57 protein-coding genes, 1 tRNA gene and 1 pseudogene are annotated in these 55756 nt (G+C 28.2%); 18 read left to right on the forward strand and 41 right to left on the reverse strand.

The annotated features are described in order from the left end of the window. Positions 1–142: 142 nt before the first annotated feature. The 4 genes from I6E17_RS07450 to celB are packed head-to-tail and all read right to left on the reverse strand — an operon-like array spanning position 143 to position 3511. A complete protein-coding gene (locus I6E17_RS07450; RefSeq protein ID WP_235236471.1) occupies positions 143–1519 on the reverse strand; it encodes a glycoside hydrolase family 1 protein in 1377 nt (458 codons plus the stop codon). Between the two features lie 21 nt (positions 1520–1540). Continuing rightward, positions 1541–1849, reverse strand: a complete 309-nt coding sequence (locus I6E17_RS07455; RefSeq protein ID WP_235236575.1) for a PTS lactose/cellobiose transporter subunit IIA — start codon at positions 1847–1849, stop codon at positions 1541–1543. A gap of 28 nt (positions 1850–1877) precedes the next feature. Then, complete coding sequence (locus I6E17_RS07460; protein ID WP_235236472.1) at positions 1878–2186, reverse strand: PTS sugar transporter subunit IIB; 309 nt, start codon at positions 2184–2186, stop codon at positions 1878–1880. A gap of 32 nt (positions 2187–2218) precedes the next feature. After that, positions 2219–3511 carry a PTS cellobiose transporter subunit IIC gene (gene celB, locus I6E17_RS07465; protein WP_235236473.1) on the reverse strand — a complete coding sequence of 431 codons (1293 nt, stop codon included), beginning with the start codon at positions 3509–3511 and terminating at the stop codon, positions 2219–2221. Positions 3512–3741: 230 nt separating this feature from the next. Between celB and I6E17_RS07470 the strand changes: the two genes are divergently transcribed. After that, the gene (locus tag I6E17_RS07470; RefSeq protein ID WP_235236474.1) at positions 3742–4827 is read left to right on the forward strand and encodes a hypothetical protein; all 1086 of its coding nucleotides are present in this window, start codon (positions 3742–3744) and stop codon (positions 4825–4827) included. 172 nt (positions 4828–4999) lie between these two features. Here I6E17_RS07470 and I6E17_RS07475 read toward each other — a convergent pair whose 3' ends face one another. The 25 genes and pseudogenes from I6E17_RS07475 to I6E17_RS07590 all read right to left on the reverse strand — a co-directional run bounded on the left by I6E17_RS07475 (position 5000) and on the right by I6E17_RS07590 (position 28267). Further along, entirely contained in the window at positions 5000–6136 is a 1137-nt protein-coding gene (locus tag I6E17_RS07475; RefSeq protein WP_235236475.1) for an ABC transporter substrate-binding protein, read from the reverse strand. Between the two features lie 467 nt (positions 6137–6603). Continuing rightward, a complete protein-coding gene (locus I6E17_RS07480; protein WP_235236476.1) occupies positions 6604–7467 on the reverse strand; it encodes a GNAT family N-acetyltransferase in 864 nt (287 codons plus the stop codon). 95 nt (positions 7468–7562) lie between these two features. Then, on the reverse strand, positions 7563–9653 hold the full coding sequence (locus tag I6E17_RS07485) for a tetratricopeptide repeat protein (RefSeq protein WP_419180983.1): 2091 nt from the start codon (positions 9651–9653) through the stop codon (positions 7563–7565). Continuing rightward, positions 9630–10196: pseudogene (locus I6E17_RS10050) on the reverse strand (hypothetical protein); the annotation flags it as partial. The pseudogene I6E17_RS10050 and the gene I6E17_RS07485, both read right to left, overlap by 24 nt. A 97-nt stretch (positions 10197–10293) precedes the next feature. Then, positions 10294–10791: a DUF2004 domain-containing protein gene (locus I6E17_RS07490; RefSeq protein WP_235236480.1), complete on the reverse strand. Its 498-nt coding sequence runs from the start codon at positions 10789–10791 to the stop codon at positions 10294–10296. Between the two features lie 12 nt (positions 10792–10803). Next, entirely contained in the window at positions 10804–11361 is a 558-nt protein-coding gene (locus I6E17_RS07495) for an RNA 2'-phosphotransferase (RefSeq protein ID WP_235236482.1), read from the reverse strand. A 661-nt stretch (positions 11362–12022) separates the two neighbouring features. Then, positions 12023–12340, reverse strand: a complete 318-nt coding sequence (locus I6E17_RS07500) for a hypothetical protein (protein ID WP_235236484.1) — start codon at positions 12338–12340, stop codon at positions 12023–12025. 4 nt (positions 12341–12344) lie between these two features. After that, complete coding sequence (locus I6E17_RS07505; RefSeq protein ID WP_235236486.1) at positions 12345–13628, reverse strand: hypothetical protein; 1284 nt, start codon at positions 13626–13628, stop codon at positions 12345–12347. Between the two features lie 23 nt (positions 13629–13651). Further along, a complete protein-coding gene (locus I6E17_RS07510) occupies positions 13652–14725 on the reverse strand; it encodes an ankyrin repeat domain-containing protein (RefSeq protein ID WP_235236488.1) in 1074 nt (357 codons plus the stop codon). Positions 14726–14736: 11 nt separating this feature from the next. Beyond that, positions 14737–15231: a toxin-antitoxin system YwqK family antitoxin gene (locus tag I6E17_RS07515; protein WP_235236490.1), complete on the reverse strand. Its 495-nt coding sequence runs from the start codon at positions 15229–15231 to the stop codon at positions 14737–14739. Between the two features lie 11 nt (positions 15232–15242). Beyond that, a complete protein-coding gene (locus I6E17_RS07520; protein ID WP_235236492.1) occupies positions 15243–15782 on the reverse strand; it encodes a CbrC family protein in 540 nt (179 codons plus the stop codon). A 10-nt stretch (positions 15783–15792) separates the two neighbouring features. Continuing rightward, positions 15793–16326, reverse strand: coding sequence for a DUF2262 domain-containing protein (locus I6E17_RS07525; protein ID WP_235236494.1), 534 nt, complete (start codon positions 16324–16326; stop codon positions 15793–15795). A gap of 9 nt (positions 16327–16335) precedes the next feature. Next, a complete protein-coding gene (locus I6E17_RS07530) occupies positions 16336–16851 on the reverse strand; it encodes a hypothetical protein (RefSeq protein ID WP_235236496.1) in 516 nt (171 codons plus the stop codon). A gap of 37 nt (positions 16852–16888) precedes the next feature. After that, positions 16889–17752, reverse strand: coding sequence for a YwqG family protein (locus I6E17_RS07535; RefSeq protein ID WP_235236498.1), 864 nt, complete (start codon positions 17750–17752; stop codon positions 16889–16891). 14 nt (positions 17753–17766) lie between these two features. Further along, on the reverse strand, positions 17767–18531 hold the full coding sequence (locus I6E17_RS07540) for a DUF4253 domain-containing protein (RefSeq protein ID WP_235236500.1): 765 nt from the start codon (positions 18529–18531) through the stop codon (positions 17767–17769). A 2-nt stretch (positions 18532–18533) separates the two neighbouring features. Next, a complete protein-coding gene (locus I6E17_RS07545) occupies positions 18534–20624 on the reverse strand; it encodes a DUF4241 domain-containing protein (protein WP_235236502.1) in 2091 nt (696 codons plus the stop codon). Positions 20625–20735: 111 nt separating this feature from the next. Continuing rightward, entirely contained in the window at positions 20736–21065 is a 330-nt protein-coding gene (locus tag I6E17_RS07550) for a DUF5713 family protein (protein ID WP_235236504.1), read from the reverse strand. Positions 21066–21075: 10 nt separating this feature from the next. Continuing rightward, the gene (locus I6E17_RS07555) at positions 21076–21657 is read right to left on the reverse strand and encodes a DUF4274 domain-containing protein (RefSeq protein WP_235236506.1); all 582 of its coding nucleotides are present in this window, start codon (positions 21655–21657) and stop codon (positions 21076–21078) included. Positions 21658–21675: 18 nt separating this feature from the next. Continuing rightward, positions 21676–22980: a cell envelope integrity protein CreD gene (gene creD, locus I6E17_RS07560; RefSeq protein WP_235236507.1), complete on the reverse strand. Its 1305-nt coding sequence runs from the start codon at positions 22978–22980 to the stop codon at positions 21676–21678. A 31-nt stretch (positions 22981–23011) separates the two neighbouring features. Further along, entirely contained in the window at positions 23012–23971 is a 960-nt protein-coding gene (locus tag I6E17_RS07565; protein ID WP_235236508.1) for an ankyrin repeat domain-containing protein, read from the reverse strand. A 4-nt stretch (positions 23972–23975) separates the two neighbouring features. Then, a complete protein-coding gene (locus I6E17_RS07570; RefSeq protein ID WP_235236509.1) occupies positions 23976–25460 on the reverse strand; it encodes an ankyrin repeat domain-containing protein in 1485 nt (494 codons plus the stop codon). Beyond that, complete coding sequence (locus I6E17_RS07575; protein ID WP_235236515.1) at positions 25460–26659, reverse strand: DUF1266 domain-containing protein; 1200 nt, start codon at positions 26657–26659, stop codon at positions 25460–25462. The genes I6E17_RS07570 and I6E17_RS07575 overlap by 1 nt, the downstream gene beginning before the upstream one ends. A gap of 17 nt (positions 26660–26676) precedes the next feature. Continuing rightward, on the reverse strand, positions 26677–26859 hold the full coding sequence (locus I6E17_RS07580; protein WP_235236517.1) for a hypothetical protein: 183 nt from the start codon (positions 26857–26859) through the stop codon (positions 26677–26679). A 21-nt stretch (positions 26860–26880) separates the two neighbouring features. Continuing rightward, on the reverse strand, positions 26881–27984 hold the full coding sequence (locus I6E17_RS07585; RefSeq protein WP_235236519.1) for a hypothetical protein: 1104 nt from the start codon (positions 27982–27984) through the stop codon (positions 26881–26883). Between the two features lie 10 nt (positions 27985–27994). Next, the gene (locus tag I6E17_RS07590) at positions 27995–28267 is read right to left on the reverse strand and encodes an Imm17 family immunity protein (RefSeq protein ID WP_235236521.1); all 273 of its coding nucleotides are present in this window, start codon (positions 28265–28267) and stop codon (positions 27995–27997) included. 372 nt (positions 28268–28639) lie between these two features. Here I6E17_RS07590 and pdxS point away from each other — a divergent pair, with 372 nt between their 5' ends. The 12 genes from pdxS (at position 28640) to I6E17_RS07650 (ending at position 38565) form a co-directional block, all read left to right on the forward strand. Then, entirely contained in the window at positions 28640–29515 is an 876-nt protein-coding gene (pdxS, locus tag I6E17_RS07595; RefSeq protein WP_235236523.1) for a pyridoxal 5'-phosphate synthase lyase subunit PdxS, read from the forward strand. Position 29516: 1 nt separating this feature from the next. Beyond that, a complete protein-coding gene (gene pdxT / locus I6E17_RS07600) occupies positions 29517–30098 on the forward strand; it encodes a pyridoxal 5'-phosphate synthase glutaminase subunit PdxT (RefSeq protein ID WP_235236524.1) in 582 nt (193 codons plus the stop codon). A 578-nt stretch (positions 30099–30676) separates the two neighbouring features. Then, entirely contained in the window at positions 30677–30979 is a 303-nt protein-coding gene (locus tag I6E17_RS07605; RefSeq protein ID WP_235236526.1) for an urease subunit gamma, read from the forward strand. Between the two features lie 8 nt (positions 30980–30987). After that, the gene (locus I6E17_RS07610) at positions 30988–31296 is read left to right on the forward strand and encodes an urease subunit beta (RefSeq protein WP_235236528.1); all 309 of its coding nucleotides are present in this window, start codon (positions 30988–30990) and stop codon (positions 31294–31296) included. An 8-nt stretch (positions 31297–31304) separates the two neighbouring features. After that, positions 31305–33020 (forward strand): urease subunit alpha, encoded by a 1716-nt coding sequence (gene ureC, locus I6E17_RS07615; RefSeq protein ID WP_235236530.1) that lies wholly within the window; start codon positions 31305–31307, stop codon positions 33018–33020. A gap of 18 nt (positions 33021–33038) precedes the next feature. Continuing rightward, positions 33039–33482 carry an urease accessory protein UreE gene (locus I6E17_RS07620; RefSeq protein WP_235236532.1) on the forward strand — a complete coding sequence of 148 codons (444 nt, stop codon included), beginning with the start codon at positions 33039–33041 and terminating at the stop codon, positions 33480–33482. Position 33483: 1 nt separating this feature from the next. Then, positions 33484–34164, forward strand: coding sequence for an urease accessory protein UreF (locus I6E17_RS07625; RefSeq protein ID WP_235236534.1), 681 nt, complete (start codon positions 33484–33486; stop codon positions 34162–34164). Between the two features lie 18 nt (positions 34165–34182). Beyond that, positions 34183–34794, forward strand: a complete 612-nt coding sequence (gene ureG / locus I6E17_RS07630) for an urease accessory protein UreG (protein ID WP_235236536.1) — start codon at positions 34183–34185, stop codon at positions 34792–34794. Further along, positions 34795–35655 (forward strand): urease accessory protein UreD, encoded by an 861-nt coding sequence (locus tag I6E17_RS07635; RefSeq protein WP_235236538.1) that lies wholly within the window; start codon positions 34795–34797, stop codon positions 35653–35655. 78 nt (positions 35656–35733) lie between these two features. Further along, on the forward strand, positions 35734–36675 hold the full coding sequence (locus I6E17_RS07640) for an ABC transporter substrate-binding protein (RefSeq protein ID WP_235236540.1): 942 nt from the start codon (positions 35734–35736) through the stop codon (positions 36673–36675). Between the two features lie 50 nt (positions 36676–36725). Further along, on the forward strand, positions 36726–37736 hold the full coding sequence (locus I6E17_RS07645; protein ID WP_235236542.1) for a FecCD family ABC transporter permease: 1011 nt from the start codon (positions 36726–36728) through the stop codon (positions 37734–37736). Further along, positions 37723–38565, forward strand: coding sequence for an ABC transporter ATP-binding protein (locus tag I6E17_RS07650; RefSeq protein WP_235236544.1), 843 nt, complete (start codon positions 37723–37725; stop codon positions 38563–38565). The genes I6E17_RS07645 and I6E17_RS07650 overlap by 14 nt, the downstream gene beginning before the upstream one ends. A 94-nt stretch (positions 38566–38659) precedes the next feature. On the opposite strand, the gene I6E17_RS10055 is transcribed toward I6E17_RS07650, so the two are convergent. Then, positions 38660–38806: a FeoB-associated Cys-rich membrane protein gene (locus tag I6E17_RS10055; RefSeq protein WP_419180982.1), complete on the reverse strand. Its 147-nt coding sequence runs from the start codon at positions 38804–38806 to the stop codon at positions 38660–38662. A gap of 1 nt (position 38807) precedes the next feature. Beyond that, positions 38808–41159, reverse strand: a complete 2352-nt coding sequence (feoB, locus tag I6E17_RS07655) for a ferrous iron transport protein B (protein WP_235236546.1) — start codon at positions 41157–41159, stop codon at positions 38808–38810. Positions 41160–41360: 201 nt separating this feature from the next. On the opposite strand from feoB, the gene I6E17_RS07660 reads away from it, so the two are divergent. Then, positions 41361–41437: transfer RNA gene (locus I6E17_RS07660), tRNA-Arg, on the forward strand. Between the two features lie 58 nt (positions 41438–41495). On the opposite strand, the gene mscL is transcribed toward I6E17_RS07660, so the two are convergent. Both mscL and I6E17_RS07670 read right to left on the reverse strand, forming a co-directional pair. Beyond that, a complete protein-coding gene (gene mscL / locus I6E17_RS07665) occupies positions 41496–41897 on the reverse strand; it encodes a large-conductance mechanosensitive channel protein MscL (RefSeq protein ID WP_235236547.1) in 402 nt (133 codons plus the stop codon). Positions 41898–41973: 76 nt separating this feature from the next. After that, positions 41974–42987, reverse strand: a complete 1014-nt coding sequence (locus tag I6E17_RS07670; protein ID WP_235236549.1) for a YeiH family protein — start codon at positions 42985–42987, stop codon at positions 41974–41976. Positions 42988–43101: 114 nt separating this feature from the next. On the opposite strand from I6E17_RS07670, the gene I6E17_RS07675 reads away from it, so the two are divergent. Further along, positions 43102–43992, forward strand: coding sequence for a LysR family transcriptional regulator (locus I6E17_RS07675; RefSeq protein WP_235236551.1), 891 nt, complete (start codon positions 43102–43104; stop codon positions 43990–43992). A 65-nt stretch (positions 43993–44057) separates the two neighbouring features. Here I6E17_RS07675 and I6E17_RS07680 read toward each other — a convergent pair whose 3' ends face one another. From I6E17_RS07680 to I6E17_RS07695, 4 genes are all read right to left on the reverse strand, one after another. Further along, positions 44058–44285: a DUF1653 domain-containing protein gene (locus I6E17_RS07680; RefSeq protein ID WP_235236553.1), complete on the reverse strand. Its 228-nt coding sequence runs from the start codon at positions 44283–44285 to the stop codon at positions 44058–44060. A gap of 14 nt (positions 44286–44299) precedes the next feature. Continuing rightward, positions 44300–45853, reverse strand: coding sequence for an ABC-F family ATP-binding cassette domain-containing protein (locus tag I6E17_RS07685; RefSeq protein WP_235236555.1), 1554 nt, complete (start codon positions 45851–45853; stop codon positions 44300–44302). Between the two features lie 152 nt (positions 45854–46005). Next, the gene (locus I6E17_RS07690; RefSeq protein WP_235236557.1) at positions 46006–47412 is read right to left on the reverse strand and encodes an alanine/glycine:cation symporter family protein; all 1407 of its coding nucleotides are present in this window, start codon (positions 47410–47412) and stop codon (positions 46006–46008) included. A gap of 261 nt (positions 47413–47673) precedes the next feature. Further along, positions 47674–48324, reverse strand: a complete 651-nt coding sequence (locus tag I6E17_RS07695) for a hypothetical protein (RefSeq protein WP_235236559.1) — start codon at positions 48322–48324, stop codon at positions 47674–47676. 189 nt (positions 48325–48513) lie between these two features. Here I6E17_RS07695 and I6E17_RS07700 point away from each other — a divergent pair, with 189 nt between their 5' ends. After that, on the forward strand, positions 48514–49659 hold the full coding sequence (locus I6E17_RS07700) for a hypothetical protein (protein WP_235236561.1): 1146 nt from the start codon (positions 48514–48516) through the stop codon (positions 49657–49659). 49 nt (positions 49660–49708) lie between these two features. On the opposite strand, the gene I6E17_RS07705 is transcribed toward I6E17_RS07700, so the two are convergent. The 4 genes from I6E17_RS07705 to trhA all read right to left on the reverse strand — a co-directional run bounded on the left by I6E17_RS07705 (position 49709) and on the right by trhA (position 53461). Further along, positions 49709–49912 carry a cold-shock protein gene (locus tag I6E17_RS07705; protein ID WP_235236563.1) on the reverse strand — a complete coding sequence of 68 codons (204 nt, stop codon included), beginning with the start codon at positions 49910–49912 and terminating at the stop codon, positions 49709–49711. A gap of 223 nt (positions 49913–50135) precedes the next feature. Beyond that, entirely contained in the window at positions 50136–52634 is a 2499-nt protein-coding gene (locus I6E17_RS07710) for an AMP-binding protein (protein WP_235236565.1), read from the reverse strand. Between the two features lie 16 nt (positions 52635–52650). Next, the gene (locus I6E17_RS07715) at positions 52651–52797 is read right to left on the reverse strand and encodes a hypothetical protein (RefSeq protein WP_235236567.1); all 147 of its coding nucleotides are present in this window, start codon (positions 52795–52797) and stop codon (positions 52651–52653) included. Between the two features lie 34 nt (positions 52798–52831). Continuing rightward, a complete protein-coding gene (gene trhA, locus I6E17_RS07720) occupies positions 52832–53461 on the reverse strand; it encodes a PAQR family membrane homeostasis protein TrhA (protein ID WP_235236569.1) in 630 nt (209 codons plus the stop codon). Positions 53462–53636: 175 nt separating this feature from the next. Here trhA and pssA point away from each other — a divergent pair, with 175 nt between their 5' ends. Together pssA and I6E17_RS07730 are read left to right on the forward strand one after the other, a co-directional pair. Beyond that, complete coding sequence (gene pssA, locus I6E17_RS07725) at positions 53637–54356, forward strand: CDP-diacylglycerol--serine O-phosphatidyltransferase (protein ID WP_235236571.1); 720 nt, start codon at positions 53637–53639, stop codon at positions 54354–54356. A gap of 71 nt (positions 54357–54427) precedes the next feature. Beyond that, positions 54428–55462 carry a glycosyltransferase family 9 protein gene (locus I6E17_RS07730; RefSeq protein WP_235236573.1) on the forward strand — a complete coding sequence of 345 codons (1035 nt, stop codon included), beginning with the start codon at positions 54428–54430 and terminating at the stop codon, positions 55460–55462. Positions 55463–55756: the final 294 nt, after the last annotated feature.

Genomic DNA, 55756 nt, shown 5'->3' on the forward strand with positions numbered 1-55756 from the left:
CTTCTCCTTTTTCATTTCCAATTCCACAGACAAATTTTGTTCCCCCAGCTTCTATTCCACCAATTATCATAAATCCTCCTATTAAAAAAGACTTTCTAATTCTAGAATATTACTTTGATTAGAAAGTCTATTGTTTTAAAAATTAATATCCATTATTTTTTGCAACTTCCTTGAACCATTTAGCATGTTCTTTTATCTTTCTTTCTCCTGTTTCAAGGTCAAGTCTGTAAAAACCATATCTTCTTTTAAATGAATTAAGCCAAGACCAGTTGTCTATAAATGTCCATTGATGAACTCCAAAACAATTTGCTCCTTCTTGAATAGCTTTGTGTAATTCATCAAGATGTTCTATTAAAAGATTAGTTCTGAAGCTATCATCTATTCTTCCATCTGGAAGAGTTTTTTCTGAATCTAAGCTCATAGCAATTCCTATCTCTCCAATATACCAAGGAATGTTATTATAATTTTCTTGAATATTTTTTGCTATATCATATAATGCTACAGGATGAATTTCATTTCCATCTCTATAAGGATTAAACCTTCCATTTTCTTTTATATGATATTCAAAGTAATATTCAGGTTCAGTAAATTCTTTAGGTGTTTTTTCAACAGCTTTTACTCTTCTTGGCACATAATAATTTACACCTAAATAATCAACTTTTGAATTTAAGATAATACTTTTTTCTTCCTCTGTTGTTTCAGGAAGCATATTATGTTCTTTTAAAATTTCAATTAAATCTTGAGGGAATTCTCCTTTTACCATAGGGTCAAGAAAACTTCTGTTAAAGAAAAGATCTGCTATGTGAGCAGCTTTTTTATCTTCTGGTCTTTCATCTCTTGTATAAGTCGGTGTTAAATTTAAAATTACTCCTATTTTTCCATCAAGTTTTTGTCTTCTGTATTCCTGTACTGCTTTTGCATGAGCTAGTATTATATTATATGCTACTTGAACAGCAAGTCTCATATCTTTTTTACATGGATAATGGAAATTATATAAATATCCTCCCTCCACAGGGACTATTGGCTCATTAAATGTAGTCCAGTATTTAACTCTGTCTCCAAAAAGTTCAAAAGCTTTTTTAGCGAAAATAACAAATAATTCTATTGTTTTTTTATTTTCCCAACCACCAAGTTCTTCTTGCAGATTAGCAGGCATATCAAAATGATAAAGATTTATTATTGGTTCAATTCCATTTTTTATAAGTTCATCAATATATTCATTGTAAAATCTTACTGCATCTGGATCAACTTCACCAGTATAAAAATCTTTTATAAGTCTTGACCATTGTATTGAAGTTCTAAAAGAGTTAAAATTAATTTCTTTCATTAATTTTATATCTTCTTTAAATTTATTATAAGTATCACAAACTACATATGGAGAAATTTGATTATAAAATCTTTCAGGTTCTTTTTCAAACCAAATATCCCATATTGATTTGTTTATTTTATTTGTAATTCCTTCTGTTTGAGGTCCACTGGCAGCAGCTCCCCAAAAAAAGTTCTCTGGAAATTTTTTCATTATGTTTTCTCCTTAAATTATCTATATTTTTTCATATAAAGATATAATTTCTGTTATAAGCTCTCTTGCAAGAATAGAAGTCATTAGATGGTCTTGAGCATGAACCATAAGTAAACCTATTTCAACTTTATTTCCATCAGCTTCCTGACAGATTAAATCAGTTTGTATGTGATGTGCTTTAAGTGAAGCTTGTTTTGATTCTTCCAATAATTCTTTTGCTTTTTCAAAATTTTTATTTTTTGCCTGTGCTAAAGCTTCAAATGCTAAACTTCTTGCTTCTCCAGCATTTCCTACAAGCTCCATTGCTATAGTTTCTATATCCATATTAATCTCTCCTTTTATTATTTTTTACTTATTATTATGACTTTATTAATTTGACAGCTTGAGATAAAACTTTTTTTCCGTCCATTGTTCCATAATCCTTAGTATCTATTACTGCAACTTTTTTTCCAAAATTTTCTGCAATATTTTTAAATTCTTCTAATTTAAATCTTACTTGTGGACCAAGAAGAGCTACATCATATTCTTTTATCTCATCTTCAAACCTATCAAGACCAACAGCATTAATTTCAACAGGGACTTTATGCTCCTCTGCAACTTTTCTCATTTTATTTACAAGTAAACTTGTTGACATTCCTGATGAACAGCATAGTAATATTTTTTTCATAATTTTTCCTCCATATATTATATAAATTGTTTTTAAATTTCTAAATCTAAGTCTAAGTCATCTTCATTTTCTTCTTCTGCAGCAATAGCCTGTTTATCCAAAATTTTAATAAATGGCAGCCAGATAATAAATACTATAAAGAAGTTAATAATCTGCAGAACTCCTCCCATCATTGAGTTTGTTGCAAGAGTACCACTAAAGAAAATTGGTACAGTCCAAGGAACTGTTACTCCTGTTGGGATTGGGGCAAGACCTATTGCCATCATAAAATATGTAAATATTACAACAACTACTGGAGCAATCATCCATGGAATAAAAATAAGTGGATTCATAACTATTGGTAAACCAAAAATAATAGGTTCATTTACATTAAATATTGCAGCAGGACCTGCCATTTTTCCAAGTTCTTTAAGCTGTCTGCTTTTTACTACAAATAAAAGAGTAAAAGCTACAGCAAGAGTCATTCCTGTTCCTCCAAGTCCTACAGTATATGTTTCCATAAATTGTTTTGTAATGATATTTGGAAGTTCTCCGCCTGCTTGATATGCTTCAAAATTTTGGAGTGCTAATGTATTCCAAACAGGATCTAAAACAGAATTTACTATTACTTGTCCATGTAAACCAAAGAACCATAAAAGTTGAATCATCAAAATAGCAATTATTGTTGCAAATAATCCTCCTCCAAGTTTAATAAGCGGAGTCTGTATTGTTGTAAAAATAAAATCATGTATATTATTAAAAGATGTAAGAGAAAATAAGATTCTTACAACCAAAAATACAGTTAAAGTTAAAAAAGCTGGAATTAATGCAGAAAAAGATTTTAATACTGCAGGTGGAACACTATCTGGAAGTTTTATTGTCCAACCTCTTAAAACAGCTTTTCTATATAATTCTGCTGCAATAATTGAAACTAAAATTCCAACAAACATTCCTTTTGCTCCTAATCTGTCTAAAGGCATAGCTCCTTTTTCTAAAGGTGTAACTAAGAAAAAAGCAGAAATAGCTACTGCAGATCCAAATATTCCCTCTATGCCATATGATGTAGTTAAGAAATATCCTATTCCCATAACAACAAACACTGTCATTATAAGCATACTTCCTTCTGCAGCAGGAGCAAGAGCATCTTTTAAAACTTGAACTTTGTCTTTACTCATTATTAAAGTAAGAAATGGTAGATTTGATATTACTACAAATATAGAACCAAATATAGTAAGTGGAAATGAAAGCATAAAAGCATCTTTTAAAACATTTAAATATCTGCTCTGCCCAAGCTTTTCAGCAATAGGAAGAAGATATTTTTCTAATACAAACATAAATTTATTCATAAGTTATCCCTCCAAAGATTTTTTTTGATAACTCATTATTACATTTTCCAAAAAAAGTGTCAAATTTCAAGAAAATTAGTATTATTTTCGTTTGATAAAATAGAAGTGATTGCAAAAATATAGATTTTATAGTATTATCTAAATAGTAATTGAAAAAAATATTTTTATTTTTTCGTCTGTTTTTAAAGAAAAATTTTAAAAAAAATTTATTTTTTTGGAAAGGAATTTTTATGGAAATAAATATTGAAATAATTCCAAAGTATGTAAAACCTGAATTTCAGCTTTTAAATATGCTTATTGAAGATATTTTAAAAAATAAAAAACTTATTTACAGTCTTTCTGAAATTTCAGTTCCAAGTTTAAAAGGAAGTAAGCTTTTATTTTTAGAAAGATTTGTAAAAAAGGGAATACACTACACTTTTAAAGAAAATAGTGGGATTATTCTCCCTGTGTCTCATTATAATATTTCAAAAAATAATATTTCATTTTTCTTAAGTGATACTTTTAAAAAAGCCATTTTAGAAGAAAATATTTTCTCTGTATTGGAGCTTAAATATATTTTAAAATTTGAAGAAAATTTCACTAAATATTTCTATTATAATTTTATTACAGATGTTGAAGATGAAAAAAATATAATTATCTCTTTAGAAGATTTAAGAAATCTTCTTAATTTGAAAGAATATGAAAGATTTTATGATTTTGAAATAAATATTTTAAAAAAATTAAAAAAAGATATAGATTTGAAAACTAATTATATTTTAGGATATGAAAAAATTAAAAGTGGTGAATTTAAAAATAATAAAGTCACTGCTATTGAATTTTCCATTTACAATAAGATTTCAAAAATAAAGAATGAACAGGTTAATGAACTTATGACTTTAATTGCTTCTCATGTAAAAGATTTTAAATATACATATAATATTTTATATAAAGCACTAGAATATCTTCCTCTTGAAGAATTAAAAAAATATCTAAAACTAATTTTAAAAAATATCCCAAATAATTCTAATATAGATGAAGAACTTAATAAGTTTATTAATAATAAATTTAGGCTTAGTAAATATGAGAAAATATATGAAATTTCTGAAAACTTTAAAAATCCATTGAAAATGCAAAATTTTATTTATAAAAAATTGGCAGGGATGGTGGATTTAGAATTTTTAAAAGATAATCTTACTTCAACAGAATTTTTAAAAAAAATATACTTTGCAAAAGATGGAGAGCAGTTATTTTTTGAAAATGAAAATATAATAATTTCTATAAAATACTTTAGAAGTAAAGAAAGTTCTATTGAAGTTTTTCAAAGAAAAGAATAAAATATTGTTACTTGTATCACATTTAAAAAATTTTTTTTACAATTTTTTTGATAATAAAAACATAAAAAAACCTCTCTTGATATTAGTTAATTATATTTATAATTCATTAATAATCAAAAGAGGTTTTTATTTATATAAAATTTATTATATTACTAATTTTTTTCTTAATATTTTATTTTAATTTTGAATCAAAAACATATTCTCCATTTGTAATTTTTAAAATTGTAACAGCCTTTACAGGATTGTTGTGTTCATCAAAAGTTAAATATCCTGTGATACCATCATACTCAATATTTTTTAAAGCATTGACTATGGCATCTTTATCAGTAGTTCCTGCATTTTCAACAGCTTTTTTAACCATATATATTGCATCATATCCTAAAGCAGAGAAAGCTGATGGATCTTCTTTATAAGTATCTCTATATGATTTTAAAAAGTTTTGAATTTTTGAAGATGTATCTTGCATAGAAAAATGATTTGTGAAATAAGAATTTTCTATTGCATTGTAAGAAGTTGAATCAAGAGTTTTTGCAATTCCATCCCAACCATCAGAACCAATAAATATAGCTTTTACTCCTACTTCTCTTGCTTGTGTTGCAATCAAAGAAGCTTGTTCATAATATTCTGGAACAAGAAGAACATCAGGTTGTTCAGCAGCTATCTTTGTAAGCTGAGCTCTGAAATCTTTATCTCCGTCAGCATATCCTTCTTTTGCAATAATTTTTATTCCTGAAATATCAGCTTGTTCAATAAAAGCTTTTGCAATTCCATCAGAATAATCACTTGAATTATTTATCATAATAGCAGCAGTTTTTGCATTAAGTCTTTCTTTTGCAAGAATAGCTAAAACTTTTCCTTGATAAGGATTTGTAAAACATACACGGAAAATACTTGGTCCAGCTTCTGTGATGTCAACTTGTGTTCCTGTTGGAGTAATCATAGGTATATTATCTTGAGCTGCGATTTCAGCAACAGCAAGAGATGGTTTTGAAGTAATTTCTCCAATTATTGCAGAAGCTCCTTTGTCAATAAGTTTATTATAAGCCATAACAGCTTCTGTTGAATCTCCCTTTGTATCAAGAGTAATGTATTCAACTTTTTTTCCAAGAATTCCTCCGTTTTTATTTATTTCATCAACAGCAAGATTTGCTCCATTTGTTGTAGTTACTCCATAAATTGCAAGTGAACCTGTAAGAGGTGCAAGACCTCCTATTTTTATTGTTTCAGTTTCAACAGTTTTTTCACCTCCACCACAAGCAGTAAATAACACAGTAGCTCCTATCATTATGGCATTTTTGATTTTGTTCATAGAAAATTCCCCCTTTGAAATATTATAAATTTTTAAATAGATTACAAAATAAAAAAGACAGCTTTGTAAGGCTGTCTTTAACTACACAACTATTTATTACATATTTTCAATTTAAAAAATAAAATTTCTGATGTTTTATTCTTTAGCTTAAATAAAAACATCATAAAAAATTTTAAATCTGAATATATTTAAATAAGAGGTTAAAAATATAATTATACCATGCCTTAACAAAATTATTTGTGTATTTTTTTGTAGAATATAAAAGCAGCAGTGTAAACAGCAGAGTTACAACAAATAATAAGTTAAGTAGCATTAGCATATTTTAAAACCTCCTTTTGTGAAATTGTTTTGTTTTTTGTTAAAACAAGTATAGAACAAAATCATAAAAAAAGCAAGAAAAATTTCAAAAAATTTTTTAATTTATAAAAAAAATGTTGAAAATATCAAAAGGTATAACTTTTAATTTTCTATTTTATATTCAATATCATTTCATATTGCATAGAAGAAATTTGAAATCCTAGATTTATTAAAAAGTTTTCCATATTCTTATATTTTCTGTCTATATTAATAAGTTTTATAGAATTTGAATCAGTATTTTTTACCAGTTCATACAAAATATTTTTTCCTATACTTTTATTTCTATAATTTTTATTTACTGCTAATTGTGGTATTTTACCAGATTTTTTTTCAATAATACCATAGCCTATTATATTTTTTTTATCTTTAACTACTATATAGGTAAATATTTCTTTTGTAGCTTTTATTGAATCTATTGAGTTCTGCCAAGAGGGAGAAAAATCCCAAAAACTTTTAAAAATACTCCACATACTTTCATCTATATCTGTGATTGCTTCTATAGTATAAGAGCTAGATATAAAAGAAACAGAAGGTTTAATATCTGCTTGTAATACAGAAAAATTTCTTGTTATTTGAAAACCTTGTGATTTATAAAGTTCAAAAGCTTTTATATTATTTTGTATTACTTCAAGAAGATATTGTTCTATATTATTTTCTTTTAAAATTTCTGTTACTTTTACAATCATTTTTTTAGAAAAACCACAGGTTCTATAATCAGGTATAATAGCTGTTCCCATATCATAAGCAGTTTCTTTACCATTCCATTTTCTTTTTCCATTTAAAACAAAACCTATAAGTTTATTATTATGAAATAATCCTAAAGATATACAGGGATTAAATCCTTTATTGATAAGCATTGTTTTAAAATCTTCATAAGGCAGAAAAAGATTTACAGAATAATCAGAAAAGGCTTCCATAAAGCTATCATATATTATTTTTGTGTCAATGTCATTTAAAGTTTTAAATAAATACATATTTTCTCCCTTAGTAATATAAATAAACAAATATATTTTTAAAATTATAGAAAAATAATATTCTATAAATTAAGCTAAATAAGATGTAGCAGAAATTAATTGTTTAATTGATTCAAAATCTTTTTTAGTTCAGAAGAATTAGCTATTTCTCCACCAATATATGAATCAGCTTCTTTTAAATATTCATGAGCTTTTTCTTTTTCATCAATAAGTGCATAACACCAAGCAAGTTCTAATTCTGTCCAACCTCTAAATTCACCTTTTTCTTTAGAAACTTTTAAAATATCTATAGCTTTTTGAATTTCTCCCAATTTTCTGTAACAAGAACCAAGATGATAAGAAATCCATTCATTGTCAGGATTTATAAATTTAGCTTTTTCAAAATATTTAACAGCTTCTTTATTTTTTCCAAGTTTTGATAAAGCAAATCCAATCTGTCCATTAATCCATTCATCGTCTCTTCCAAGTTCTATAGCTTTTTGAAAATATTCTAAGGCTTCTTGATATTTTTCAGGTTCTCCACTTAAATTCCAACCAATTTCAGAATATAGCCAAATATCATTTCTTCCTAGCTTTTCAGCTTCATAAAGATATTTTAAAGCTTCTTCAGAGTTATTCATTCTTCCATAAAGATAAGCTATTTGAGAATTAACAGAGTCAGTATTACCTATTTCTGTTACAACAAAAGATTTAAGCTTTGCAATGGCTTCTTCTGTTCTTCCCATATTTTCAAGACATTCAGCTATTTCAGAGACTATCCATTCATCATTTCTGCCTAGCTCTTCAGCTTTTTGATAATATTCTAATGCTTTATCATATTTTTTAAGTTTTTTCAAAGAGAAAGCCATTTCAGAATAAACCCATTCATCATTTTTTCCTAATTCTACAGCTTTTTCAAAATATAATAATGCTTCATCATATCTTTCTAATCTATTTAAACAGAAACCTGTTTCAGTGTTAATCCACTCATCATCTCTTCCAAGTTTTTTAGATTTTTCTAAATAAGGAAGTGCTTCATTGTATTTTCCTAAATGGTCAAGCCAATATCCAAGTTCTCCATTTAAAGGGATATCATCTTTTCCTAATTCTAAAGCTTTTTCATAATATTCAAGTCCTTCCTTAACTTTATCTAATCTTACAAGAGAATATCCAAGTTCAAAGTAAATCCATTCATCATCTCTTCCAAGTCCTTTGGCTTTTTCTAGGTAAGGAAGAGCTTTATCATATTTGTTAAGATGATTATATGCCCAACCAATTTCAGAATTAATCCAAATATCATCTCTGCCTAAATTTTTAGTTTTTTCTAAATATTCAAGTCCTTTTTTACAATCATTTTTTATATTATCATATATCCAAGCTAACTCACAAAGAATATAAATATCTTCAGAATCTATTTCTAATCCTTTTTGATAATTTTCTAAAGCTTCATCATATTTTTCTAATTCTTTATACAAATCTCCAAGTCTTGCATATACCCAAGAATCATTTCTTCCAAGTTCTACGGATTTTTCATATTTTTCAATAGCTTCTTTATATTTTTCTAATCCACCAAGACAATATCCTAGCTCAGAGTTAACCCAAATATCATCTCTACCTAAAGAAATAATATTTTGTAAATATTCGTAGGCTTTTTCATACTCTCTTAAGAAATCATATGCCCAAGCAAGTTCTGATTCAGTAGCTATAATATCATTAGTATCTTTTGCTAAATCTCTAGCTTTTTGGAAATATTCCAAAGCTTCATCATTTTTCTCTTCGTCAAGCTTTCTATTTCCCAAGTCAGAATAAACCCATCTTAAAAGAGTATCTCCGTCAGGTTCGTTAGGATTTAATTCAAGACATTTTTCAAAATATTTTTTAGCTTCTTCTAAATATTCTGGATTTTCTTTGGCTTTTTCAGAATAGTAATAAGAATATCCTACACGGAAATTCCAAATAGAATCATTTTCTCCATCATCTTTTAAAGAAAGTAAAACTTTAAGTCCCTCTTCACATTGATTGTTGTTATTATATGCTCTTGCAAGTTTTCCAAGAATATCATAGTTTAAATCCTCTTTAGGTAAAGAAGTAATTATATTAATAATATCTTGATTTTTATCTTGCTTATGAAGAATATCTAATTCTTTTTCTAAATCACTTTTGTTGGCAAAAGATTGATATAACTCTTCATCATCAATATTTATCAATCTTTCTTTTGAGTTTTTATCTGCTTCTTCATCTATGTAGTGAGAATTTGCATAAGCATATCCTCTGTCATTTTCTATATCATCTTTTAAAGTTAAAAATTCATAATCATTTGGTACAAGTTCAAGTCCTTTATCTATTGCATTAAAAGCTTCATCTAAAAGATTATATTTGTAACAAAGTCTACCAAGTTGTAGCCAACCCCAAGGATATGAAGGATCTACTTTTGTTCCAAGTCTACTATATTCTAAAGCTTCATCAAATCTTCTAAGATAAACTAAAGCACAAGAATATCTATAGCACCAAATCCCATTTTTTATTCCCTCATTTTTTACTTTAGCAAGTGTTTTTTCTGATAACTCATAATATTCGTAGGAATCCATATTGTTGTAAACATAAGCTCTCCAAAGTGCCACTTGTAAATCATTATTCATTTCTTCGTCAGTATAATTATTTTCTTTTTGTATTTCTTCTAGACTTCTTAAAATATCATCTAAGTATGCTTCTTCAAATATTTTATTCCATTTTTCTGTAATTATAGCCATAGTTCCTCCTTTAGATTGCTAAAGTTATGTTTGTATAATTTTTCTATTAGACGAAATTTTTTTATAATTTGCTGTTTAAATATAAAATATTTAAATTTTAACTTTCCCAAGTAATATCCACTATTTCTCCATTTTTATCAGTAACTATAACTAAAATTTCATCACTTATCTCATCATCAAGGATATAATCCCAAATAGCATAATATTCCTCACCATTTATATTTTCATATTCAGGATAAATTCCTATTCTGTTAAGTTTTAGTGCCGAAAGAATTTGTCTGTCTATAGGTAAATTTTTATCACAATTATCTAATGTTCCATTTTCTTCAATACTTTCCATTAATTCTTCAGAGTGAAAATCAATCCATTCTTTAGTTACACCATCATTTTCAAAATCTTTTATAATCTCTTTATCAATTTTTTCTTTGAATGTTTCCAATTTAGAAATATATTCTTCATATTCTTTTACCCAATTATTTTCTCCAAGAACTGCGTCACTGTTTATATCAAGCTGTATTTCTCTGTTTTGAAGTTCTATTGTTGTTTCAAGATAATCACTATTAAAATCTACATTTTTAAAATATTTTATTTCCATAATTCCTCCTTTTTATCTAATAACTTTATTCCATAAAATATATCTGCTTGGAATATCATCACATAACCAAACTTTATTTTCTGACAGATAGAATTTATGTCCTATGCTTTTAAGTTCTTCTATATCTATTGGAAGAATAATTACTTCTCCGTGTCTTTGTCCAACATTTCTAGCAGTTTCAATGTCCATTGATAGATGAACATATTGTCTATTCATTTTTAAAATTCCTTTTTCTTTTATACTTTCTAAAAATCTAGTGGTTGTTCCGTGATATAGGATTTTTGGTGGTGTCATCTCTTTAAGGTTTAGTTCTACTTCTATAGAATGTCCTTGACTAGCTCTGATTTTAGTTTTATCTTCATTGAAACTATATCTTTTTTTATTATTTTCTCTGACTATTCTTTCTAAAATCTCCATATCAATATATCTTTCAGAAAGTTTTACTTTTTCTATCAGTTCTTTTACATCAGCCCAGCCATTTTTATCTAAAGTTATCCCTATTGTTTCAGGTTTGTGTCTAAGGACAAGACTTAAAAATTTTCCTAGTTTTACATCATCTATTTTTTTCATAACTCCCTCTCCTTATAGTTTTCAATTTTTCTTTTCGGAAGTTTTGCCCCTATATTATTTAAAATCTCCCAAAAGTTTCTATAATCTTTTGAGGATATAATATAGTTTTTATTTTCCATAGTTATTTTTATTCTATAATAATAAATCCAAAGTTTTGGTATAAACTCACTTTTTATAAAATCAATTTTTTGTATATCTTTTTTCTGTATTCTTATCTTTCTTCTCAAAATAGGATAAAAAAATATCAATTCATAATGGGTAATTTTAAGAGTTTTATAAAAAATAAAATCCCTTATAAATATAAATCCATAAAAAACTCCTAATAAAATTGTAAAAACAGTATAACTATTTTTTGAAAAGGAAACTCCTGTCTTTAGTCCAAAATAAACTATAAAGCAGGAAAATCCTATAAAAAAACTATCTACTATTTTAGATAAAATATTTATTTTGCTTTTTATCTTATAGTTTTCCATAAAACTCTCCTTCTCTGCTTTAATACTGATTATTTCTATGTTGGTAGGTCTAATTATTTTTATAATTTGGTTACTCTACATAAATCAGTAGAAAATCCTCGGGACAAGGATTGGACACCCTTGTCCTTTCCCTAAAACTTTTTTTACTTTCAGTATATAGCATAAAAATCTTTCTTCTATTTTATATTTTAAAAAAATATTAACCACTCTGAATGACTAAGTATTGCATATATAATTTTTCTTTTAGGCTCTTTATTTTTAAAAACTTTAATAACTATATAGAGAATACTTAAAAAATTTATAAGAAGTAAAATTCTAAAAAGTATTAAATCATAAAAACCTAAAAATCCTATAAAAATTTCAGGTATTATAACAAAAACATCATAAAGTTTATTAATTATAAAAAGCTTTTTTAAATCTTTATACTTTCTTATAAAAAGAAAATATATAAAAGTATAAAAAAGAACTGCAATTAAAAAGATAATATAAATTATTTCCATTTCCATTTTATTATTCCTCTTCTTTTAAATAAAAATCTATTAAATAAAGTGATACTATAAAATTTATAAAATATACAAATCCTGTAAAACCTCCATTTAGAATACTAATTATTAGAAAAATATCTTCTCCTACTAAAATTATTAAAACTTTTGGATTTAAAAATTTTTTAGTTTTTCTAAAACCATCTTTTAATGCTGCCATAAACTTTTTATCAACTAAAACTCCTAATACTTGGAAATTTATAATTAACCCTATAAAATTTATCATTACAGCAAGTAAAATATGTAGAACTAAAGGATTAAGAATAAGAATATTCATATCAATAGTATAATTTATAAATATGGCAATTCCAAGGAATAACAAACCTATAATATTAACAGCTAAAGTATTAAAAAATTTCTTAAAATTCATTGGCTTAGTCTGAACTTTTCCATTAATTTTAATCAGCATATTTAAAATTAAAATTTCTACTATTACTACTAATAATAAGGCTATAATCCCACCTGCTATTATTAAAAATATTATATTTTCTCTCATCATACTGACAGCCATAATATATGTAGAAATTATAATCCCTGCTCCAATAGTTAATCCTGCTATGCTTAATATGTATTTTGCATAAAATCCTAAAGATTTTTTTCTTAATCTATAAGTAACCTCATCTTTTTTATCTGAAATTAGAAAGTTTTTAAAAACCAATATTAAAAAGCATATAAAAGTTACTATAAAGAAAAGAAAAAATATATTTAAAAAATCATAGCAAACATCAGTATTTAGTCCATAATATATTAAAACAGAGATATACAGAGTAAAGATTATTCCATAAAATGGAACTAAAATCCTTGAAGATTTTTCTTTAAAATATCTAAACATATCAACTACTGCTATTTTATATTTTAAATTTTTAACAACAGAATACAAAAATCCCATTACAAAAATAGATACTATAATATCAGTAGATACTGTTTTTAAATTAAAGAAAAGTATTTGATTATTACTTAAAAATTCCTCTCTATCTAAAATTTCTATCTGTTTGTAAAGTAGAAGAGCATTTAAAGAAAAAATTCCCAAATAGATTAAAAAATTTATTAATATGTCTTTCCATTTTTTAGTTTTATATTCCTCTATAAAAAGTATTGTTAATATCAGTGGAACAAAAACAGTAAAAGTTTCTACTTTTATATCAAATCTATTTACTCCAAATACAACAAGCAGATTTAATAAAAATATTATAACTATTCTAAATGGTTTTTTATAAAGTTCTGATACACTGATTTTAAATATTTCTGACATAATATCAGCTCCTTTTAAAGCTCTTAATCTAAAAAGCTTCCAACAATCTCTTCACAGTTATTTATAAAATAGCTCCAATCTCCTATTTTAAAGATTTCTTCATGTTCTGCGTCAAAAATATATATGTTTTTTTCTTTAGGATACCATAAAAAATGAAACCAATAGTTTTCTAAATCTTTTACTAAAGAAAGATATTTTTTTCTTTTCCAAGTCATTTCAACTGTATCTTCCAATTTCCAAAATTCAATATATTTACTATCAATATTCTCTGAAAATTCTATTTTTAAATCTCCCTTATTAAAGAACTCTACCATATCTTTTGGCAGTTTATATTTTTTTATTATACTTTTTCTAGCTTCTTCATTGTGAAAATCTACTGGCTCTAAACTTTTAATATAATCTATCATCTCTTGATTTTCATTTAAAACTGCTATTGTATATGGTCTTTCTCCAAACTTGTTTTTAATTGTTATATCAGCTCCCTTTTCAACGAGCCATTTTACTAATTTAAGAGAATCTGTAGTAGCAGCTACTATTACAGGAGTTGAGTTATCAGTAAAAACTTGGTCATATTCGTGATAATTTATATCAGCTCCATAGTCTAAAAACATTTGAGCTAATTTTTGATTTCTATCATAGACAGCTTTTCTTAAACAATTATTTCCATATTTTTTAACAGTTACTCCATATTTCTCAAAAACATCTATATTTTTAAAATTTTTTCCATAATAAATATCAGAGTAAATTCTTTCGTATTGTTTTTTAGTGAGATTTTCTAATGCTCCGTGCTTTATAAATAATTCACACATCTCTGAAGATAAAAAACGAGCTGCACTTGAAATAGGAGTTCCCCAATCGTCTACATCAGCTTTCACATTTACTCCTTTTTCAATTAACCATAAGATAACTTCTTCTTTAATACATTGTATAGCTATCTCCAAAGGAGTTTCTGTTATAAATTCGCTTAAAGTAATTTTTTTATTTATATCCCAGCCGTTTTTTAATTCTTTCTCTAAATTTTCTACATCACTGTTTAAGATATACTCTACAACTTGAGGTACTTTTTCAAAGTTTCCAAGATAACCAATTTTGTACATAAGTTCCCTCCTTAGTTTTTATAGTTTATAGTTTTTAATAAACTTCCATCAGTTTTATAGAACTTCCATTCTCCAACTTTTTTTCCTTCTTTATACATACCTTCTGAAGAAAGGCTTCCGTTCTCATTATAATATTTCCAAAGTCCTATTTCATCTCCTTGAAAAACTTCTCCCTCTACTTCTAACTGTCCATTTGGATAATATCCTCTATATTTTCCTTTTCTATCCTTTAAATTTTGTTCAAATTTTAAATTTCCATTTTTATAGAAAACTTTTATATTTTTCATATCTCCATTTTTAAAAGTTGCAATTTGAGATAAATTTCCATCTTCAAAAAACTCTTTAAATTCTCCATTAAGTTTTCCATTTTTAAAATTTTCAATAGATTTTACTTGCCCATCTTTATATTTTTTAATAATCTGTCCAGTAAAATTATCTTCTATTTGATAAGCAAAAGAATAAAAACTTACAAGACAGAATAGAACTGATAAAATTAACTTTTTCATAAATTTTACCTCTAATCAACATCATAGTATAAGAAATGTTTTCCACAATGAGGACATTTAAATAAATATCCTTGTGCATGTCCTCCATTAACCATATTTTTTATTATTTCTATCTGCTCTTCACTCCACTCTGCATTAAACTCAGGACTTTCATTTTCAATGACTTCTTCTAAAACTCCCATTTCTTTTAATTCTTTAGCTCCTACATAACCAAGAAAAGCACAAAAATCATCACAATGAGTTACCCAAATTTCTTGCTGCCAACCACAATAGCTTGGAGTTCTATGAGTTAATTCATCTATTTTTTCTTCATCACTAACTTTTCCAAAATAAATATCTATAAAATCTCCGTCAAATTTTTTACTTGCCTCTCCATTGGCGATACATTCAGGGCATAAATATTCAACATCTTCAACTGAATAAAAAGGTCCAGAATAATATATATCAGTTTCTTTTCCACAACAATCACAAATTACAGTTTCATCTGTTTCAAAAGTTCCTGTCTTTAAAGGGTCTGGGTGATATTTAAAAAATGGCAATTCTTTTTTCATAACTTCCTCCTTATCCTGCTAATCCATTAACTAAAAAATTTCCATTTTCCTCAATATAACATTCTATACAATGTCCTACAAAATAATCAGGCTCAAAAGTAATATAGACTGACATATCCTCTGTTTCTCCATCTGAATAAATATCTGTTGCAATCTCTCCAAAATTCATACTCTTTTCAAAATCTTCTTCAGTTATTGGAGTATAAACTTTAGTATCATTTATAAGATAGCAATTTTCTTCTTCTTCAACTTTTATTCCGCCTTCTTCCCATTTTACCCATTTTGTTGCAAGATTTATATAATCTTTTTCTTTTAAAAGTTCCATAAGCTGTGGTTTATTTTTTTCAGCTTTTTCAAGCATATTATTTATTTTTTCTAAAGATTTATTTAAAATATCTTTTAATTCAACTTCAGAAACCTCATCTTCTGTATCGTAGTTTAAAAGTAATTCTGAATCTTGTCCTAAAAAATCAATACTGGCAGTAAAATAATATCCCCAATCATTTTTCTCTATTTCAAAATTATCTACTAATATTTTTTTCATAGTCCACCTCTAATCAAAGAAATTTTTTATCTCTTTTCTTTTATCCAAAATTTCAAAAAGTTCGTCCATATCTAAATCAAACATCTTGCTTTCATCATCTATCTTAGAAAAATAATAATTTACTTTTTCTTCTCCAAACTCTTTTTCTAATTCTTCCCACTCACTTTTTAGCAGAGGGACAAAAGCCAGAGTATCATTTCCTAAACTTTCCATAAATAATCTTATCTCATATTCAGGTTGGATAATTCTATTTAAAGTTTTGATAGTTGTATCTCTATCAGAACCCTTTTTATCAGGATAAGATATTTTATATTCTTTTCCTTTCCATTCTATAAATATATCAAATCCCATTTCATTATCAGCATCTTTATTTTTTCCAAAAAGTTCTCCTGATTGAATTACTCCCTCTATATAATTTATTATATCTTCATCATACTCTCTCCAATCTATCCAAACAAGTCTTTGGCTGTTTTCCCAAAAATTATCAAAACTTTCTCTATCTTCATTTTTTAAAAATTCTCTCATATACTCCATAATCCACCTCAAAATTTTTCTAAATCATTTAATAGCATTGAAGAATTAACCAGACATTATCAAAGTTTTTATTCTTTAAATCTTCTTTTCTGATATTAAAATATATTTTTCCGCTGTCTCCAAAGTATAATCCATAATCTCCAATTTCCAATTCACTTACCTGCATAAGTAAAATCCACTCTTTTGCATTTTCTTTTATAGATTTTTTAACTTCATCACTGCCATATTTTATAGGAGCAGAGCCGTAATAGATATTTTTTCCAGCCACTCCCTCACACTCTTCCCAATATTCTCCTTGGATAAGTTCAGGGTGTCCTAAAAGTTTTGTAGTGTCAGCTTTATATCCCAATTCCTCTAAATCTTTTTCAAATTCTTTTTCTTTTCTATCCATTTCTTCATCACTATCATCAGGGTCATAATAATCTAAAAAATCAATAGGATAGTCATTCATACTTTCAAAATTTATTTTAGATTCAGGAATTATACAATCTTTTTCCATATCTTCAGGAAAATCAGCAGAAACTAAATCTTCTATCTCTCCGTCATAATAGAAAACTTTTGCACTTCCTCTGTCTTGCGGAGAAAATCCCCAAGTCATAGTAAATAATTCATAGAAAAAATATAACATTCCTTTTTCAGGTAAAAGGCTTTCTTTATCATATTTATAGACTTCTTCACAATTAATCTGCATTAAAAATGAAAGTGGTCTGTTTTCAACTATTTTTTTATAATCTTCTCCTTCATAATAAAACCATTGAAAATCTTTTGGTAAATCAGGTTTCCCGCCAATCTTTGAAGTTCCTTTTGGCAGTTTTTCCTTATTTTCATCTTCAGAATAATTTATTAAAATTGCATTTCTCTTTGAAATTTCAAGCATATTTTTATCTAGCATATTAAAACTCCTTTCTAATCCCACCAAAAATACCATACACTAGAATTAACTAAACTTCCTGCAAGTTGTCCAAGAGTTTCATAACTTTGGTCTACATCAGGGCAATATCCATACATCTCTACTGCTGTTTCCATAGCTGTTTCTTTATCAGTAATGATTTTTTCAATTTTATACTCCAATACATCGTGAGTTATTGTAATAGGTACAGCTCCAAATTTTTCATACCAATATCTTGATATTGCCATATGTTCTGATGTGCTAGGACATTCATTCCAATTTCCCATAGGAAACCAAGCAAATATCTCCCAAGGATTTTTCACAGGAACTTTTACTATAAATAGTTCTTCAGGTTTATCTGTATCATAATTTAAAAATCCTATTGGAGAATTAAGCTTTTCTTCTTCAGTTTCTTCAAACTCTCCAAGTATCTCTTCACTAAAAGATATCTCATCATCTTCAGCTTCTGTTTTTCTTATATTTATTAAATCTCTTAAAATATTTTTCCCACCCTCTGAAAAAATAGATGAGATATATCTTTTTCTATAATCTCTTACATCTTCTATATTAAACTCTTCATCATCTGATATATTAAAAGATAAACTTTCTAAAAGAGTTTCATCAACAGTTACAATCACAGGAAAATATCCTTTTTCTTTTCCCTCTTTGCTGTATTTTTCAAATTTTTCCATAATTTCTTCATATGTATTATTAGGAAAATACTCATATTCACAATCAAAAAATTCTACAAATTCCTTTGCTAAATCACTCATATTTAACATAATTATTCCTCCTCTTCGTCAGAATATTCTTTTTCAATATCTATAAAGTGAATATAGAATCCACAAAGTTCTCCTTTTTCATCATATCCAAAATAGCAAGGATAATATCCATCTCCCCAGCCTGACGCAAAAACAGGAATATTTAAGTCAGTATCAGGAATTATAAAATTAGCCCAATCTCCACAATCTCTTTGATATTTAGGAAACTTTTTAAAACTTTCTTCTAACAGTTCTTCAAAAATATCATCATAAGGATTGTCTGCATTTCCCTCTTCTTCAAGTTTTTTCCAATATTTTGAATACTCATCTTGAGATTTTTTATCTGCTACACACCCCATTCCTGCGTCAACACCAAATCCATAGAACTCATCTTCTCCTGCTTCGTCCATTTCTTTTTCATTTCCTGTTACAGCTAATTCATAAACAACTGGTTTATTTTTATTAAATTCAACTTTTACACAAGCATATCTGTTTCCATAATCTTCACTTAGTACTACAGCTATTTTTACAGGAAATTTTCCAACAGGAGTTTTTTGAAGAAATGTTTTTGCTTCTCCAAGTTCTACCAAAGGATCACAAGCTAGAATCTCTCCTGTAGGAAGATTAACTTCTCCAATATCTAAAGTATCAATTTCCATTTCTCCTATTTTCTTTTCAGTGAAATAGCTCTCTAAATCTATCTTACATCTAAATTTTTCTTTGTTTCTTTCATACATTTCTTGCCAATTTTTTTCCATATTTTTTTCCCCCTCTGAATAATTTAAAAAATCTATTTTCATACCAATTCTATTTCCCAATTCTTTTAATTTTTTTAGATTTTCTTTATTTACAGGGAAAATAGAATAGCTGTCAGAGCTAGTATTAATATTTCCAATGAAAATATCTTTTTTACTGAATACCTTGTTAAACTCTTCACTCCAAATCTCTATATCATCATCTTCATCAAGGTTTAAGTCTTCAATATTACAAATATTTTCAGCTATGCCAACTTTTTTCATTACATCAGAAATCATTTGAAAATCTTCTAGCTCACATTTCCAATCTAGATAGCAAATATATCCATTTTCACTTAAAAATAAAATCATAGCCACAATCTTTAGTTCTATTTTTTTAAATTTAATTTTTTCTTTATCAGAAAGATTATTTATTTCATCATTAATATATCTTAAATTTATATCGTTTCTTAAATAATTACGAAAATCTTCAAAAATAAGTTCCAATTTTTTTATAATTTTTCTATCATTGGCAGAGAGGATACCAGCTATTTTTAATAAAATTTTGTCAGCATAAGAAGTTTCATCTTTTTTTACACTTGGTTTTATTAATAGACATTTCTCAAACTTATCATCTTTCATTTGAAAAATATAGATTTTATCTCCCTCATAATCATAAATTGAATAAGTAGGAAATTTTAAATTTCTCTCTTTTATTCCAAATGGATTTTTTAGTAGCTCATCTTTTGATATTTTTTTATCTGATAAAAGAGAATCTATCTCTTCACTATCAAAAGTTAAAAAATAAAATTCACTGCTTTGTAAATTATCTAAGATTTGTAATATTATAAAAGTATCAATATCATCTGTTACTTTTTCCCAAGAATATAAATCATCATTGGTTGTCATATATACAGGGGGATTTTCCAAAGCTAAGTCCTCTTTTTTTATACCTGCATTCCATACACCTTGATTTTCAGTCCAAAATATTAAAAAATTATCTGTTTTCTCTAAAGCCTTTTCTATCTCGTCATTGGAAACTTCATCATCTTCTAAAGCTTCTCTCTCCCAAGTGTGAGAAAATCCAATCTCATCTAAATTTAAAATACTGCTGAAACAACTGTTTATCTCTAAATCTCCGCATTCGTGATAATATCTTCTTAAAACTTTTGGAAAATTGGTTTTTAATCTGATTTCAGTTCTGTTTATCTCTTCCCAGCTTATTTTATAATTATTATTTACCGAATTATTTCCAAAAACTTTTGTAAAAACAGGACTATTAAAAAAGTTTTCTGAATTTGGAGTAGTAGTTACTCTGTTAATCTTTTTTCTATATAATAGTTTAACTAAATGCTCTGCTGATAAATTATATCTCTCCATATAACCACCTTTTGTAAAATATAAAAAAATGCTCATGACAAAACTATTTCTTGACTTTTCAAAAAATAATTTATGTCATAAGCACCACCTCTTTTTAAGTTTTATCTGATTTTACCAATCTCTTTCTCTTATGGCTTCCTCTATATCAATATCTATTTCAAAATAATTAAGAATTTTTTCAACAGTTACTCCGATACTATCTCTTGCCACTGTTTCAATTTCACTATCATTTTCATCAAACTCTTCTTGTAAATCATTAATTTTTTCTGTCATTTCATCAAGTTTTTCTTGAACTTCTTCTAAATCCTCATATTCTTCTTTTTCTAAAAACTCAACTACTTCCACTATACAATCTTTTACTTTATCTACTAAAAATCTTGGATAATAATCATCATTATACATATCTTCCAAATAAATAAAATCAGAATTTAATTTTTTCATAACTTACCTCCTATTCTTCATCTAATGCTTCATAAAGTTTATCTAAAATAGGTATAATATCATCAGGTATTCCCTCTCCCCAATTTGGACTTTCCAAAACTTCTCCCTCTAAAGCTATATACATTTCTTCAGGTATCTTAGCTTTCATCTCATCTTTCTCAACTTCATTTGTCCAATCATATCCAGAATACACATCATTTTTAGGATTAAAAGCATATTTTTGATTTTTATAAAATCCTGAAAGATAATTTTTTTCAAGAGTTTCTACAATATCATAATCTTCTAAAACCCAATCACCCTCCTCTTCACATTCTTCTCTATTTTTATATTTTTTAAAAAATTGAGGATTCATATACCAATATAAAAATAAAGCTGTTCCCTTGTCAGTATCAGGCTGTTCTGCTATCCATTTGATAACTTCCTTAGAATTATCAAAGTTCCAATCTATTGCCAAAAGCTGTCTTTCTTTTGGAGTGTTTTTCTTTAGATAATCTATAATTAAAGCTGTTTCTAACTCATCAAATTCATCTTCATCAATTTCTACATTTTCCCAGTCAAAATCTTCTCTTAAAATATCTTCTATTTTTAGCATAAAATCCCTCCTAATTTTTTATATTTCCTCAGAAGTTTCAATGTTTCTTGTAATATACATCATTACATAAAGAACTGTCATAAGTAAAAGAGTTCCTGTTATAAGAGCATATTGCTCCATCTTTAAAATAGAATAAAGCACTGCATATATTCCTGATAAAAATACTAACATTCCAACTCCATATTTACTATTTTTAGTTACAGCTTTTATATATAATGAATTTGGAATTACTACCATCAGGGTAGCAATTATATAAGCTAAATTAAAACTAAAATATTCAGACATTGAAAGCAGAACTAAATAAAACATTGTAAGAGAAAATCCAACCACTCCATATTGGACATAGTGAGTAAATCTTTTGCTTGTTACTTCAAAAATATATACTACAAAAAGACTTAACATTATAAACAGCATACTATATTTTACAGCTCTCATAACTTGTCTGTAATGAGTTACCCCCTCATATAAATCTACTCCGATTTTTCCCTCTGTAATATCTGAGTAATATCCATCAACAAAATCCTGTTTATAATTTCTTACAAAAGAAGATACTTCCCATTCTGCCTTAAATCCATTTTCATCAATTACTTTTGTGCTTGGCAAAATTCCATAAAATTTTGGAGCTTTCCAAGTTGATTCTACTTCAAAATGATTTTCTCTACCAAATGGCAGAACTTCAATGCCACCATTTCCTCTTAAACTAAATTTAATAGAAAAATATATTTTATCTTTTTGTAATAAATTTTCATATATTCTTCCAGATACTCCTGTATTTAACGGATATTGTTTAATACCTGTTCCAGATTCTAATTTTATATCTTTTCCCTCTACTTTCATTTCTTCAACTTTCATTAAAGATTTAGTATCTGTTATTCCTATTCCAATTCCTATATTGTATGGATATATATTATTATTAGGCAATACATTTATTAATTTAGGAAATTCTCCCTCTAAAATAATATCTCCATTATATACAGTTGTTTTATAAATCCCTCTTTCTCTTACTTCATCTTTTAAATTAACTTTTACATTTAATTTATCTGGCAAAATAATATAATCTTTTACAACTGAACTTTCTATTTTTTTCCCAGAATCATTATATTCTATTTTTTTATCACTGTATGGTATTATTAAAAATACTCCTCCAATAGTTTGTTTTCTTCCCCACTCATTTCCAATTTCTTCTACCATATTATTATATGAATAACCTCTGTCATCTATTATTCTGTGAATAAAAAACATTGGTATTTGGAGAAGAACTGCTAAAACAAAAAGAAACCCAATCTTTTTTACAAGTGAATTATTATCTTTTAAACTAATCATAATTATCACCTTCTGAAATTTTCGTTAAAATCTATTCAGACATTATAAGCATTTCAAGAATTTCTGTATATCCTTTTTCACTAGCATAATATTCAGGAGATTTTCCATTATTATCTGTTATTTTAGTATCAGCACCATGATTTATAAGTTCTAAAACATTATCTTTCTTTCCCCATAAAACTGCTGTTATAAGAGGAGTTTCTCCATTTTTATTTCTGGAATTTGGATTTCCACCATTTTCCAATAAAATTTTACAGATATTTTGATTATTTTTTTTAGCACTAAAATGAAGAGGAGATTCACCATTATTTGCAGCTAGGTTAACATCAGCTTTATTTTCAATTAATAACTCTGCAATATATTGATTTTCATTTTTTACTGCTAAAATAAGAGGAGTTTCTCCACTGTCATTAATATTATTTATTTCAGAGGAAGAAGATTTTAAGAGAGCTTTTACCACTTCACTTTGATTATTATAACAAGCTTGATGTAAAGGTGTATTTCCAAAATTATCTTTTTCCCCTGCTGACAAAAAATTTACAAGTTCTTTTAATCCATTTGTAGTTGCATAATCTATTGGAAGATGTCCTTCATTATCTTTTAAAGTTGTATCAGCTCCAAGTTCTATACATTTAAAAGCAGCTTCACTTTTATTCTGCATAATAGCATATATAATTGGAGTTCTTCCTTTAAAGTCAAGAGCATTTATATCTCCACCGTTTTTTACCAACAATTCTAAAATATCTTTATTTCCTTTCACAGCTCCTTGATGAAGAGGGGTTATACTGTTATTGTCTCCTAAATTAACATCAGCTCCAGCTTCTATTAAAAGTTTTACAATTTCTCTGTCTCCCTCCCCACAGCTGTAAAAAAGACCTGTTCTTCCCATATCATCTCTTTCATTTATATCTATTTTTTTTGAGTTCAGAAATACTTTTATAATAGATTTCTGTCTGTTTTTGCAGGCTGTTATAAATGAATTTGCTCCCATAAATCTAACCTCCTATATTTATAAGATACTGTGCTAATTTTTCTTTTTTCATTTTTAAAGCTGTATCTAAAGCAGTTTCTCCTTTGTTATTTGTAATAGAAGTGTCTACATTATAATTTTCTAAAATTTCCAAAGCTTCTATTCCCTCTTCCTCTCTCCAAATATTAGAAAGTAACATAAGAGGTGTTTCTCCGTCTATATTTTTACTGTTAGGATCAGCTCCATTCTCCATTAAAAGCTCTGTCATATCTGCTATTTTATCCCCGCCGTTTTTAAATAATTTATGAAGAGGGGTATTTCCGTTTTTATCTCCTATATTTACATCAGCTCCGCTGTCTATTAATTTTTCAAAAATAATAAACTCTGCTTTTTCTTCTTCAATCCAATTAAATCTATTTGAAATACTGCATAATAAATTAACTGGTGTATTGTATTCATCATCAACATAACTGTTTAAAAAATTTTTATCTTTCAGATAATATTTAGTTATCTCTTGAAAATTTTCTTTTGTCTTTTTACCTTTAATATTTATTCCTGTATTTATCATAGTCTTAGCAAAGTAATAAAAACTGTTTAGTCCGTTTTCACCATCTCTTTCACAAACATCAGCACCATTTTCTATAAGAATTTTTACAATATCTTTGTGCAGATGTTTTGAAGCTATGGCAAGAGGGGAGAGTTTTTTAAGCTCTCCCATATTTCCCTCATAAATTTCATTTAAATCACTTTTTCTTAATATATATTCTTTTACTATATCCTCATATCCAAACCAGCAGGCTTCATGCAGACCAATTCCAAAAGTCTTGTCATCTTCATCTGCATTTTTTAATAATGAGCAGGCTCTTTTATTTCTTGTTTCAAAAGCTAAATCATAAGCAAGTTTTTCTATTGCTGTTTTTGTATCAATATCTATACCGGAATTTAAAATTGCTTTTATAGTTCTTAAATATGGCTCTTCTTGTTTTTTATATTCTTCCTCATTTTTTAAATAGTAATCTATTCTATGCAGTGAAGCACAGGCAATATGCAAAACATTCCAGCCATTTGATAAAATTGGTTTATCATATTTTATTCCCAGCTCATTCATTATTTCAAAAATTGTGTATTTTTGATAATCGGCACATTTATGATAAAATATCTCTCCTGATTCATCTCTTTTATTTATATTTCCGCTATTTTCTGTAAGAATTTTTATTATCTTTTTTATATCTTTATATTTTTCTTCAGGATTTTTTATATCATTCAGCATAAAAAACGGTGTCTGTCCATATTTGTTAGTTTTAAAAATTTTTGTCTTTCCTTGAAGTTTTGCTGTCATGAAAAAATATTCAAAAATTTCACTGTCAGCAAATTTTGCAGTAATATGAAAAACTGTATTTCCATAAGAATCTTCATCATCTGGCTGATATTTTTCATACTCCTTTTTTCTTTCTTCAAAAGATAAGTTTTTTCTATAAAGTTCCTGCAGAGAATATACATCAATTTCCATTATAGCACCTCTTCAATCCAAGGATTTCTTAACCACTCTCCATCTTCTTCCTCACCTGTTTCAGTTAAAAGACCTTCCAAGGCTTCTACTGTTTCGTAATAACGGCTGTATGTTTCAGACGGGTCTTTTCTGTAAGTCCAGAACAATCCTCCTACAATATACGATATTCCAAATTCTTTCCAAGAATTGAAGGTACCAATCATAACACCTGCTATTTTATCTAGTATTTCCCAAGCTTCCTCTTCACTTATATAATTCATAAAATATGACCAGCGAACTATTGCGGCAGCTCTTCCATAATCCCAGCCAAGCATAATATTTTCTGGAAGCTTGTCTTTGAAATATTTTGTAAACTCAAATCCATTTTTTACAATTTCAATTTCTTCTTCGTCCATATCTTCATTTATAAGTTCATCAACAGTATCTGCATTTGCATAACCTAAATATTCATCTGTATGCCCTTCATTTAATAACCATGCTATAGTATTATAGACATCATCTTTATTTTCTATTCCCCAAAATTCAGTAAGAATATAATTTATTCTATCATGGAAAAATTCATTGTGTTCTTCCACATCTAAAGTATCATTATCATGCCCGTTAATGTAAGATAAAATTCCTGAAAGCATAATTTCAAATTTTTCTATATATTCGTCACCATTTTTTACTTTTATTTTATTTCCTTCAGGTAATGAATCATACATATTTTGGATTAAAGTTCCTACATCCTCCAAAGAAACATCTTCTTCTAACCCATTCCACATATTCATCTGGTTTTCATAATAGTTCTGCATATCTTCCGGTGTTAATTTTGTAAAATCTTCTATTCCTGTCATAGCTTGAAATTGTTTCATCTGCTCGGATATAATATCCTGAAGATTTGTATTTCCAGATGAAAACATTTCATTCATGGCATTTGTTACTTCTGCAGCTTGGGCTTCTATTGCATTAGTTCCATTTTTAACAGCTTCCTCTTTGGCTTCCTGCATTTTTTTCATTATTGCAGCTGTATCTACTCCGGGAACTGCATTTTGAATTGCTTCTATATCTATGTTATTTTCTAAATCAGCCATAGAATTTTCAAGAGCCTGTTTCATTAAATCTCCCATATTTTCAAAATTTTCTCCGTAAATATCTTTCATATGCTGTTTCATTAATTTTTCCATTTCCTCTTGAGCTTTTTTTACTTCATTAGACATAATTTTTACCTCCTAAATTAAAAATTTTTAAAATAGTTATAAAGGCAGATAAGTCCTAAGCCTATTACTACTGATATAAAAATAATCGTTGTAAATTTTAAATTATATTTTAGCTGTTTAAAAATAAAAATTGTACAGCCGATTATCATATAAATAACTATTGCTCCACATATAAGAGCCACTATATCAAAATTTTTCATATTATCACTATTTCCTTAGTATTAAGTCTGCTGGTGAAACATAGTAATTATATTACAATCAGGACATATTTCTATATACAAAGTTCCCTCTGCACTATCCATTATAGTGTCCCAATGAATTTGAGCAAGATACTTCATTTTCTTTCCACACTCTGGACACTCTCTGTATTCTCCGTCCTGCACCCAGTTGGCAAATCCGCCTATTGTACTTACATCATCTGTAAATGTACCATAAAATAATGGTTTTTCTTTGTCAGAAACAACAAATTTATTATTTACCATTTCATCTATTATATCTTCTCTAAAATAATTTTCTTCTTCTCCGTCATATTCTAAAATCTCATTAGTTCCATCAAGATTAAATTTATTTGAAATTCCCTCACTTAAAGTTACACAGTTAGGACAACAGCTTGCAGTGATAATGCCATCTAATCCTAAAAATGAAAATCTTTCATCTCTTCCGTCTATCACAAGAATATCTATTATCTCTCCACCACAGTGTGGACATTTTTCCCCTCTTTTTCTGGCGATAAAAGTTCCATTTTCATCTTTTTTCTCTCCCTTTTCAAAAGAGAAACACTTATCATAATTAAGTTTTATATAATTATTATCACTGTCAAAAGTCCAACCACCCTCTTCAGCATAAATGTCTGAATCTACATAAAGTTTTTTTCTCCAAGGTCTAGGATTTATTTTAAGCTCATATAAAGTGTTTTGTGATTTTCTATCTCCTATCATTGCAAGACATTGTAAAAGCAAACCACCTTCATTGGCAGACTTTACATTCATAATTTTTTCTATTAATCTATCCCTTACCTCATCACTTGCTTTATAGTATAACTCACTTGGATAGAAAATCTCTCTTTCACAAGCTGTTTTAGAAAATTCTTCTACATATATCCCCTTTGTCATTAAATCTTGAAAAATTTCATATTCATCAGTTTTATAAAAATTATCTTCTGTTGAAACTTTTAATTTTTCTATCACTTGATTTATTTTTTCTTTTATCTCTTTATCAGTCCAATTATCAACTTCTTCTCTATGTTTCTTTGCTCTGCACTTCCAACATAAACCTTCAAATCCTAAAGGTGTTCCACATTCTGGGCATTTATATTTTAAACTCATACTGACCTCCTTATTTTTTCAGCCATAAAGATAAAGAAAAAATTATAATAATTGCTCCAAATAATCCTGTAAAAAATCTAAATCCCCCTTCTCCAAAGATTTCATAGACAGTTCTCATAAATCTTTTTGATCCTGTAGGATTACAAATCCAGTTCCATTTAAAAATAGCTCCAAAGAAAAGCAGTCCTCCTCCTATTAATCCTACAAGATATGGGTATCTTCTTAAATAAGGATCTATCTTTTCCATAAACTTTATATATAAATCACTAATTGGATTATTCATAGCTCTTCTCCTTTCTTTGAAATTTTTAAATAAAAAATGCTCATGACAAAAATGTTTTTTGACTTTTTCAAAAAACATTTTTGTCATAAGCATCACCTCTTTGTTGTTAGGGTATAAAGCTTTGTAATCTATTTAACTTAGTATAAGTATACTATAAAAAAATTCTTTTAACAATATTTTTTCTAATTAAAAAATAAGTTTTTAATATTTTAAAAGTATAGTTGAATTTTTAATGTGTACTAATACAATTTCTTTTGGAAACATTGAATATTTTTTGTAATTTTGTAATAATAGGATTAAGATAAAAACACATCAGTACTGATTAAAAAGCATCTAAATTATCAACTATCACATATAACAAAGGAGAAGAAAATGTCTAGATACGAATTAAATAAAAATTTAGCACAAATGTTAAAAGGTGGAGTTATTATGGATGTAACTACTCCAGAGGAAGCTTTAATTGCAGAAAAAGCTGGTGCTTGTGCAGTAATGGCTTTGGAAAGAGTACCTGCAGATATCAGAAAAGCTGGTGGAGTTGCAAGAATGTCAGATCCTAAGATGATAAAAGAAATTCAAAAATCTGTATCAATTCCAGTGATGGCAAAAGTAAGGATAGGACATTTTGTAGAAGCTCAGATATTAGAATCATTAGAAGTAGATTATATAGATGAAAGTGAAGTATTAACACCTGCAGATGATAGATTCCATATTGATAAAACAAAATTTCAAGTTCCTTTTGTATGTGGAGCTAAAAATCTTGGAGAAGCCCTTAGAAGAATCCAAGAAGGTGCAAGTATGATAAGAACAAAAGGAGAACCTGGAACAGGAGATATAATTGAAGCTGTAAAACATATGAGAAGAATGAATGAAGAGATAAGAAGAATAGCAGGAGTTGATAAATCTGAATTATATAATTGTGCAAAAGAGTTAGGTGTTCCTTATGAATTATTAAAATATGTACATGAAAATAAAAAACTTCCTGTTGTAAATTTTGCTGCAGGAGGAGTAGCAACACCTGCAGATGCAGCATTAATGATGCAGTTAGGGTGTGATGGAGTATTTGTTGGTTCAGGGATATTTAAATCAGGTGATCCTGCTAAAAGAGCAGCAGCAATAGTTAAAGCTGTAACTAATTATAATAATCCAAAAATTCTTGCAGAAGTTTCAGAAGATTTAGGAGAAGCTATGGTAGGAATTAATGTATATAGCTTAAAAGAAGAAGAAAAAATGGCTGATAGAGGGTATTAATATGAGAATAGGAATACTTGCTTTACAAGGTGCTTTCTTAGAACATAAAAATATATTAGATACTTTGGGAGTAGAAAATATTTATGTAAAAACAAAACAAGATTTAGAAAATATAGATGGGATAATTCTTCCTGGAGGAGAAAGTACAGCTATGGGAAAACTCTTAAGAGATTTTGATATTTTAAATATCTTAAAAGAGAAAGTAGAAAGAGGATTTCCTGTTTTTGGGACTTGTTCAGGAATGATATTGCTCGCAAAAGAACTTGTAAATGATGAGACAAAACATTTATCTACAATGAATATTTCAGTAAAAAGAAATGCCTATGGGCGTCAGCTTGGAAGTTTTAAAACACATGAAAATTTTAAAGGAATTGATGAAAAAGTAGAGATGACATTTATACGAGCTCCCTATGTTGAAAAGGTAGGGGAAGGAGTAGAAATTTTAGCAAAAGTTGATGATAAAATAGTTGCTGTAAAAGAAAAAAATATGCTTGCAATTTCATTTCATCCAGAACTAACGAAAGATTTATCAGTTCATAAATATTTTTTAAAAATGGTAAAAACTTTTTTACCAAAAGTGTAAATAATTTATAAGAAATAGGAAGAGAGAAGATAAAGTAGTATAATAAATTTTGTGTAAATGAAAATCTCTCTTGATTATTAATGAATTATAGGTATAATTTAATTAATATCAAGGGAGGTTTTTTTATGTCTTTATTACCAAAAGAACTTATCAAAAAAATTGTTAGAAAAGGAAATTTTAAGTTCTCTAAACTTCAAGACAAGGAATATCTTTTGTTCAGGAGTGAATTTAATTTTATTAGATATATATTAACAACTTTCATATATTTTTAATTTGTCAATAATATATGTGTGCCCTTTATGGGTATCATATCATTTCAAAAAATATTTTAGGGACATAATAAATTAGATATTTCAAAATGATTAATATACACTACAGAGGAAAAGGATAGTCTTTATTGACTGTCCTTTTTTATAATAAATTAAATGAAATTATTTGAAAATATAATAATTTTTTAGAAGAAAGATGTATATTTAATAATATTTAAGACTTTTATAAGTGGTAAAAAAATATATACAAGGAAAAAAAATTATAATATAATATATAATGGAGAAAATTAAAAAAATGGAGGGAAAAAATTGAAACTAACTCTTAGAGAAAAAGAAAAACTTCTTATAGTTGTAGCAGCTGAAGTAGCTAGAAGAAGAAAAAATAAAGGTTTAAAACTTAATTATCCAGAAGCAATTGCACTTATTACAGATGAACTAATGGAAGGTGCTAGAGAAGGAAAAAGTGTTGAAGAATTAATGAGTTTTGGAAGAACTATTCTTACTAGAGATGATGTAATGGAAGGAGTTCCAGAAATGATTGAAACAGTACAAGTTGAAGCAACTTTCCCAGATGGGACAAAACTTGTAAGTGTTAAAGATCCAATTGAATAGGAGGCATAATGAAACCAGGAGAATATATTTTAAGAAAAGAGAAAATAGTGTGTAATGCTGGAAAAGAAGCTATTACATTAAGAGTTATAAACAGAGGAGACAGAGCTATACAAATAGGATCTCATTTTCATTTTTATGAAGTAAATCCGATTCTTGAATTTGACAGAGCAAAAGCATATGGTAAAAGATTGGATATAGCAGCTGGAACTGCAGTAAGATTTGAGCCAGGAGATGAAAAAGAGATAAGACTTATAGATATAGCAGGAAACAGAAAAGTATATGGATTAAATGATAAAGTAAACGGAGCTTTAGACTAGGAGGAAAAATGAGCTTTGAAATAGGAAGAAAACAATATGCTTCTATGTATGGTCCAACTACTGGAGATAGTATAAGACTTGCTGATACGGAGCTTTTTATTAGAATAGAAAAAGATTACACTACTTATGGTGAAGAATGTAAATTTGGTGGTGGAAAATCTCTAAGAGCAGGAATGGGACTTAATCCTGTTGAAATGAGAGATAATGAGAAAGTTGTTGATACAATAATTACAAATGCAGTTATTCTTGACTACACAGGAGTATATAAAGCTGACATTGGTATAAAAGATGGGAAAATAAAATTTATTGGTAAAGGTGGAAATCCAGATATGATGGATAATGTAGACTTTATCGTATCTGCAAGTACAGAAGTTATAGCTGGAGAAGGGACAATAGTTACAGCAGGTGGAATTGACACCCATGTTCACTATATAACTCCTGAAATAGTAGAAACTGCTTTAAGTGGAGGACTTACTACTCTTATAGGAGGAGGAACAGGACCAGCAGAAGGAACAAAAGCTGTTACTTCAACTCCTGGAGCTTGGCATATTCACAGAATGCTTGAATCAGCAGAAGGATTTCCTATTAACTTTGGTTTTTTTGGAAAGGGAAGTGGAGCTGTAGAAGGGCCTAATGAAGAACAAATAGAAGCTGGAGCAATAGGATTAAAAGTTCACGAAGACTGGGGAGCAACAAGATCAGCTATTGATAATGCTTTAAAATGTGCAGATAAATATGATGTTCAAGTTGCACTTCACTCTGATACACTTAATGAATTTGGATTTGTTGAAGATACTATTGATGCTATAAAAGATAGGGTAATTCATACTTTCCATACAGAAGGAGCAGGTGGAGGACATGCACCTGATATTGTAAGAATGGCATCATTTAACAATGTACTGCCAGCATCAACTAACCCTACTAAGCCATTTACAGTAAATACAATTGCTGAGCACTTAGATATGCTTATGGTTTGTCATCACTTAGATCCTAAAGTGCCTGAAGATTTAGCTTTTGCTGACTCAAGAATAAGAGAACAGACAATAGCAGCAGAAGATATTCTTCAAGATATGGGGGCTTTAAGTATTATGAGTTCAGATGCTCTTGCTATGGGAAGAATTGGAGAAGTTGTGATGAGAACTTGGCAGACTGCTCATAAAATGAAACTTCAAAGAGGTATCCTAGAAGGAGACGAGGAATATTGTGATAATAACAGAGCTAAGAGATATATTGCTAAATATACAATTAATCCTGCTCTTGCTCACGGTATATCTGAATATGTAGGTTCTGTTGAAGTAGGAAAATATGCTGATTTAGTTATATGGGAACCTGCTTTCTTTGGAGTAAAACCAAAAATGGTAGTAAAATGTGGAATGGTAGCTCAGGCAGTAGTGGGAGATGCTAATGCAACAATTCCTACACCTGAACCAATGATAATGAGAAATCAGTTTGGTGGATATGGAAAAGCAATAGGAAGCACATCAATAACTTTTGTTTCAACTTATGCTTATGAAGATAAAATTAAAGAAAAATTAGGATTAAATAAAATAGTTTTACCAGTTAGAGGGCACAGAGCTCTTACTAAAAAAGATATGAAACTAAATAATGCAACTCCAGATATAACAGTAGATCCTCAAACATATGATGTAAGAGTAGATGGAGAGCTTATAACTTGTGAACCATTAAAAGAGTTACCAATGGCTCAGAAATATTTCTTATTCTAATTTTAGGAGGATAATAAAATGATATTAGATAAAATTCTTGGAAATATAAAAGATATGAAAGATATACATTGTCATATTGAAAGAGTTTATTTAGAAAGTGATGAACTTTTAAAAAGAGTTTTAAGAGTAACTTCTGATCATGGACATGAATATGGAATCTCTCTTCCAAAAGGAAGCGAAATGAAAGATGGAGACATTTTATTTAATGACGGGCATAATATAATAGTTATTTCTGTTAAAGAAGATGATGTAATAGTTATTACACCTAGAGATATAAATGAAATGGGAGAGATAGCTCATAATCTTGGAAATAAACATCTTCCTATTCAAATTGAAGATGGAAAAATAATTATACAATACGATTATCTGATAGAAAAATTTTTACAAGATTTAAAAGTTAACTTTGAAAGAAAAAATATGAAATTAAAGCAGGCATTTAGACATGTTGACCACAGCCATTAATATGAAAATTCTGAATGTTATGCAGATTTGTGATTCTAACTTTCCTGTAGGTTCTTTTAATCATTCTTTTGGTATGGAAACATATTTAAGAGATGGAGATATAAAAGACACAAAAACTTTAAAGATTTGGTTGCTTTCATATCTTAGATATCAGTTTATATATAATGATGGTTTTGCCATAAGAATAGTTTTTGAAAAATTAAAAGAGAATAAAAGAGATGAAATTTGGAAATTAGATAGAAAATTAACTGTACAGAACACTTCAAAAGAAAGCAGAGATGGAGCTAAATTAGTTGGACAGAGAATGATAAAAACTTATCTTGAACTTTATGATGTTCCTCTTCTAAAAGAATATGAGGAGAGAATAAGAAAAAAGATATCTTTTGGTCATCCTGCTATTGCTACAGCAATACTTTTGAATTATTTAGAAATATCTTTAGAAGATACTATTTTATATTATATGTACAGCACAATTTCAACTTTAATTCAAAATGGTGTAAGAGCTATACCTTTAGGACAGAAAGATGGGCTTATTTTAATGCAGAAATTTTTTCCTATTTTTCAAAAACTGTTGGCTGAAATAATGAGTTTAAAAGATGAAGATTTTGGATTAACAGTTCCAGGATTAGAAATATCACAAATAAACCACGAAGAATTAATATTCAGATTATTTATGTCATAAAATTAAAAGGAGGGATAAATGGAACCAGTAATAATTGGTGTAGGTGGACCAGTAGGTTCTGGAAAGACTCTTCTTATAGAAAGAGTTACAAGAATAATGGCAGCAGATTATAAAATTGCTGTTATAACTAATGATATATATACAAAAGAAGATGCTATGTTTATGGTAAAGAATTCTGTTTTACCTGAAGATAGAATAATTGGTGTAGAGACAGGAGGTTGTCCTCATACTGCTATAAGAGAAGATGCTTCTATGAACTTTGCAGCGATAGACGAATTAAAAAGTAGATTTGATGATTTAGATATAATTTTTCTTGAAAGTGGAGGAGATAATTTAGCTGCTACTTTCAGTCCTGATTTAGTAGATTTTTCAATCTATATAATTGATGTGGCTCAAGGAGAAAAAATTCCTAGAAAAGCAGGACAAGGAATGATTAAGAGTGATATGTTCATCATAAATAAAATAGATTTAGCACCATATGTTGGAGCAAATCTTGATGTAATGAGAGAGGACACAAAAGTTTTCAGAAAAGAAAAAGACTTTATATTTACAAATCTAAAAACAGATGAGGGTGTAAATAAAGTTATTGACTGGATTAAATCTAATTGTCTTTTAGAGGGGCTTAAATAGATGAGAGAAAAAATCACAATAGATGATTTAAGGAAAAATAATCTTGCTGGGTATACAGAGCTTGTATTACAAAAAACTCCAAGGAGAACAGGAGCAAAGAAAAGTTATACAGTAGGAGCTGCAAAAATTTCTCCAGCTATATATCTTGATGATGATACTATACCATGCTATTATCTTATTCAATTAGGTGGAGGATATATTGAGGGAGAATATTATGAAAATAATATAAAACTAGAAAAAGGAAGTGAAGCTATTTTAACAACACAGGCTTCAAGCAAAATATATAAAAGTGAAAATGGCATTCCTTCAAAACAGTATACTAATTTGTATCTTGAAAAAGACAGTAAGCTTGAGTTTATAAATGATAGTGTGATACTTTATAAAGATGCTGTTTATGAGCAGAGCACAGATATTTATCTAGAAGATGGAAGCACTTTGATTTATTCTGATGGAATTACTTCTGGATGGTCTCCAGATGGTAAACTTTTTCAATATAAAAGTGCAAGAATAAGAACGAATCTTTATCTTGAAGAAGAACTTATTTATTTAGATAATTTAAAAATAACTCCTAGTGAATATGAAGTCCAAAGTTTTGGTATTCTTGAAGGATATAAAAATTTTGGAACTATGTTAGTCATAGATAAAAGAGTAAATAAAGAGCTGATTAAAAAGTTAAGAGAAGAAACTAAAGATTTGAATTTAGATGTAAAATTTGGAATTTCTCTTCTTGAAAAAAATGGCTTTATAATCAGAGTCCTTGGAAATCTTACTCAGGATATTCAAAGGGTTATAAATAAAGTTCATACTTATTTAAGAAAAGAATTTTTTGAACAGGAAGAATTAGATTTAAGAAAATATTAATTTTTATATAAAAAGAGCTGAATGAATCAAAGTTTAATTGATTTATTGCAGCTCTCTTTAATATTAATAAGGAGAATTATGAATTTAAAAAAAATAATAGCAGGAGGTTTGATATTATATTCTTCTGCTTTTGCTTATGAACCAATTAAATATATATTTGATGATGGAGTTTATAAAAAAGAAATAATTGTTACTAAATCACCTGAAAAGGCAGTAACACTGGCACAATTTATGACTGAAACTCTTTTAGCTCTTGGCTTGGAAGATAAGATGACAGGAACAGCTCTTTTAAATGAAGAAATTTTACCAGAATATAAAGAGGCTTATGAAAAAATACCAGAATTAGAAATGGGAGAAGGGCATTCAATATCAAAAGAATCATTTATAGCAACTGAAGCAGATTTTGTATCTGGATGGGAGCAATCAATAACAGAAGAAGCTACAGGATCTTTAGAAGAGTTAGAAGCGAGAGGAATAGTTCCTTTTGTATCTAGTGGATTAGCACCAGATGCAACTATTGAAAGTGTGTATAATGATTTTATGCTACTTGGAAAAATATTTGAAGTTCCTGAAAGAGCTAAAGAAATTGTAATTAAAATGAAAAATGAAGTTAAAAATATAAGTGAAAAAACAAAAGATATAAAAAATAGACCTAGAGTATTAATCTATGATTCAGGAGAAGGGGAGGCTTTTGTTGGAGGATCTGGGCTTCCTAATAATCTTATTGAACTTGCTGGAGGAGAAAATATTTATAAAGATTTAGGTCAGGATTATGCTGCAGTTTCCTTTGAAGATATTGTTCAAAGAAATCCTGAAATAATAGTTGTAACAGAATATTATTCAGGAATTACAGGAGATGAAAAAATTAAGTTTTTAAAAAATAATCCAGCTTTAAAAGATATAGATGCTATAAAAAATAATAGAATTTATAAAATTGGACTTATTGATTTAGCTCCAGGAATAAGAAACTCAAAAGCAGTAGGTAAATTATACAATATGTTTTATGGAAATGAAAAGTAATGAAGATGAGAGAAAGAAGATATAAAATAATTTTTTTAATTCTTTTGGGAATGTTAGCACTTAGTATTTTGATAGGTATTTCTTTTGGAAGCAGTTATATTTCTGTAAAATCTGTTTATCAATTTCTGAGTAATAAACTTTTACATAAAGAAATATTTTTGGTTTCATGGAAAAAAAATATAGAAGCTATTATTTGGGAAATAAGAGTTCCAAGGGTTCTGCTTTCTGCAATAACAGGGGGAGGGCTTGCAATTTCAGGAGTTTTAATGCAATGTATAACTAAAAATCCAATAGCAGATCCATATATTTTAGGAATATCTTCTGGGGCTTCAGCTGGAGCAGTGGCAGTTATTATTTTTGGGGGAACAAGTATAGGAATGTTAGGAATAACAGGAGGAGCTTTTGTTGGTGCTCTTTCTTGTGGAATTATTGTTTTTATAATAGGAACAGAAAATGGGAAGAATATATCAACAGTAAGACTTATACTGACTGGGCTGGCTGTTTCAACTATTTTTTCATCTATAACTAATATTTTGGTCTATTCAGCCAAGAATTCTAATCAAGTAAGATCTGCTGTTTTTTGGAGTATGGGAAGCTTAGGAAGAGCTAAATGGGGAGAATTATTAATTCCATTTCTAGCATTAGTAGTTGTTTTTATACTTTCTCTTCTTTTATCTAAATCACTTGATATTTTACTTCTAGGCGATAATACTGCAAAAATGATTGGAATGGATATTGGAAAAATAAAAACTATTATTATACTTTCATCTACTATTTTAATTTCAATTTTAGTATCTCTAACAGGATCAATAGGATTTATAGGACTTATAGTTCCTCATATATGCAGATACTTTTGTGGAAGTTCACATAAAAAGTTACTGATTCTTTCAATTTTAGTAGGAGCAATATTTTTAATTCTTTGTGACACAATAGCCCGTACGATTTTTCCTCCAAGAGATGTTCCGATTGGAATAATAACTTCTATTATTGGTGGGCCTTTTTTCCTTTTTATGATAGGAATAAAAAGTTTTTCTTTAGGAGGTAAAAATGGTAGAAGTTAAAAATCTTTTTTATAAAACAAAAGATAAAATTATTTTGAATGACATATCTATAAAATTTCCTGAAAAAAAATTCATAGGAATAATTGGCCCTAATGGTGCTGGGAAATCTACTCTTTTAAAAAATATTTATGGAGTATTAACTCCAAATAGTGGAAATATTTTTATTGATAACAAGAATATAAAAAAGATGAATGGAAAAGAAAGAGCCAAAAAAATTGCTGTTTTATCTCAGGAGGACAGAGAAAATTTTGATTTTAGCATTGAAGATATAGTGGAAATGGGAAGATATCCTTATAAAAGTATATTTGAAAACTACTCTAAAAAAGATAGAGATATTGCATTTAATATGTTGAAAAAAACAGGAATGGAAGATTATATAGGCAGAAATTTTAAAGATTTGTCAGGTGGAGAAAAGCAGAGAGTTTTAATTGCCAGAGCTTTGGCACAAGATGCTCCTATATTAATACTTGATGAACCTACTAATCATTTGGATATTGGTTATCAACTTCAACTCTTGCATCTTATAAAACATTTAGATAAAAGTGTAATTGCTGCATTGCATGATCTTAATGTTGCTGCTATATTTTGTGATTATATTTATATATTAAAAGATGGAAAACTTATAGAAGAGGGGATACCAGAAAAAGTATTAAACAAAGAGAATTTAAAAAATATTTTTAATATAGAATGTTCTATTGGAAAAAATCCAATAAATGATAAAATTCAAATATCATACACTACAAGTCATTACCATGTTAATGGAATAGGAAGTGACCATTTTCATGAAGATCATTTTACAGGAGTTCATACACATATTATAGAAAAATAATTCTTTAATTATAATAAAATTTATATAAACAAAAAATAAGACTGTTGCAATAAAAATTTTACAATTTGCAACAGCCTTATTATTAAGTTTTGTATTATTTTTTATAACTGCAGTTTTTGCTACAATTTTTACATCCACCACAACAACCTTTTCCATTTTTTTTATCTATATATATTTTTCTTAAGGCTATACATATACAGAATAATATAATTATTAAAATAATAAAACTTAAGAAGTTCATACTATATTTCTCCTAAAAGTGTTCCTATAATTTTAATTCCAAAAGCAGCAAACCAAGCAATTACACATTGTCCAAAAGCAACGACGAAAGCCCATTTTCCTCCAAGTTCTTTTTTTACAGCTGCCACAGCTGCTACACAAGGAGTGTAAAGCAGACAGAACACTAAAAGTGACATTGCAGAAACTGGTGTAAGAACATTAAGAAGATTTTTTGTTGTTCCAAATAGAACTGATAAAGTTGAAACAACACTTTCTTTTGCCATGAATCCACTTATTAAAGCTGTGGATATTCTCCAATCTCCAAATCCTAAAGGTTTAAATATTGGAGCGATAACTCCTGCTACAGCTGCAAGAATACTGTCCTGAGAATCTTCAACTACATTAAAGCTTAAATTAAAAGTTTGTAAGAACCAAATAAGAATAGTTGCGATAAAAATTACTGTAAATGCTCTCTGTAAAAAATCTTTAGCTTTTTCCCAAAGAAGATGTCCTACATTTTTCATTCCTGGCATACGGTAATTTGGAAGCTCCATTACAAAAGGAACTGCTTCTCCTTCAAAAAGAGTTTTTCTCATAAGAAGTGCCATAAGAACAGCCATAATAATTCCACCAAAATATAGACATATCATAACAAAAGCTCCCTTATCTGGAAAGAATGCTGCAGTAAAAAATCCATAAATAGGAAGTTTAGCAGAACAGCTCATATAAGGAGTAAGAAGTATTGTCATTTTTCTGTCTCTTTCAGAAGGAAGAGTACGGCTTGCCATGATTCCAGGTACAGTACATCCAAATCCAACAAGCATAGGAACGATACTTCTTCCTGAAAGTCCTATTTTACGAAGAAGTTTATCCATAACAAAAGCAACTCTTGCCATGTAACCACTGTCTTCTAAAAGTGACAAGAAGAAGAATAAAGTAACAATAACAGGAAGGAAACTTAATACACTTCCGACACCTGTGAAAATACCATCAATAATTAATGAACTTATAACTTCATTTACTTTTCCACTTGTAAGAAAATCAGCAACAGCTTCAGTTCCCCAGCCTATAAATATTTCTAAAATATTAGAAAGCCATGCTCCAATAACATTAAATGTAAGCCAGAATACCATTGCCATTATACCTATAAAAGCAGGAATAGCTGTATATTTGCCAGTAAGAACTTCATCAATTTTTCTGCTTCTTATATGTTCTTTACTTTCTTTTGGTTTAATGACTGTTTCATCACACACTTTTTTTATGAAATTAAATCTCATATCTGCTATAGCAGCAGCTCTGTCTAATCCTCTTTCTGTTTCCATTTGTTTTATAATATACTCAAGGGTTCTTTTTTCATTTTCATCAAGATCTAATTTTTCAAGAATCAAATGATCTCCCTCAGCTAACTTGCTTGCAGCAAAACGAACAGGAATTTTAGCTTTTTTAGCATGGTCTTCTATTAAATACATAATTCCATGAAGACATCTGTGAACAGCACCACCATGATTATTTTCATCACAGAAATCATGTCTTTCAGGGCATTCTTGATATTTCGCTACATGGACAGCATGGTCAATCAATTCATTTATTCCTTCATTTTTAGAAGCGGAAATAGGAATTACAGGAATTCCTAGCTTTTCTTCCATTTCATTTACCAGAATAGATCCTCCGTTTTCTCTTATTTCATCCATCATATTAAGAGCAAGAACCATTGGAACATCAAGTTCCATAAGCTGCATTGTAAGATAAAGATTTCTTTCTATATTTGTGGCATCTACAATATTTATTATTCCTTTTGGATCTTCATGAAGAAGAAAAGCTCTTGTAACAACTTCTTCACTTGAATAAGGAGACATTGAATATATTCCAGGCAGATCAGTGACAAGAGTATTATTATATCCTTTTATAACTCCATCTTTTCTGTCAATAGTAACTCCAGGAAAATTTCCAACATGTTGATTTGAACCAGTTAATTGATTAAAAAGAGTTGTTTTTCCACAGTTTTGATTTCCTGCAAGAGCAAATGTAAGTTTAATATCTTCAGAAAGAGGATTTTCTTCAGATTTTTTATGATATTTCCCTCCTTCTCCAAGACCAGGATGAGATATTGGTTTTACAGGTTTGCTTTCTTTTTTTATTTCTTCTTTTTCACGAATATCTGTAATTTCTATTTTTGCAGCATCAGCTAAACGAAGTGTAAGTTCATAGCTGTTTATACGAATCTCTATAGGATCTCCCATTGGAGCATGTTTCATCATAATAATATCAGCTTTTGGAATAATTCCCATGTCTAAAAAATGCTGACGAAGAGCTCCATTTCCTCCAACAGAAAGGACTGTTGCCATTTTCCCTATGGGTAAATCTTTTAATGTCATAATGACTTCCTCCCTAAACTCATAAACTTTTTCTTTTAAATTAATGTACAGAAATCAGTATATTCCAATTATATATCATTGTCAAGTTATACATAATTTTTAAAGTATTGATTAAGGCTTGCAATTTTTTCTAAATTAGTTAGAAATATTTAAATAAAATTTTTGAAAATTTTATTTTGTTATGATATCATAAAAAAGAGTGGCTCTATAGCTCAATTGGATAGAGCATCTGACTTCGGATCAGAGGGTTTGGGGTTCAATTCCTCATGGGGCCGCCATTAACTTAATATAAAAAATAAATCCTGTTGTAAAATTAATTACAACAGGATTTTTATATTATTTATTTTTTAAAATGTCACGGATTTCAGTAAGAAGAATTTCTTCTTTAGAAGGAGCAGGTGGTTCTTTAGGAGCTTCTGCTTTTTCTTTCTTTAATTTATTTATTATTTTTATCATGATAAAGATACATAGAACTATTATAATAAAATCTAATGTTGTCTGAAGGAAAACACCATATTTTATTATGACAGGTGAGCCATCAGGTTTGCTTGCAGGAATAGTCAAAGCAAGACTGGAAATATCAATTCTTCCTGTAAATATTCCTATTAAAGGCATTATAATGTCATTAACAAGACTTGAAACAATTTTTCCAAATGCTCCACCTATGATAACACCAACAGCCATATCCATAACATTACCACGAACTGCAAAATCTTTAAATTCTTTAATAAATGACATTTATTCCCTCCTTTTTATAAAAAAATCACATCTTACATTATTATGTTATAATAGATAAGAATAAAAGTCAATAAATTTAAATAAATATATTAATCAAAATAAAAGCTGCTATTACTTGACATGTTCCAACAGCAAGTCCATAAATCATTCCTTTAGGTCCTTCTGAAATTAAATCTTTAAATTTAACTCTCATACCAATGGCAGCAAGAGCAATTATTTCAAATTGCTGGCTTATAGTTTTTGCCCCCTTAGTGAAAGCTTCAGGAAGAAGATGGGCTGTGTGTAAAGATGCCATTATAAAAAATCCTATAATAAACCAAGGAATACCAGCTTTTATTTTACTATCTTTTTTATTTTTTTCTTTTGTAAAAATATGTTTTTCTTCGTGTTCTGCATTGATATGAGAATAAGAAAGTGCCACAAGAACAATAAAAATTATACGAATGATTTTAAAAATAGTAGCAACTTCTGTAACTTCAGGATTTACAAGCTGTCCTCCTGCAATAACTTGTCCTATTGATTGAAGAATTCCTCCAATCATAGCAGAAGTTTGTAAAGTTTCATGTTTATAAAGGATTTCAGTAATTAAAGGAAGAAGGACCATAAGTATTGTTCCAGTTACATTTACTATTGTAATAGATAGTCCTTTATCTTTTGTATCAGCATCAAGAACGGGAGAAACAGTTGCTATTGCTGATGATCCACATACAGCATTTCCAGCTCCCATAAGAAGACAGAACTTTTTGTTAAATCCTATTTTACGCCCTATTATATATGCAGCAAAGATTGTAGTAATCATTTGACATAAAATAAATCCTATTCCTGAAAGTCCAAGAGCTGCAATATCTTTAAGCATAAGAGCAGCACCTGTAAGAACAATAGAATATTCTAAAAGATTTTTTTCAGAAAAACGAGTCCCTTCATCAAAACAATCTTTATTTAAAAAAGTATTTCCACATAAAATACCTATTCCTATTGCAAAAAGTGCTGATCCTATAGTAGGAAAAAATTCTGCAATTTTTTGAGATAAAAAAGAAATTATTACACATGCAAGAAATCCTGGTGCAGTTTTTACAATAAAGTTTTTCATTAAATAATCCTCCTAAAAATTTTACTTTTCTACTTGATTATAAAAAAAATTTATTATAAAATCAAATTAGTATTTTTACTTAATTAATAAGAAAAATTTATAAGAGGTGATAAAATGCTTGAACAAAAACTTTATACTTTCATAAAGCTTGCTGAATGTGAAAGTACTACACAGGCTGCCTTGGAACTTCATATGACACAGCCAGCTGTAAGTCAGCAACTTAAAGCACTTGAAACTGAATATAATATAGAACTTTTTAATCGTGAAGGAAGAAGGATAATTCTTACAGAAGAGGGAAAACAATTTTATAATATGGTAAAAAAGATGGTTACTATGGAACAACAGTTTGCTGAAATAATAAAACAGCCTGTTGTTAAAACTATAAGATTTGGAGCAACCCTTTCTATAAGTGAGGGAATAATGCCTTATCTCCTTCCTAAAATGATAGATTATTGGAAAGATATAAGATTTGAGTTAACAACTCAGAATACCCGTGAACTTTTAAAGGAACTTGAAGAGGGAACAATTGATTTTGCACTTATTGAAGGAAATTTTAATCAACAGAAATATGCTCATGCCCCCTTTATGAAGTCTAAATTTTCAGGATTTTGTAAAAAAGGAAGTAAGTATAAAAATTTTAAGAGACTTGAAGAATGTACTTCTGCACCTATTATATTAAGAGAAAAAGGAAGTGGAACAAGAGCTATATTTGAAAGTGAGTGTCAAACATATAATATAAGCACTGAAGATTTTATTTTTTTCCATGAAATAGACAGTATTCCCGTGATTTTAAATCTTATAAAAAGTGATTCAGGAATTACTTTTGCTTATAACTGTGCTGTACAAAATGCATTAAAGAATGATGAAATAGAAGAAATTATTTTAGAAAATTTTTCTCTTGAAAGGGACTTTTCTTTTGTTGCCTTGCCAAACATGCTAAAAACAGATAAACTTTTTGAGATCTGTGATGTTATTAAAGAACTTATGAAAAATTTGAAAGTCTAGAAAATAAAAAGATTGCTTTCTGATATTTTTAGAGAGCAATCTTTTTAAAATTATTTTATATATCTTTATTCTTCTATTAACTCAAAACGATATTTTTGAGAAATATTTGGATATTTTTCTTTGTCTACTTCAGAGGCAAACATATCATAAGGTCTTGCAAAAATTCCAAATTCTCCGTAAAGAGCCTGATATATTACAAGCTTTTCTCTTGTTTCAGTGTGTGTAGCAATATATAGAACTTTATAATTATTTCCTTTAAAATGCCTGTAAATTCCAGTTTTTATTTCTCTCATGATAACTTATCCTCCTAAACCACTTTAGTTGTCCAATCCTCAACATTCCAAACTTCAGTAACGATATCCATATAGAAATCAGGTTCATGGCTTACTAAAACAACAGTTCCTTTGAATTCTCTTATTGCTTTTTTAAGCTCTTCTTTTGCTTCAACATCAAGATGGTTTGTAGGCTCGTCAAGAACAAGGAGATTTATTTCTCTGTTCATAAGTTTACAAAGACGAACTTTTGCATTTTCTCCTCCAGAAAGAACTTTCATCTGGCTTGTAATATGGTCTCTTGTAAGTCCACATTTTGCAAGAGCTGCTCTTGCTTCTGCATTTGTCATACTTGGAAATTCATTCCAAATTTCATCAAGAGCTGTTGTTGATGTGGCAATTTCTTCTTGCTCAAAATAACCAACTTCTAAAAATTGTCCATGTTCAACCTCTCCTGAAACAGGCTTTATAAGTCCTAGCATAGTTTTTAAAAGAGTAGATTTTCCTAAACCATTAACACCTTTTATTGCTATTTTTTGATTACGCTCTACTGTAAAATTAAGAGGCTTTGTAAGAGGTTCTCCATATCCTATAACAAGATTTTTAGCAGTAATGACTTCACGGCCAGGAGTACGAGCCTCTTTAAAGCTAAAAATAGGTTTTGGTTTTTCTCTTGCCATTTCAATAATGTCCATTCTGTCAAGTTTTCTTTGACGGTCTTTTGCAAGATTTGTTGTTGCAACACGGGCTTTATTACGGGCAATAAAATCTTTTAAGTGCTCTATTTCTTTTTGCTGTTTTTTATATGCTTGTTCCAATTGTCTTTTTTTCAATTCATACATTTCCTGAAATTGATAATAATCTCCTGTATATCTTGTAAGCTCTGCATTTTCCATGTGATATATTACATTTGTTACAGAATTTAAAAATGGAATATCATGTGAAACTAAGATAAAAGCATTTTCATAGTTCTGTAAAAAATTTTTAAGCCATGCAATATGATTTTCATCAAGAAAGTTAGTAGGCTCATCAAGTATAAGTATCATAGGATTTTCAAGAAGAACTTTAGCAAGGAGTATCTTAGCTCTTTGTCCTCCAGAAAGTTCTGTTACATCTCTTTCAAGTCCTATATCCATAAGCCCAAGTCCTGCTGCATATTCCTCTATTTTTGAGTCTAGAGAATAAAAGTCTCCGCTTTCAAGAATACTTTGTATTTCCCCTACATCTTCCATAAGAATATCCATTTCTTCAGGAGTACAGTCTCCCATCTTATCATAAATAGCAATCATTTCTTTTTCAAGTTCAAACATATGGTTGAAGGCTGAACGAAGAATATCACGAATTGTTTTTCCTTTTTCAAGAGTACTATATTGGTCAAGATAACCTGTTGTAATATGGTTACACCATTCAACCTTTCCTTCATCAGGCATAAGTTTTCCTGTAATAATATTAAGGAAAGTGGATTTTCCTTCTCCATTAGCTCCAACAAGCCCTATATGTTCACCTTTTAAAAGACGGAAAGATACATTTTCTAAAATTTGTCTTGCTCCGAATCCATGGCTGACATTTGTGACATCTAAAATACTCATATAATCATAAACTCCTTTATATTAAAAACATTTTTTATACAATACATATCAGTATATCAAAAAAATTAATTTTTGAAAAGAAATAAAATAGAAAAAGCCTCAAAGATATGAGGCTTTTTAAAGAGAATTTTATTTATTATATTATTTATATTTTAATCCCAGCATTCTACATTTTCTGTAATTCCAACTTCTTTAGCTTTAAATACAGGATCTTTTCCAGCTTTTTTCTGAGCAATATAGTCATCAAGGCATCTTTTTGCAATACCTCCAAGTCTTGTAATTGCATAAATATTTATAAATGCCATAAGTGCCATAAATAAATCTGCAAGATTCCATACAAATGTAAGTTCTGCAACACTTCCGAAACTTATCATAAATAAGCAGGCAACTCTATAAATATTTAAGAAAAATTTGTTTTTAGGACATAAAAACTGGATATTAGCTTCTCCATAATAATAGTTTCCAACAAGAGAACTGAAAGCAAAAAGGAAAATGCATATTGCTACGAAAGGCCCTCCGAAACTTCCTATTTGTGAAGTAAGAGCTTCTTGAGTAAGAGCGATTCCATCAGCTGAAGATGTTTTGTATGTTCCAGAAACAAGGATTAAAAAAGCTGTTGCACTGCATACAACAAGAGTGTCAGTAAATACAGCAAGTGTTTGAACAAGTCCTTGTTTTACAGGATGAGTAACATGTGCTGTTGCAGCTGCATTTGGAGCACTTCCCATTCCTGCTTCATTTGAGAATAATCCTCTTTTTATTCCTTGCATAACAGCAGCTCCTAAAGCTCCTCCCATAAATTGTTCAGGTCCAAGAGCACTTTTTACAATAAGAACTATTATTCCAGGAAGTTTATTTATATTTATAGCTAAAACAGCAAGAACTATTAAAACATAAATTACAGCCATGAAGGGAACTATTTTTTCAGAAATACTTGCTATTCTGTGAATTCCACCAAAAATTACAAGACCAGTAAGAATAAATAAAGTTATTGCTACAGAAGTTCTTCCTATTCCAAAAGCATTTTCAAAAGCAAATGAGATAGTATTTGCTTGAACAGAGTTGAATACTAATCCATAAGTTATTGATATTAAAACAGCAAATACTAAACCAAGCCATCTGCAGTGAAGAGCTTTTTCAATATAGTAAGCAGGTCCTCCTTTAAAAGCTGTTCCATTTTTTTCCTTATAGACTTGTGCTATTGTACTTTCAACAAAGGCTGATGCAGAACCTAAAAGAGCTATAAGCCACATCCAGAAAACTGCTCCAGGTCCTCCAGCAGCAACAGCAAGAGCAACTCCTGCTAGGTTTCCTGTTCCGACTCTTGAAGCTGTACTTATACAAAATGCTTGGAATGAAGATATTCCATGTTTAGCTTCTCCTGTTCCTTCTTTTAAAAGGATAACCATTTCTTTCATCATTCTAAATTGAACAAAATTATTTTTTAATGTAAAATAAATTCCAGCTCCAATAAGAATAATAATAAGTAAATATGACCAGAAAATATTATTTAAAAAATTTACAATTGTAGATATTGCAGATATTATACCAAAATCCACTCTTAATCCCCCCTTAAATGTTAACAGTTAATTAATTAAAAAATTATATGAAAAGATTATAGCTTATTGACAAAATAAATGCAAATATTTTTTATAAAATATATAGATATTTTTTATAAATACTTCATAAATTAAAAGTATTTTATTTTTGTTTGTAAAAATTTTAAAGTCTAAAAAAATTTTATTTATTACAAGAAGTGGCTTTAGAATTTATAAATATATGATACAAAAGAAAAGCGCGATGAGTAATCGCGCTATTTTTTATAATAGTTCTATCATTTTATCAGCTGGATCTACAACATTAAGTTTTGTTGATGCAATAATTTCTTTTTTGATATAAGGGAAATGCGTACATGCTAAAATAATAGCTTTTGAATTTATCTCAGGTTCTATTTTTTCAAAGAAATTTAAAAGATCTTTTACAGCTGCTTTTTCCATGATGTTTTCTTTATCTCTATATTCTTCTATTTTATTTACAAGGCTTAAGAATCCAACTGAAAGAAATTTTATTTTAGGATTTATAGCTTTAATAAATTCTTCTATATTTTTAGTGGAGATACTATTTGCTGCCATAAGGAAAATAAAGTCATAGTCATTTCCTATAAGGCTATAAGCATCATAGGGTGTTATAATTTTAAAATTAATTTTTTCAGCGAGTTTTTTAAAATCTACAGCACTGCTTAATGAGTTGCAGTAGACAAAACAAGAATCCATATTATTTTTTTTCATGTGAATAAGTTTATTAAGTACGATATTTTCAAGTTCTTCTTTTGATAAAAATTGTAGTCTATCTTGTTCGTAACAGTTTTTTGAGATAGAATATCCGAAGGCATCAAAGCCCCTTTCTTTTAAAAGATTTACTCCCATTTCAGTATCAATTACAGTTCCTGCCATAACACCTATTTTTTTCATGACTCACCACCTGAATGAAAATATATTTATTAATATTTTAACATATAAAGATTTTAAAAACAATGTCTTGTAAATTTATATGGAAATACTGACTTTTTATACAAAGATTACATTAATTTTATCTTTCTGATTGATTTTTTTTTTCAGATAAGTTATTCTTTATGTATGTGATATTGTAGGAGGCCGAAAATGAAAAAAATTTTAACTTTATTTCTTTTAGTTATTCTTTTAACTTCTTGTGGAGACAAGGTTGATGATAAAGGTTTCTATATTGAGGGAAAAAATATTCGTATGAATAAAATAACAAAATCTTTTTATGATGAAGAAGGTTATGATATAGATGGTTATAATAAATATGGCTTTAATAGAAATGGTTATGATAAGCAAGGTTATAACTCACTTGGCTATGATAAAAATGGGATAAACAGAAGAGGGTTTGATGAAAATGGAGTTTATCATAATAAATATAGATTTGATAAAATGATGGAAGAAAAAGGTCTGAGTTTTGAAGAAGCAAAAGAATATATGGTCAAAAGATATTCTTTAAAGAATACATATATGTATTCAGCTGGAAAAAGTGAATTTGAAACTACAAAAGAATATATGATTCGTCTTCAGAAAGATCAGAAAAAATACTTAAATTTTCTTATAGATTCATATTTTATATATGATGCAGGAAGAATGAATATAGAATATAATGCAGACACTCAGGAAATGATTTTTACAGTTTATTCTTATGAAGATATAGAGACAGTAAAGGAAAGTGACGGAAAAACAGAAAGAAAAGTAAAACATTTTTCTATTCCATTTAAATCAAAAGAGGAATACCGTTTAAAAATGAGTGTAGAGGAAGCGAGAGACTTTGATAAAAGCAAGGTAAAAATAAGAATGATAGTAAGTCCTCTTTATGAAGCGATAGCTGGAGATACAAAGGTAATTAATGAATATGGAGCTCAGGAAAAAACAGAGAGAAATATTGATTATGACAGAAAAACAGATGATTATAGAAGTATCATAGGATATAGAATTTATGATGATAAAAAAGTATACTATGAGCAAATGATGGATATAAATATGAGGGAAGCTTTTATAAAATATGCAGAAACTCTTATTGATACAAAGGCAGTTCAGCAGCAGTATTACCCTGCAAGAATTTACAAGAAAGATGATAAAATACATTTTATAAAAGAGGAGTATATAAGAAATTCATTTAAAAATAAATTTATAAGATATATTTATGATTTAAAGACAAAGAAGATAGTAAAAGACAGAAAACTTGAAAATTATACAAGTTTTGATATAAGAAGAGAGTATAAAAATTGGCAGAAATTTTAATCAGAAAATAAAAAAGCCTGTGGATTTCCACAGGCTTTAATTTTTAGAACTATTTAACAGTAACAACATTAGCTGCTTGAGGTCCTTTTTGTCCCTCTTTAACATCAAAAGTTACTTTTTCTCCTTCTTCTAAAGTTTTGAATCCTTCTTTTTGAATTTCAGAGAAGTGTACGAATAAATCTTTTCCTTCTTCAGAAGTGATGAATCCGAATCCTTTTTCAGCATTAAACCATTTTACTGTACCTTTGTTCATTTAAAATACCTCCATAAAAATACTTTTTATTAGTGAATAGAAAAACAGATATTAGCTTTGATACTTAAAGTATTTTTATTAAAGATACTTATAATTCAAATCTATACTTCCTTTACTCTATTACAAGCAGATTATATCTTATTCTTTTTTATTTGTCAATATAATTTGCAGTAATTTTATAAAAATTATGTATTATAAAAGTCAGAATAATACTTTTTTCAGATTATTGTTTCTTTTTCCACTCTATAATCATATTTTTTGATTTTTCTACAATTTCTTCCATAGTATTATCTTCAGGGAAAACATCTCCAAGAACTTCTATTTCAACATTTCCAGATTTAGGGAAAGAACTTCCAAATGGCATAGCTTCATAGAATCCTTTTATTCCTATTACAGTTACAGGAATATTAAGCTCTTTTGAAAGAATTGCGAAGAATTTTTTAAATTCATGTACTTCTCCATCTCTCGTTCTTGCACCTTCAGGGAAAATTACAAGATTTTTATTTTCTTTTAAGACTTCAGCTGCAATCTGAAGACTTTCTTTCAGATTTTTATTGATATCAACTAGAACAATATTTCCACGGTCAGCAAAAAATCTTCTTATTGGTTTTTCAAAATGTTTTTTTATAGCAAAGAAGTAAGTATCTTTTGCTTGCTTGTAACTAAAAATATGTCCAAGAGCAAAGGCATCAGCAAAACTTTCATGGTTAAGAACATAAATTCTAGGTTCATTGCTTATTTTTTCCAATCCTTTTTTAGTAAGTCTCAAATAAAACTTAAAAATAGGTGCTGTAAGAATTCTAAATAATCCAACTGCCCAAGATTTTGGAAGCTGATAATCTATTTTTTCATTGAAGATATCTTTCCAATTTACACTTTCCTTATGATAAGCATTACTGTGAACTCTTATATATTCACAAATATCTCTTATAACTTTTATTCCACCAGCTTCATCTTCATTTACTGTAAAATCAAATGTTTTCTCAATGAAAGCATTCATTTCTACAACATCAAGGGAATCAAGACCTAAATCTATTTCTATATGAGAATCTGGAGTAATATCAAGATCATGTTCTTTTTTCATGTATGAAGCAAGAGCCTGGAATTCTCTTGTACTGTATTCTTTATCATCTTTTTTTATAGCTTGTTCTTTTTTATTTTCTTCTGCTTTTGGTTTATCAAGATTATTGATAATATCTTTAAGCATAAACCTTCTTAATTTTCCAAGCTTTGTTTTTGGAAGCTCTTCTTTTACAATTTTAATTTCAAGAATTTTTCTGTAAGCAGGAGCTTTTACATTGTAGCTATCAATAATTTCCCATTTTAAAGTCTCTGTAATATTTGTAATTTTTCTTTCTTTAACTTTTTCAAAATCAGGATATACAAGAGCTAAAAGGTGATTATTATGCTCTACAACAGCAATATCTGTAATAAGGTCAGTTCCTTTTGAAATTTCATTTTCTATATCAGCAGGATTTATATTTTTACCATTTGAAAGAACTATCATTTCTTTTTTTCTTCCTACAATGGAAATATATCCATCTTCTATTTTACCAAGATCTCCTGTATGAAACCATCCTTTGTGGTCAATGACTTCTTCTGTTGCATCAGGTCTTTTATAATAACCTTTCATAACATTTCTTCCCTTGACAATAATTTCTCCGTCATCAGCAAGTTTTGCACTTACTCCAGGAATAGTAGTTCCTACTGTTCCTATGTGAATATCATCAGGTCTATTGAATGCTATTATAGGAGATGTTTCAGTAAGCCCATATCCTTCAAGAACTTTTATTCCTAAAATTTTAAAATCTTCTAAAATATTAGGTTCAATTTTAGCTCCTCCAGAAACTAAAAATCTTATATTTCCTCCAAGTCCTTCATGAACTTTTTTAAATATAATTTTACTTAGTGTTTGGCTTTTAATTTTTTTGCATATATTAAACATTTTTAAAGCCATTCCATTGGCTTTTATTTTTCCCATAATTCCTTTATGAATCATTTCCCATAATCTTGGAACTCCTACAACTATTGTTATTTTATATGTTTTTAGGGCATTTTGAATAGCTTGTGCAGAAAGTTCATCATTTATAACAATAAGAGTTCCTATGTGAATAGCCATCAAAAGATTTATTGATAAAGGAAGTACATGATGATAAGGAAGCAGAGCAAGAACTCTGTCCTGAGGAGTTGCAAGCTTAATTTCTGTAATTGCATCAACATTAGACATTAAATTGTCAAATGTAAGAACAACACCTTTAGGTTTTCCAGTAGTTCCTGATGTATAAAGAAGAACTCCTGTATCTTCTGTATCAGGGGAATAAATTACATATTCGTCAACTTTAAAATTCTCAGGAACAGAGAGAACATCAACATTAATTATTTCTATCTCTTTTCCTGAAAGCTTTACAGCTTCTTCTGCAGTGTGTAGGTTTTTCTCAGATGTAAATATATATTTTGGATCTGCATCTGAAAGAATATATTCTAATTCTTCAGCTGTATATCCAGCATCAATATTCACAGGTATACCTTTACTGTTCCAAATTCCGAAAAAACTGCATATAAATTCAGGCCTATTTTCCATAAAAATAACAGCTTTATCTTCATTTTTTTTCATTATTAATAAAGAAGAAAAATATTTAGACATTTTAATAATATCTTTATATGTATATTTTTTATCTTTATAGATAACAGCCTCTTTGTTGAAATCTGTTACAAATTTCATTATAAAATCCTCCTTCTTAGAGATTATCAATTATCTCTTCTAACTCTTTTTTATCTTCTGAATTCAAGTCTATTCCCTTTTTTAGTTTGTATAAAATTTCAGAATCTTGTCCTGTCATACTTTTTTCTAATATTTTTATAATAAGCTTTATATAAAAATTCATTTATTCTCCTTTAAAAATTGATATTTTAAAATCTTTAAAACGCAGGCAGATAATATATTGAAAAGAAATTACAAATACTTCCTCCTATTACAAAAAGATGCCATATAGCATGTCCAAATTTAATTTTTTTTATCATATATACAATAGCTCCTAGTGAATAAGTTATTCCTCCTGCAATAAGACAGTAAAGAGAAGCTGTGCTTAAACCTACTTTAATATCTTTAAAAACAAATACTACCATCCAACCCATAAAAAGATAAATTAATGTTGAAACGAGTTTAAATCGTCCTGTGAAAAATATTTTAAATATTACTCCGATGAGAGTAAGTCCCCATTGAGCAAAAAATATAATCCATTTTATTTTTCCAGTAAGAATTGTAAAAATATATGGTGTATAAGAAGCAGAAATTAAAATATATATTGCTACATGATCAAGTATTCGGAATATTTTTTTTGCTCTTCCCATTTTTAGTATATGATATGTTCCTGACATTGTATATAAAAAAATAAGAGCAGTTCCAAAAATAATACTTCCAATAATATAATTTTTTTCACCTATTTTAACTGAATGACAAATAAGAGCAATAAGCCCAGAAATAGCCATTCCAGCACCAATGTAGTGTGTTATTGCACTTAGATATTCTTCATAGTTTTCTTTTGACATGGATATACCTCCTTTAAGTATTATAATAGCTCATTAATATAAAAATGTCTATTATTTTCGGTTTTTAAGGCTCTTTATATGCAGATGTGCACTATTTCAAAATGCCATTGTATTTTTTTTGTTTTCGTGGTAAAATCAAGTGATTTTATTATTAGTATAGGGAAGTGATTAAAAAATGGTAGAAAAGAAATATATAGCACCTAATGCAATAACAGCTGCTAATATGCTTCTAGGTTATTTAAGTATAACTTCATCAATTAGAGGGAATATAGATTATGCAATATGGTTTATATTTTTAGCTATGGTGTGTGACGGACTTGACGGAAAAACAGCAAGAAAACTTGATGCTTTCAGTGAATTTGGTAAAGAATTTGATTCATTTTCTGATGCAATTTCTTTCGGAATAGCTCCAAGTATTTTAGTTTATTCAATTCTTTCAATGTATCCTAAATTTGTTTCAATAGTAATTCCTGTAGCTTTTATATATGCCCTTTGTGGAGTTATGAGACTTGTTAAATTTAATGTTATAACAACAGCTTCTGAAGAAAAAGACGATTTCAGTGGAATGCCTATTCCAAATGGAGCAGCTTCTGTAATTTCTTATCTTCTTATCTGTCAGGCTCTAGAAAAGCATTTTGACTATCAGTTTTTTAATGTAGAAGTGTTTATAGCAATAACTATTATAGCAGCTATTCTTATGGTATCAACTATAACATTCCTTACTCCTGACAAGGTATTCAGAATTCCTAAAAAATTTATGATGCCTTTTGTTATTCTTGTTTTAGTAACATTAAAATACAGTATGTTTATAGTTTCTTTCTACTACATAATATATAACTTATTCCAATATCATTTATATAGAAAAGAAATGAAACATTCAACAGATAAAGAATAATAATATTATTTATTATTAATAGCAGAGAGTGATTTCGTATCACTCTCTTTATTGTATTTAACGGAGGTTTTATGAAAATATTAATTGTCAGATTCAAACAGATAGGAGATTCTATCCTTGCTTCACCTATGTGTAATACATTGAAAAAGTCTTTTCCTGATGCAGAGGTAGATTATGTTGTGTATGAACATGTAGCTCCAATTTTTGAAAATCATAAATATATTGATAATGTAATTTCTATATCTAAAGCTGAGCAGAAGAATCCTTTTAAATATTTAGCAAAGGTGTGGAAAGTTACAAGAAAAAAATATGATATAGTTATAGATATTATGTCAACTCCTAAAAGTGAAGTCTTTACTTTGTTTTCTCCTGGAGCAGAATACAGAATAGGAAGAAAGAAAAAACATAGAGGCTATACATATACTCATAAAATAGAAGAGCCAAGAGATACAAAAGATAAGGTTGATAAATTCTTAAAAATGCTTAAACCTTTAGAAGAAAAATATGATATTAAGTATGATTCAAATTATATAATAACAATTACTCCAGAAGAAAAAGAATATATGAAAAATAAAATGGAAAAAGCAGGGGTTGATTTTTCAAAACCAGTAGTAGCTTGTGCTATAAATTCAAGAGTTCCTGCAAAAGTTTATCCAGTGGACAATATGACAAAAGTTATAAAAAAACTTCTTAATGATTTAGATATACAAATAATTTTTTATTATTCTCCAGATGAAAAGGCTTTTGCTAAAAATGTTCATGAAAATATGCTTGAAAACGGCAAAAGAATATTTTCAAATATAGAAACATCTTCAATAAGAGAACTTGGAATGCTTCTTTCAAATTGTGATATGTTTTTTGGAAATGAGGGAGGGCCAAGACATCTTGCTCAAAGCTTAGATGTTCCTAGTTTTGCAATATTTAGCCCTAGTTCAAGTAAAAAAGAGTGGCTTTCAAATGCAAATGACAGACATCAAGGAGTAGAGCCTTATGATTTAAAAGAAAATACAGAGGGTATGACAAGAGATGAAGTATATAGATTGATTACTCCTGAATATGTGGTATCAAAAGTAGAAGAAATGTTTTCAAAATATGTAAATAAATAAAAAAGATTGTTGTATTTTTTAAATAATCTTAATAATCAAAAGTGCTGAAAAGATGTTTTTCTTTTTGGCATTTTTTCTTTTAAATAAAAAATATATTAAATAGCAGAAATTATAAGAATAATCTTTATTTTTTTATAAAAATAAAAAGAAGCTGAACAAATCAATGATATAAAATCACCAATTTACAACAGCCTCTTTTGATAAAATTATTTTTGCAATGTTAATGCTAATGCTCCTAATAATCCTGCATTGTCACCTAATTTAGGATATACTATATACTCATCTATTTTTTCT

The sequence above is a fragment of the Fusobacterium perfoetens genome, assembly GCF_021531595.1.
Classification (GTDB): domain Bacteria; phylum Fusobacteriota; class Fusobacteriia; order Fusobacteriales; family Fusobacteriaceae; genus Fusobacterium_B.

Coding starts and splice junctions, on each gene's coding strand:
- I6E17_RS07450 (WP_235236471.1), bottom strand. CDS start 1,519: ATGAAAAAATTTCCAGAGAACTTTTTTTGGGGAGCTGCTGCCAGTGGA.
- I6E17_RS07460 (WP_235236472.1), bottom strand. CDS start 2,186: ATGAAAAAAATATTACTATGCTGTTCATCAGGAATGTCAACAAGTTTA.
- celB (WP_235236473.1), bottom strand. CDS start 3,511: ATGAATAAATTTATGTTTGTATTAGAAAAATATCTTCTTCCTATTGCT.
- I6E17_RS07470 (WP_235236474.1), top strand. CDS start 3,742: ATGGAAATAAATATTGAAATAATTCCAAAGTATGTAAAACCTGAATTT.
- I6E17_RS07475 (WP_235236475.1), bottom strand. CDS start 6,136: ATGAACAAAATCAAAAATGCCATAATGATAGGAGCTACTGTGTTATTT.
- I6E17_RS07480 (WP_235236476.1), bottom strand. CDS start 7,467: ATGTATTTATTTAAAACTTTAAATGACATTGACACAAAAATAATATAT.
- I6E17_RS07490 (WP_235236480.1), bottom strand. CDS start 10,791: ATGGAAATAAAATATTTTAAAAATGTAGATTTTAATAGTGATTATCTT.
- I6E17_RS07495 (WP_235236482.1), bottom strand. CDS start 11,361: ATGAAAAAAATAGATGATGTAAAACTAGGAAAATTTTTAAGTCTTGTC.
- I6E17_RS07500 (WP_235236484.1), bottom strand. CDS start 12,340: ATGGAAATGGAAATAATTTATATTATCTTTTTAATTGCAGTTCTTTTT.
- I6E17_RS07505 (WP_235236486.1), bottom strand. CDS start 13,628: ATGTCAGAAATATTTAAAATCAGTGTATCAGAACTTTATAAAAAACCA.
- I6E17_RS07510 (WP_235236488.1), bottom strand. CDS start 14,725: ATGTACAAAATTGGTTATCTTGGAAACTTTGAAAAAGTACCTCAAGTT.
- I6E17_RS07515 (WP_235236490.1), bottom strand. CDS start 15,231: ATGAAAAAGTTAATTTTATCAGTTCTATTCTGTCTTGTAAGTTTTTAT.
- I6E17_RS07520 (WP_235236492.1), bottom strand. CDS start 15,782: ATGAAAAAAGAATTGCCATTTTTTAAATATCACCCAGACCCTTTAAAG.
- I6E17_RS07525 (WP_235236494.1), bottom strand. CDS start 16,326: ATGAAAAAAATATTAGTAGATAATTTTGAAATAGAGAAAAATGATTGG.
- I6E17_RS07530 (WP_235236496.1), bottom strand. CDS start 16,851: ATGAGAGAATTTTTAAAAAATGAAGATAGAGAAAGTTTTGATAATTTT.
- I6E17_RS07535 (WP_235236498.1), bottom strand. CDS start 17,752: ATGCTAGATAAAAATATGCTTGAAATTTCAAAGAGAAATGCAATTTTA.
- I6E17_RS07540 (WP_235236500.1), bottom strand. CDS start 18,531: ATGTTAAATATGAGTGATTTAGCAAAGGAATTTGTAGAATTTTTTGAT.
- I6E17_RS07545 (WP_235236502.1), bottom strand. CDS start 20,624: ATGGAGAGATATAATTTATCAGCAGAGCATTTAGTTAAACTATTATAT.
- I6E17_RS07550 (WP_235236504.1), bottom strand. CDS start 21,065: ATGAAAAAATTAAATTCTGATTTTATTTATTTGGAAGATATGTATAAT.
- I6E17_RS07555 (WP_235236506.1), bottom strand. CDS start 21,657: ATGCTAAAAATAGAAGATATTTTAAGAGAAGATTTTGACTGGGAAAAT.
- creD (WP_235236507.1), bottom strand. CDS start 22,980: ATGATTAGTTTAAAAGATAATAATTCACTTGTAAAAAAGATTGGGTTT.
- I6E17_RS07565 (WP_235236508.1), bottom strand. CDS start 23,971: ATGGGAGCAAATTCATTTATAACAGCCTGCAAAAACAGACAGAAATCT.
- I6E17_RS07570 (WP_235236509.1), bottom strand. CDS start 25,460: ATGGAAATTGATGTATATTCTCTGCAGGAACTTTATAGAAAAAACTTA.
- I6E17_RS07575 (WP_235236515.1), bottom strand. CDS start 26,659: ATGTCTAATGAAGTAAAAAAAGCTCAAGAGGAAATGGAAAAATTAATG.
- I6E17_RS07580 (WP_235236517.1), bottom strand. CDS start 26,859: ATGAAAAATTTTGATATAGTGGCTCTTATATGTGGAGCAATAGTTATT.
- I6E17_RS07585 (WP_235236519.1), bottom strand. CDS start 27,984: ATGAGTTTAAAATATAAATGCCCAGAATGTGGAACACCTTTAGGATTT.
- I6E17_RS07590 (WP_235236521.1), bottom strand. CDS start 28,267: ATGAATAATCCAATTAGTGATTTATATATAAAGTTTATGGAAAAGATA.
- pdxS (WP_235236523.1), top strand. CDS start 28,640: ATGTCTAGATACGAATTAAATAAAAATTTAGCACAAATGTTAAAAGGT.
- pdxT (WP_235236524.1), top strand. CDS start 29,517: ATGAGAATAGGAATACTTGCTTTACAAGGTGCTTTCTTAGAACATAAA.
- I6E17_RS07610 (WP_235236528.1), top strand. CDS start 30,988: ATGAAACCAGGAGAATATATTTTAAGAAAAGAGAAAATAGTGTGTAAT.
- ureC (WP_235236530.1), top strand. CDS start 31,305: ATGAGCTTTGAAATAGGAAGAAAACAATATGCTTCTATGTATGGTCCA.
- I6E17_RS07620 (WP_235236532.1), top strand. CDS start 33,039: ATGATATTAGATAAAATTCTTGGAAATATAAAAGATATGAAAGATATA.
- I6E17_RS07625 (WP_235236534.1), top strand. CDS start 33,484: ATGAAAATTCTGAATGTTATGCAGATTTGTGATTCTAACTTTCCTGTA.
- ureG (WP_235236536.1), top strand. CDS start 34,183: ATGGAACCAGTAATAATTGGTGTAGGTGGACCAGTAGGTTCTGGAAAG.
- I6E17_RS07635 (WP_235236538.1), top strand. CDS start 34,795: ATGAGAGAAAAAATCACAATAGATGATTTAAGGAAAAATAATCTTGCT.
- I6E17_RS07640 (WP_235236540.1), top strand. CDS start 35,734: ATGAATTTAAAAAAAATAATAGCAGGAGGTTTGATATTATATTCTTCT.
- I6E17_RS07645 (WP_235236542.1), top strand. CDS start 36,726: ATGTTAGCACTTAGTATTTTGATAGGTATTTCTTTTGGAAGCAGTTAT.
- I6E17_RS07650 (WP_235236544.1), top strand. CDS start 37,723: ATGGTAGAAGTTAAAAATCTTTTTTATAAAACAAAAGATAAAATTATT.
- I6E17_RS10055 (WP_419180982.1), bottom strand. CDS start 38,806: ATGAACTTCTTAAGTTTTATTATTTTAATAATTATATTATTCTGTATA.
- feoB (WP_235236546.1), bottom strand. CDS start 41,159: ATGACATTAAAAGATTTACCCATAGGGAAAATGGCAACAGTCCTTTCT.
- mscL (WP_235236547.1), bottom strand. CDS start 41,897: ATGTCATTTATTAAAGAATTTAAAGATTTTGCAGTTCGTGGTAATGTT.
- I6E17_RS07670 (WP_235236549.1), bottom strand. CDS start 42,987: ATGAAAAACTTTATTGTAAAAACTGCACCAGGATTTCTTGCATGTGTA.
- I6E17_RS07675 (WP_235236551.1), top strand. CDS start 43,102: ATGCTTGAACAAAAACTTTATACTTTCATAAAGCTTGCTGAATGTGAA.
- I6E17_RS07680 (WP_235236553.1), bottom strand. CDS start 44,285: ATGAGAGAAATAAAAACTGGAATTTACAGGCATTTTAAAGGAAATAAT.
- I6E17_RS07685 (WP_235236555.1), bottom strand. CDS start 45,853: ATGAGTATTTTAGATGTCACAAATGTCAGCCATGGATTCGGAGCAAGA.
- I6E17_RS07695 (WP_235236559.1), bottom strand. CDS start 48,324: ATGAAAAAAATAGGTGTTATGGCAGGAACTGTAATTGATACTGAAATG.
- I6E17_RS07700 (WP_235236561.1), top strand. CDS start 48,514: ATGAAAAAAATTTTAACTTTATTTCTTTTAGTTATTCTTTTAACTTCT.
- I6E17_RS07705 (WP_235236563.1), bottom strand. CDS start 49,912: ATGAACAAAGGTACAGTAAAATGGTTTAATGCTGAAAAAGGATTCGGA.
- I6E17_RS07710 (WP_235236565.1), bottom strand. CDS start 52,634: ATGAAATTTGTAACAGATTTCAACAAAGAGGCTGTTATCTATAAAGAT.
- I6E17_RS07715 (WP_235236567.1), bottom strand. CDS start 52,797: ATGAATTTTTATATAAAGCTTATTATAAAAATATTAGAAAAAAGTATG.
- trhA (WP_235236569.1), bottom strand. CDS start 53,461: ATGTCAAAAGAAAACTATGAAGAATATCTAAGTGCAATAACACACTAC.
- pssA (WP_235236571.1), top strand. CDS start 53,637: ATGGTAGAAAAGAAATATATAGCACCTAATGCAATAACAGCTGCTAAT.
- I6E17_RS07730 (WP_235236573.1), top strand. CDS start 54,428: ATGAAAATATTAATTGTCAGATTCAAACAGATAGGAGATTCTATCCTT.